The following is a 55,775-nucleotide window of genomic DNA, read 5'->3' as shown; positions in this document are numbered from 1 at the left end:
AGTAAGCGCATCTTTATCGCCGCTAAACAGCGGTAGCGGCGTAATGCCGGAGGGCGGATAGCGCAAAACGATCAGCCCAAAATCCCATGAGGCGGCCGAGGAGGGGACAATCCACCCTTCGCCGTCGGCCTTCAGGCGTCGACCTAACGAGGCATCAACGCGCCCTTCAATACCGTGGATCTCATAGCGCCAGACCCCTTTTTGCGACACAAAGCGCAGCGCTATCGCTTTATCAATTTTGCCGCGCGGCGGCGTCAGCAGACAGTGCCCGGCGGTTAAGGCGAGATGCGGGGAGATAAGCGTGGCGGTGCAGAGATTGCCGCTGGCGGTCTCGAGCTGACCTATCGCATCCCACGGTGCGGTGGTCGGTGACGCGACGCGGACACGATCGTCATGCCCAAAAAAAAGGGTTTTTATATCCCTGGCGCTAACCGCGTCCTCATCGCCATCATCAGCATGTCCAACAGCGGAAAACAAAAGCAGCGGTCCCAGCAACAGCACAACGGTTCTTCGCATAGTACTCTCAGGTGGGGAAATTATGATTATTAAGGTCGAGCCATGAGTAATAAATATAGACGGGACGCATAGAAAGCGGGAGTAAAATCAGCGTGCTACATCAATAAAGATAGAAACGGAGGGCGATAAGCGCGCAGAGAATTAACATCATCAGGATAACTTCAAAACGATAACGTCGCAGCATGCTCAGGCCTCCAGAGAAAAACGGCGCTTCACCCGAAGGGCTCAGCGCCGCGTTTTAGCACGGCGCTCGCGGGGAGCGCCGGTTACAGACACGTGGCTTATGCAGCCGGCTGTGCAGCCGGTTTAGCAGCAGTGTGTTTTACGTGTTTGTGGTGTTTTTTAGCAGCCTGGGCTTTCTGCTCTACAGCCGGTTTAGCAGCGGCTTTTTTGTGGTGCTTTTTAGCAGCCTGGGCTTTCTGCTCAGCAGCCGGTTTAGCGGCGGCTTTCTTGTGCTGTTTTTTAGCAGCCTGAGCTTTCTGCTCAGCGGCTTTTTTGTGTTTCTTGTGGTGAACTTTCTTCGCCGGAGCTGCTTTGGTGTCAGCAGCAGCCGGAGCAGCGGTAGTGGTGGTCGGCGCAGCAGCCGGAGCCTGAGAGGTGGCAGCGGTGTCAGCAGCGAAAGCAGCAGAAGACAGACCCATTGCAGCGGCAACAACCAGAGCTAATACTTTTTTCATTTTGATATCCTCGAATTGGTTTCTTCATTCAACCCCACTGCGGGGCCGTTGAAAGAACTATATCCCTGTTATCGAAGCGTTTCCGTGAGTGATTGGTATCGGCGTGTAACGGAATGTACAGCGGGGGAAAACGCGCCGGAAAGCGGCTCCGGCGCGGGAGGATTAGAGGTAACGGCGGGTAAGGTGCTGGCGGAAATAATCCGCATTCAGCGGCTCGCCGGTGGCGTTGGCAATCAGCTGGGCAGTGCTAAAGCGGCTGCCATGCTGCCAGATGTTCTGGCGCAGCCACTCAAACAGCGCGCTGAAATCACCGGCGGCGATGGCTTCTTCAAGGCCCGGCAGCGCGCGACGCGCGGCGTGGAACAGCTGTGCGGCGTACATTGCGCCCAGCGTGTACGAGGGGAAGTAACCAAAGCCACCGTCGGTCCAGTGGATATCCTGCATACAGCCGTTGCGGTAGTTGCCTTCGGTCGATAGCCCAAGCCAGGAGTGCATCTTCTCATTCCATAGGGCTGGAATATCGTCGACCTCGATCTCACCGTCGATCAACGCCCGCTCGATCTCATAGCGCAGAATAACGTGTGCCGGATAACTCACCTCATCGGCGTCAACGCGAATATAGCCCGGCTTCACGCGCTGGTTCCAGGCGATAAAGTTGTGCTCTTCAAAGGCTGGCTGCATACCGAACCGCTCAATAATCGCGGGCTGCAGGCGACGCAGGAAAGCTTCGCTGCGCCCGAGCTGCATCTCAAAGAAGAGGCTCTGTGATTCATGGATCGCCGTGGAGCGTGCCAGCGCAATCGGCTGACCCGGCCAGCTGCGCGGCAGGTTCTGCTCATAGCGGGCATGACCGGTTTCATGCACCACGCCGAACAGAGCACTCAGCAACTCATTTTCATCGTAACGGGTGGTGATGCGCACATCTTCCGGCACGCCGCCGCAGAAGGGGTGGGCGCTGACATCAAGGCGTCCGCCGTTAAAGTCGAAACCGAGCGTCTTCATCGCCTGCAAACCCAGCTCACGCTGATCGGCAATCGGGAACGGCCCTTGCGGGGCGATAAGCGTCTGCTGCGCCTGTTTCTCTACCGCCTGTTTCAGCAGATCCGGCAGCCAGCTTTTGACCTCGCCAAACAGCTCATCAAGGCGGGCGCTGGTCATATCCGGCTCGAACTTATCCAGCAGGGCATCATAGGGCGAGCAGCCTTTTGCCGCCGCGCGCAGCTTCGCCTCTTCGCGGGTGAGTTTCACCACCTCTTTCAGATTGGCGGAGAAGCCCGCCCAGTCATTGGCCGGGCGCTGGGTACGCCAGGCGTGTTCACATTTACTGCCCGCCAGCGACAGGGCTTCCACTAGCGCTTCCGGCAGCAGAGCTGCTTCATCGTAGTGGCGCTGCATTTCACGCAGGTTAGCCTGTTCAACGTCGTTGAGATCTTCCTGACCGGCGCTGGAGAGCCACTGGCCGACCTGCGGATTGGTTAAAATCTGGTGGCGCAGCACGCTCAGCTCGGCCAGCGCTTCACCGCGCGCGGCGCTGCCGCCCGGCGGCATCATGGCGAACATATCCCAGCCGGCGACAGCGGCAAGATGTGAGAAACGTGACAGGCGAAGGAAGGTACGGGTGAGTTGTTGATAGTTCTGCTTATCCATAATGCCTCTGATTTTTTTGCATTTTATTAACCCGAACGCCCAAAAATAGTAGTTCTGCGGCTAATGTTAAAATCTGTACCATAATAGAGAACTCATTCATTTAACCAATAAACGCATAACACAGCAAAAAACCATGAATCCTTTCATTTGGGTGATCTGCAGTTTAATGGCGCTTGACGCTGTGCGGGAGTTGATGGGCGCAAGCTCTGTCTTCGCGCTTTTCTAGCCCTTTTCCGCACTACATCGCAATAAAAAAGCCCCGCTTGCGCAGGGCCTGCCTTCCTTATACCTACTCGCGCAGAGGTGCGTGCAGCATCTTGCCTGTATAAAAAATAGCCACTACCTTTTAAGAAGGCTTCATTTTACTTCGGGCTATTCATCTATCCATGAAATCACCTGCGTGTTGTAGAGGAGCTGCATATGTACAAAATTCTGCATAAGGCACTCAACACCTTTACCAATCTCTATTCAGAGAGTGAACAGCCTGAAGAGGAAGTGCAGGCGAATAAAGCGGTGAGAAGTGCCAGAGAACTGGTGTATGGCATTTTTACTTTTGAAGATATCACCAAGGAGGGCCGCAGGCTGTCCATCCAGGGGCACGGCGGCATCATAAAAAATAAAGGCTATATAGCCGATGCCAAAGGCAATTTTTATGATGGAAAAGCGCTGAAGCGGTTACTTATCACTTCAGGGGTTGATATCAGACGCTTCAAGAAAGTGCGTCTCATCTGTTGCCGCTCGGCTGATAGTGGCGCACCTTTGGCACAGCAGGTTGCCAATGAGTTCAACCTTCCTACCAAAGGCTACACCGGCTCGGCATGGGGCAATGTCCGAAACTCCATGCTTCGCGCGTGGATTGATGACTACGATCAATTCACTGAAGCACAGGCAAAAAGATTTACCGGTGAAGGCAACTATATGCATAAAGGCGTGAGCTGGCGTGTTGAGGGGGGGAGGAAAAAATTAATCGAGAATATGCCGGTGAAATTTAAACCGCAGATTGCCGATATTATTGAAGATAACCCCGGCGCCATCCTCAATTCCGGTTTAGACGCTCGCTAATAAAAAGCCCCGCTTGCGCAGGGCCTGCCTTCCTTATAAGCGCTAGCGCAGACGCGCGTGCAGCCTTATGCCGACCAGCAGGGCCAGCACCAGCATCGCCGCGATAAACCCGCCGACACCGTTCCAGCCATAGCTGTGCCAGAAGACGCCGCCTAAGGTTCCTGCCACGCTGGAGCCAAGATAGTAGCTGAAGAGATAGAGCGACGAGGCCTGGCCTCTGGCGCGCTTAGCGCGGGGGCCAATCCAGCTGCTGGCAACGGAGTGTGCGGCAAAAAAACCGCTGGTAAAGAGCAGCATGCCGATAAAGATCGCCCACAGCGACGAGAAGAGCGTCAGCAGTAAACCGAGCAGCATGATTGAGGTAAAGGCAATCATCACCGGGCCGCGGCCATATTTGCTGGTCATCGCGCCCGCTTTTGGCGAACTCCAGGTGCCGGTCAGATAGGCCACCGACAGCAGGCCAACCACCGCCTGGCTCAGCATCCATGGGGATTGCATCAGGCGATAGCCAATATAGTTAAACAGCGTGACAAACGACCCCATCAGCAAAAAGCCTTCGAGAAAGAGCAGCGGCAGGCCGCGATCGCGCCAGTGCAGACGGAAGTTAATCAGCAGCGTTTTTGGCCGCAGAGAGGAGGGGCGAAAGTGGCGCGAGGGGGGCAAAATCTTCCAGAACATCAGCGCCGAGGCCAGCGCAAAGCAGCCAATCACCGCCACCGCTACCCGCCAGTTAAAGAAGTCGGTAAAAACACCGCTCAGCAAGCGGCCGCTCATGCCGCCGATGGAATTACCGCTGATATAAAGCCCCATCGAGAAGGCGACAAAACTGGGGTGGATCTCTTCACTCAGGTAGGTCATGCCGACTGCCGCCACGCCGCTTAGGGATAGCCCCACCAGCGCGCGCATCACCAGAATGCCGTGCCAGCTGGTCATCATCGTTGAGAGCAGCGTACAGCACGACGCCAGAAGCAGCGCGGTAACCATCACATTTTTGCGCCCAATCGCATCCGATAACGGCCCGGTAAACAGCAGGCCAATCGCCAGCATGGCGGTAGAAATAGAGAGGGAGATACTGCTGCTGGCGGGCGAAACACCGAACTCATGGGAGAGCACCGGCAAGATGGGCTGAACGCAGTAGAGCAGGGCGAAGGTCGCCAGCCCGGCGGAAAAGAGCGCCAGCGTGACGCGCATAAATTGGGGAGTGCCACGTTTAATAAACTGCCCCGGCAGGGCGGCGGGTTTTTCGTTAACGATGTGTGTCGGTTCGCTATCAACCGTTGTTGTACGACTCACTTGAGATCCTTACCTTTTTGGCCCGTCATTACGGGGACGGGCTTACCACGGCGTAAGGGTATGAAAGTGGCAATATTCTGTCTAATATATTAATTATCTCAAATAAGTCGTTATACATATCAATGAATATCGAACTGCGCCATCTGCGCTACTTTATCGCCGTTGCGGAAGAGCTCCATTTTGGTCATGCCGCCGCACGGCTGAACATCTCGCAGCCGCCCCTGAGCCAGCAAATTCAGATCCTCGAACAGCAGGTCGGCGCGCGGTTGCTGGCCCGCACAAATCGTAGCGTCTCATTGACCCCGGCCGGACGCCAGTTTCTGGCCGACAGCCGGCAGATCTTAAACCAGGTGGATGAAGCCGCCGCCCGTGCGCTGCGTTTGCACCAGGGCGAAACAGGCGAGTTACGCATTGGCTTTACCTCCTCCGCGCCCTTTATTAAAGCGGTCTCAGATACCCTCTCTTCCTTTCGCCAGCGCTACCCGGATGTGCATATCCAGACGCGAGAGATCAACACCCGCGAACAGATAGCTCCACTTAATGAGGGAACGCTGGATCTCGGTTTAATGCGCAACACCCCGTTGCCGGAGACGCTGGCGTGGGAGGTGATCCTGCGCGAGCCGCTGCTGGCGATGGTTCCGCGTAACCACCCACTGGCAACACGCACGGCCGTCTCGCTGCATGAGCTGGCGCAGGAGCCGTTTGTCTTTTTCGATCCCCATGTCGGCACCGGCCTGTATGACGATATCCTCAGCCTGATGCGACGCTACCAGTTGACGCCGCGCATCGCGCAGGAGGTGGGCGAGGCGATGACCATTATTGGCCTGGTGGCCGCAGGGCTTGGCGTGTCGATTTTGCCCGCCTCGTTTCACCGCGTTCAGCTCAGTGAGATGCGCTGGATACCGATTGTTGAAGAGGATGCCGTCTCGGAGATGTGGCTGGTGTGGTCAAAACACCAGGAGCAGGGGGCGGCCGCGGCGCGTTTCAAACAGCAGCTCCTTGACGCGGCAAACGGCTGAATTTCGCCCATAATGGCAGGCAAAATGTGCGTTAAATCACAAGCATGGGTAAATATTTGACGACAGCCGTTAAGTGTTTCACCATAGCCGAATGTTTATTTCGAAGCGCGAAAATAAGGGAGTATGAGGTGGTCGCTGATAGCCAGCCGGGGCATATTGATCAAATAAAGCAGACCAATGCGGGCGCAGTCTATCGCCTCATCGACCAGCTTGGCCCGGTCTCGCGTATCGACCTCTCCCGGTTAGCGCAGCTGGCTCCCGCTAGCATCACCAAAATCGTGCGCGAAATGCTCGAAGCCCACCTGGTGCAGGAGACGGAGATCCAGGAGCCGGGCAGCCGCGGGCGTCCGGCGGTCGGGCTGGTGGTCGAAACCGAAGCATGGCACTACCTCTCATTACGCATCAGCCGCGGCGAAATTTTTCTCTCCCTGCGCGATTTAAGCAGCAAGCTGGTGGTCGAGGATCGTCTCGATCTTCCCTTAACTGCTGCCGAACCCTTGCTCAGCCGCATCATTACCCAAATCGATCAATTTTTTATCCGCCATCAGCACAAGCTTGAGCGGCTGACGGCGATCGCTATCACGCTGCCGGGCATTATTGATACGGAAAATGGCGTTATCCACCGCATGCCTTTCTATGAGGATGTGAAGGAGATGCCGCTCGGCGAAGCGCTGGAGGCCCATACCGGCGTGCCGGTCTATGTGCAGCATGACATCAGTGCCTGGACGATGGCGGAAGCGCTGTTTGGCGCCTCGCGCGGCGCGCGGGATGTGATTCAGGTGGTGATCGATCATAACGTCGGTGCCGGGGTGATCACCGATGGACGCCTGCTCCATGCGGGCAGCAGCAGCCTGGTGGAGATTGGACATACGCAAGTCGATCCCTACGGCAAGCGCTGCTACTGCGGCAACCACGGCTGCCTGGAAACAATTGCCAGCGTCGAGAGCGTGCTGGAGCTGGCGCAGCTGCGCATGAGCCAGTCGATGAGTTCGATGCTGCACCAGCAGCCGCTGACGGTAGAGTGGCTCTGCCAGGCGGCGCAGCAGGGCGATCTGCTGGCAAAAGATATCATCAGCGGCGTCGGGGCGAATGTCGGGCGCATCCTGGCCATCATGGTCAATTTGTTCAATCCGCAAAAAATATTGATTGGCTCGCCGCTAAGCCTGGCGGCAGATGTGCTGTTTCCTACCATCGCCGACTGCATTCGCCAGCAGGCGCTACCCGCGTACAGCCAACATATCTCCGTTGAGAGTACGCAGTTCACTAACCAGGGCACCATGGCGGGCGCCGCGCTGGTAAAAGATGCGATGTATAACGGATCGCTGCTGATTCGTTTGTTACAGGGGTAACATTTTTACCCAGTCGCGATAAAAATTGCGCTATCTCAAATTGAGCCTCCACCACTTCCCGTAGACTTTCTGCTCTGAATTATATTTCCGGTTTATATTTTCGTTGCTTAACGGTGGGGTTACTTATGCTTAAGCGTTTCTTTGTAACGGGTACAGACACTTCTGTCGGGAAGACAGTGGCGTCCCGCGCGCTGCTCCAGGCGCTGGCTGCCAGCGGCAAAACGGTGGCAGGTTATAAGCCTGTTGCAAAAGGAAGTCAGGCAACGCCGGAAGGGCTGCGTAATAAAGACGCGCTGGTGCTGCAAAGTGTCTCCTCCCTCGAACTGCCTTACAGCGCCGTCAACCCGATTGCGCTGAGTGAAGAGGAGAGCAGCGTGGCGCATAGCTGTCCCATCAACTACACCTTGCTGTCGAACGGGCTGGCCGATTTGTGTAAGCAGGTCGATCACGTCGTTGTCGAAGGCACCGGCGGCTGGCGCAGCCTGATGAACGATCTGCGTCCGCTTTCCGAGTGGGTGGTGCAGGAGCAGATGGCGGTGGTGATGGTGGTGGGGATTCAGGAAGGGTGCCTCAACCATGCGTTGCTCACCGCGCAGGCGATCGCCAGCGATGGCCTGCCGCTGATCGGCTGGGTGGCAAACCGCATCAACCCGGGCCTTGCACACTATGCAGAGATCATTAATGTGCTGAGCAAAAAACTGCCCGCGCCGCTGGTGGGCGAGCTGCCTTACCTGCCGCGGCCTGAACAGCGCGATCTCGCCCACTATATCAATCTGCAAATGGCCACCGGCATGCTGGTCGCCGATCGCGTGCTGGCCTGAGCCTATTTTTGAACGTTCGCCGGACAGGGCTAATGGCTGTCCGGCCTGTGCTCATTTCCCCATGAAACTTCTGAAAGCCCTCTTCACGAACTAAGGCCATAGCTACGCTTAACGGAAAATCGTTTCCGGAGATGACGTTTATGTATGCCTATGCAAAAGAGAAAACCAAGCCTCAATATCCTGAACAAACTGCCGCGCTTTCAGAAGAGGAAATCCTCGAACAACTCCGGTTTAATAATTTCCCTAGGGATGATCCCAAAACCATCCTCGATAAAATAAAGCAACTTAATCCCAAATTAAAACAGCCCCACCTGCTGGTCGCAAAATATTACTCAGGTGCCGCTGCAAACAGCAAGGGTAGCGCCAGCGCTACATCATCCAAAAGTGCAGCACCAACAGCGTCTGCGGGACGCAAATTCCACCGCGACATTGTGGATGGCGCGCTCTATTTATACGCCACCAATGACGGTTCTCTGTTTATAAACTCGCTTATCAGAAAGGCAAAAGGGCAGGATATTGACATTCCTGATTCGTCGAAGCTGGCGCGGGTGGCCAAAAAACAGTTTGAAGTCGGCACAAATCCTCCGGCTTTTGCGCCCGGGATAGATATGAAGCTCGTAATCAAAACGTTAAGCCACAAAAGCAACGCCGTGGCCATCATGAACCAGGCCGTAGAGGAGGCGAAGTTTACCGGGATGGATAACTATTACAGAGGGACAAAACACCGACCCGTTCTGAATGCCATCTCACCGGGTATGTTAGTCAGCACCAATTTTCTTATGTCGGTTACCCAGGATAAGAAAATGGCAAAAAGATTTGCCTCGGGTAAATATAACTCACTCGCAGATTTGGATGAGGTAGGTGTGATATACGATATTGTGGGCAATCCAAAGAACTTTAAATATGGTGATTTGGTTGAAAAAGAGAGTCTTTTCCCCGTCGGAACGAAGTTCAAATATATCGGGCATACCGGTACCACCTATCGCTTTGTTGAGCAATCGGCGGCGCAAGTGAAAAATTATAGTGGTGATATTTACAGGTTGTACAGATAACGCTGTTGGCGGTTGATCAGCGGAGCGGTCGGGTAAATCAAAGCGCCGGGAGAGAAACGGATGTATGCCTATGCAAAAGAGAAAGCCGGGCCAGCCGTCCGCTTCGTCTCATGAACAGGATGACAATGTGATGACGCAGCAGGAGCGTATTGCAATACAGGCGCAGCGGGCGATTATTTAAGTAAACGAGCCAGTTTTATTGCTGCCTGGGAAAAAGATCTGGGCAACACAACGCCGGAGTCATTCGATAATTACTACTGGCGGGGCGGAAGAGGCATTTGCCGAAGGCTTCAGCGATTTGTACGGTAAGACGGAATACCGGAAATGGCCGAATATTAAAGCTTATCTTGCGCGCAAAATGAAATCGGTGACCTGAAGGCACTAACCGGGGCTTGTTTGCCTGCGGTTAGCGCCATTTGGCAAATTTCCTTAACTCTCGCTATGGATCGCCAGCGCCCGGCGCGTTTTCCCGGAGCTTAAATACTCGGCGATGTAGTCCTGCGAAATCTCGCCGTTATAGCGACCCTCTTCATCCACGATGGGCATCCAGCTGGTGTTACTCTCATAGAGCCGCGAAAGCACCACGCGCAGGTTATCCTCCGCTTTACCGGTGATGCGGAACGGGTGCAGAAGTGCAGCGCAGTCGCGGGCATCATGCCGTGCTTCGCGGCGTTTAACGAAGCCGAGCGGTTTACCGGCGCCGTCAACCACCGTTACGGCACGCATATCGTTATCATCCATAATGGCGAACGCCTCAGCGGCCGGGGTCGATTCCCGCACGGTGATGGTCGGTTGCTGATCGGTCACATCACCGGCTGATACCAGCAGCAGGCGCTTGAGCGTCCGGTCCTGACCGACAAACGAGCCGACAAACTCGTTCGCCGGTTTTGCCAGCAGCTCATCGGGGCTGGCGCACTGCACAATGCGTCCCTGGCGGAACACCGCAATCCGGTCACCGAGCTTTAACGCTTCGTCGATATCGTGGCTGACCAGCAGCACCGTCTTTTTCAGCGCGCGCTGCATTTCAAGAAACTGGTTCTGGATCACTTCGCGGTTAATCGGGTCGACCGCGCCGAAGGGTTCATCCATCAGCAACACCGGCGGATCGGCCGCCAGCGCGCGGATCACGCCAATACGCTGCTGTTGGCCGCCGGACATTTCGCGCGGATAGCGGTGCAGGAACTTTTTCGCATCGAGCGCCACCATCTCCATCAGCTCTTCCGCGCGGCTTTTACAGCGCGCTTTATCCCAGCCCAGCATGCGCGGTACCACGGTAATGTTCTCTTCGATGGTCATATTGGGAAACAGGCCAATCTGCTGGATCACATAGCCAATATTGCGCCGCAGAGTAACCGTATCCATGCCGCTGGTGTCTTCACCGTTAATCAGGATCTTTCCACTACTTGGCGTAATCAGACGGTTAATCATCTTAAGTGTAGTGGTTTTGCCGCAGCCAGAAGGGCCGAGCAGCACACACATTTCACCTTCCGGCACCATCAGATTGACATTGTCGACGGCATTCACACTCTGGCCGTTCTTCTGCGTAAATTGTTTGGTCAGATTTTCCAGTTTAATCATTATCGAATCCCCTTCGGCGTCAGCACGATTTGTAAGCGGTGCAGTAACCAGTCGAGCACGACTGCCAGTAGACAGATCATCACCGCGCCGGCAATCAGCATGCGAATATCACTCCCGCCAATGCCGTTCAGCAACAGCAGCCCCAGCCCACCCGCGCCAATCACGGCGGCGATGGCCATCACGCCAATATTCATCACCACGGCGGTACGGATCCCGCCGAAAATCACCGGCAGCGCCATCGGGATCTCCACCCAGCGCAAACGCTGCCAGAAGGTCATGCCAATCCCGCGCCCCGCTTCACGCAGCCCAGGCGGCAGGCTGTCGAGGGCGGTATGGGTGTTGCGCACAATCGGCAGCAGCGAGTAGAGAAACACCGCGGTAATTGCCGGCAGGGCGCCAATCCCCTGGCCGACCAGTGAAAAGAGCGGGATCATCAGGCCAAACAGGGCAATTGACGGAATGGTCAGCACCAGCGTCGCCAGGCCAAGCACCGGCGTTGCCAGCCATTTGTGGCGCACAATCAGCACCCCCAGCGGCACGCCAATGAGTATTGCCAGGCCCACGGCCAGCAGCACCAGCCAGAGGTGCTGGAAGGTGAGGGTGGCCAGGTAGCCGGCGTTGTCCATCATGTAGTGAATCGTGTCCATAGGCTCTCCTTACAGCAACCCTTTCTCTCGCAGGAAGTCGCGTGCGACCTGCTGCGGCGTCTGGTGATCGATATCGACTTTCGCGTTGAGGGAGATAATCACCTCGTTGTTCAGCAGCCCGGAGAGCGTATTGAGCGCCTCTTCTAAGCCCGGATTGGCTTCAAGCGTGTCTTTACGCACCACCGGCGTGACCGCATAGCTCGGGAAAAAGCCTTTGTCATCTTCCAGCGTTTTCAGATCGAAGCCCTTCAGGCGGCCATCGGTGGTGTAGACCAGCCCGGCATCGACAAAGCCGTCGCGGATGGCGTTATAGACGAGGCCGGGATCCATCTGGCGGATTTGCGGACGATCCAGCTCCATGCCATAAGCCTCCTGCAACGGCTTCATGCCGTCGCTGCGCCCGGCAAACTCCAGGTCGAGGCCCAGCAGCCAGTTCTTTTTCGGGTTGGTTTTACGGATCTCTTCAATCTTCGCCACCATCTGTGACATGGTGGTGATGTGCTCAGCCTCGGCGCGTTTGCGCTGCATAGCGAAGGCATAAGTGTTGTTCATATTGGCCGGATTGAGCCACACCAGGCCGTGTTTCGCATCGAGGCGTTTAACGGTGTCGTAGGTCTCCTGTGCCGACATGCGTTTGTTGATGTGGTTAAAAATGATCAGCGAGGTGCCGGTATACTCCCAGGTCATATCAACCTGCTTGTTGATCATCGCGTTGCGTGAAATCACCGTTGCGATATTGGTCTGCGGCTGCACCTGAAAGCCTTTTTTCTGCAGATACTGCACGGTAAGGGCCGACAAAATATGCTGCTCGGTAAAGCTTTTGGTCGCCACAACCAGCGGTGCTGCATGGGCGCTGGCAGTGAGCAGCGCGGCTGCTGCCAGCCAGCCCAGCGTATGAAAAAGTCGTTTCATCACACTTCCTCTTATTGTTATCACGCCGTGTGCGGGCTAAGAAGACGGCCCAGCGCCGCCAGCAGGGTATCGAGGATCAGGGCGAACAGCGCCGTGGCGGCTGCGCCTAAAATCAGCGTCGGGAAATCGTTGAGATAGATACCGGGGAAGATCAGTTCGCCATAGCTGCTGGCGCCAATCAGAAACGCCAGCGGCGCGGTACCGACGTTAATTGCCGTCGCAATTCGCACCCCGGAGAGGATCACCGGCAGGGCATTCGGCAACTCCACCTGGCGTAAGCGCTGCCACTTTGTCATGCCAATTCCATTCGCCGCTTCAATTAAAGAGGCGGGCACCGAGCAGAGCCCGGCATAGGTGTTACGCACAATCGGCAGCAGCGAGGCGAGGAACAGGGCGATGATCGCCGGGATATCGCCAATGCCAATCACCACCATCGCCAGGGCCAGCACCGCCAGCGGCGGCAGCGTGTTGCCGACGTTGAAAATCTGCATCACATACTCGGCAACCCCACGAGCGGCGGGGCGGCTAAGGGCGATACCGCTGGGAATACCGACCAGCAGGGCAAAAAACATCGAGCTGAACACCAGAATCAGGTGCTGTTGCCCGAGGTAAATCAAATCCACCTGGCGGGCTTTTATCGTCTCCAGCCCGACTCCCCAGGTAATCAGCGCCAGTATGGCGATAATCCCGGCGATAAAAAGCAGCGCGCGGGTAAGCATGGAAGTCTGCATTGCAGTGTCTCTCCCTGTTTGCATGCGTTATAGCAACGGCAAGTTGCGTGTTGTTATGCCATGTTCGGCAGGGTGCTTTGAGCTATAGCAAGCGTGCGGGGATGCTTCCAGTTCTGAGGCCGCTTTTTAAAACCCAGCGGCAGGCGGCTTTTGCACAGTAAGCCTTACCGTGTACAGGCTGATCGGAAGATTAAAGAATTGTCTTAAAAGCGAAGCGGCAAAAGTGACATTGTCACCAATGTGATTGCCGGGATAAACTATTCCGGCGCGTGAGAGGGCGAAAAATCACCTCAACAGCCGGTTTAACGCGGCGGTGAATAAAAACAGGTTGATGAGAACTCTTAAAAAATAAGCTCTGTTTATGTAGGGCACATATCCTTAAACCAACCCGGTTATCGTCATAAAACCCTGCGAGGAGGCCCCCCATGTATGCTTCAGCGACAAAAAAGCCACTCGGCGCCTGGGCAGGAAAAGGGAGTCAGGAACCCTATGCAGAATCATCGCCGCTTTCATCACTGCATAAAGTTTCAGGTAAACAATCAGCCGCGTCGATCAACGAGAACAAATCACAAAAAATCGCTGAAGTGGTGAATAAAATCACCTCTTCGCACGCCGCACCCGCAAAAAAAACGTCCGCCTATAGCGCATTCACTTCAGATGCCAGAAACAGCTTTGAGTCGCGAGGCCACCATGAAGCAGTGCGGATATTCACCTTGCCGGATAACCGGCTGGGGCGGCAACTACCTGCTTTACCTTCACCAGCCGAGCTGGGTTTAACGGAGAGCGAAATTTCGGCCATCAAAGTCTACACATCAAGTAACTACACCCTGCTTAATAAATATGAAAGAAGCAGGAACATGGAAAACTATGAAGTCGAAAAGCTTGTTAACACACTGATAAAAAATGGTTTTTTAAAATCCGGCTTTGTGGGGAAAGAGTCTCTGGAAAGCGGAGTGAAAAATTTTAACCAGGTGCTGGATAGATCCAGAAAAAAACACCCCTCGAATGAAAGCTTTGGCAATGTGGTGGTGCGCGGTATTGGTTTCGATTATCCCTTTGGCGAAAAAGAGGCGAGGCAATACGCCACTGTCGGGGCTGTCATTGGGCAAAAAAGTTACACCAGCACCAGCGTCAGCACACCCTATTTAAATACCCATCTTCTGATCCTTGAAGCGCCGCCAGAAGCTGAAGGGCACTGGATTGCGCCAACCTCCGTGTTGCCCCAGGAGGATGAAATACTGTTTGCACCCGGCGTGCAAATCAAAATCAAAGATGTGGTTGATGTTAATGAGTTTGGCAGTGCTGATGCGGTGAGCTCCGTTTTCAAGCGGTTTCATATATCGGGCGAAATCAGGCAATCACCTGTGTTTAAGAGCCTCAAGCAACCGCATCACTACATTAAAAAATATATCTATGGTGAACTGCTGCCGCAAAAGTCCACGTGAACTCCAGAAGCGTTTTGTAAAAAAATCCGGCCTGAGCGGCCGGAAAAGGTGTTAACGGAAGAGCGCTTTTTGCGCTACCGGCATCAGCAGGTTCGTTTGCCACTCCGCCAGCGTAAGCTGTGCCAGCCGGGCGAGCGCCTGCCAGAAAGGGTGCTGCGCCTGCTCCTCCAGCACGGTAAGAAAGCGGCCCGACCACGGCAGCAGATGCCACGCCAGAAGCTCATCGCAGGCCTGCGTCTTTCCCTGCTCCGTCAGCCAGGCCGCGAGCAGCAGCAGGGTGCCGATATGATCTTCTGGCTCGTTTTGCTGCGTCGCGAAAGCAATATTGTTGTCGCGCAGCCACTGGCGCAGGGCCAGCGTTGAGTCGCCAAACAGCACGCACTCTTTATCCAGCCATACCGAGCCCCACGGCGGCGCAGGCAGCGCCCACGGGCCGATAAACAGCCGTTGCCAGGCATCAGTTAACGGCTCTTCGCTATCCGCTGAAAATTGTTCAGCCAGCGGGAGCAGCAGGCTTTGCGCCAGCGGCCATGACGCCATCCACGCATTATGCGTAAAGGCGCTGACCAGCGGTGCAGCAGGTTCGCTCTCCGGCGGGTAGTAAAAGAGGGCGCCGAGCACGCGGGCGGTGAAAATAAACGATTCACGGTTTTCAACTGTCATGGTATTTCCCGAAAAAGTGCCGAAGGCCGGATAAGCGTTCACCGCTATCCGGCCCCGCAATCGATCACCCGGCAACGGCGACGCCAACGGTCATATGCAGTCCATAAAAGAGGCCACGGCCAATCAGCTCCCCGGCAACCACCAGCACAAACCCAACCAGCAGGCTACTGACGCGCGGCTGTCTGCGCAGCACCAGCGGGCAGTACCAGCAGCCCAGCCCCAGCGCTAAAAGCAGCAGTCGCAGCGCCTGGAGTAAGCCGTAATCCGGGATCAGCGCTGTAGCCTGCTGCACGGACGAGTGGGTTTCGCCAAGCTGCATGCTCTGCATCATCACCACCGCTGCGCTTGCCAGCAGTGCGATCGCGCTTATCGCCGCAAAACGGGATGCCGGAAAGCGTATGCCGACAAGGCGCAGTAACAGTGCTGCGAGCAGCGGGCCGCCAATCAGCATGGTAAGGAAGAAGCTGGCGGTGGTGTAGCCGTTATGCCAGGTCGGCACGGTCTCAATCTGATAGACCCGCGTCATCGCCCAGACAAACAGCACGCCAGAGACCATACTGATCAGCAGCCAGATACGCCCGAGACCTGAAGGCATTTTGCCCAGCCAGCTCAGCAGCCACCAGATGCCGCCGATGGCAAAAAAGAGCGAGCCGGCGGCAATCTCATTACTCAACGCAGAAGCGCCAATGCGGTTAAGGGAGTTAAAGGCGCGCAGCGGCGAGCCGAGGTGCATCATCGAAGCGACAAAGCCGATGCCCATCAGCAGCCAGAGAAAAAACTGGCTGCGAACGATATGCAACTGACCGCGGCGATCGCCCTCATTGGCCATCCATACCAGGCCGGTGCCAATCACACCGCCCGCCACGCACTGACCGAGCACCGTAAAGAGCACCAGCGGCCATTCATGCCATCCGTTTCCCATTTCATACCTCCTGTGGATTAGCCAGATAGCCGGTTGTATCCCCGGTCGGGCGGCTGTTGGCGTTGGGTTTGATGACAATATTTGGCCGGGTAAAGTGCGCCGCCGGAATAGGTGCGACCGCTGCCAGCGTGCCGTGCTTTTTACGCAACGTCTCAATCGGGCCAAAATCGAGGGCGCGCAGCGGGCAGGACTCGACGCAGACAGGTTTTTTGCCCTCGGCCACACGCTCGTGGCAGCCGTCGCACTTCGTCATATGGCCTTTTGCCGCATTGTATTGCGGCGCGCCGTACGGGCAGGCCATATGGCAGTAGCGGCAGCCGATACAGACCTCTTCGTCGACCACCACAAAGCCATCTTCACGTTTATGCATCGCGCCGCTCGGGCAGACTTTGGTGCAGGCCGGATCCTCACAGTGGTTACAGGAGAGTGAGAGATAGTAGGCAAAGACGTTTTGCTGCCAGACGCCGTTATCCTCCTGCCAGTTGCCGCCCGCGTACTCGTAGACGCGGCGGAAACTGACGTCCGGGGTTAAATCTTTGTAATCTTTACAGGCCAGTTCGCAGGTTTTACAACCGGTGCAGCGGGCGGAATCAATAAAAAATCCATACTGGGTGCTCATCGGCTACTCCTCAAACCTTTTGAATGTCGACCAGATTGGTGTGCTGCGGGTTACCTTTCGCCAGCGGCGAAGGGCGGTGCGTGGTCAGCGTATTGACGCAGCCGCCGTGATCGACGCGATCGCCCGCCATATCCGCCTGGTGCCACGCACCCTGACCCATGGCGCTGACGCCCGGCATAATGCGCGGCGTCACTTTCGCTGCAATCCGCACTTCGCCACGGTCGTTAAACACGCGTACCAGATCGCCGTTCTTAATCCCGCGCCGTTCGGCATCAAGCGGGTTGATCCACACCTCCTGGCGGCAGGCCTCTTTCAGCACATCAATGTTGCCGTAGCTGGAGTGGGTGCGTGCTTTGTAGTGAAAACCGAAAAGTTGCAGCGGAAAGGTGGCACGCGCCGGATCGTCCCAGCCTTCAAAGGTGGAGGCATAGACCGGCAGTGGGCTTATCACCTCATCCTTTTGCAGTTCCCAATGGCTTGCGATCTCCGCCAGCTTGCTGGAGTAGATCTCAATTTTGCCCGACGGCGTTTTCAGCGGGTTGGCCTGCGGATCGTCGCGGAATTTTTTATAGGCCACGAAGTGGCCGTTCGGATCTTTGCGTTTGTAGATACCCATCGCTTTCAACGCCTCGTAGGAGGGCAGCGCGGGATCTTTCTCTACCATTCTGGCGTAGAGGTATTTCAGCCACTCCTCCTGCGTGCGCCCTTCGGTGAAGCGCTGGTGGATATCCGGCCCAAGGCGGCGGGCGATCTCGCTGGTGATCCAGTAAATGCCTTTGCGCTCGAACTTCGGCGCGGTGACTGGTTGCAGGAAGATGAGGTAGCCCATGTTGCCGGCGTAGTCGTTGGGGATAATATCCTCCTGCTCAACGGTCATCAGATCCGGCAGCAGGATATCGGCATACATCGCAGACGAGGTCATAAAGTTCTCAATCACCACGATCGTCTCGCACTTGCTCTCATCCTGCAGCACATCGTGAGTGTGGTTGATGTCGCCGTGCTGGTTGACGAGGGTATTACCGGCATAGTTCCAGATGAACTTGATCGGCACATCGAGCTTCTCTTTGCCGCGCACGCCGTCGCGCGTCGCCGTCATCTCTGGCCCGCGGGAGATGGCGTCGGTCCAGCTAAAGCAGGAGATGGCGGTTTTTACCGGGTTCTCCGGCATCGGCATCCGCTCGATGGTGATGGTATAAGTTGACTCACGCGCGCCGCTGTTGCCGCCGTTAATGCCGACATTGCCGGTGAGGATCGGCAGCATGGCGATCGCACGGGCGGTCAGCTCGCCGTTGGCCTGCCGTTGCGGGCCCCAGCCCTGGCAGATATAGGCCGGTTTGGTGCTGCCAATCTCTCTGGCGAGCTTGATGATTTTGTCTGCCGGAATGCCGGTAATGCGCGACGCCCACTGCGGCGTTTTCGCCACGCCGTCATCACCCTGACCGAGAATATAGGCTTTGTAGTGGCCGTTTGCTGGCGCACCGGCGGGCAGCGTTTTTTCGTCGTAGCCAACGCAGTAGTTATCGAGGAAGGTTTGATCGACCAGGTTTTCGCTGATCAGTACCCAGGCCATACCGGCGACCAGCGCGGCGTCGGTGCCGGGACGGATCGGCACCCACTCATCTTCGCGTCCGGCAGCGGTGTCGGTATAGCGCGGGTCAATCACCACCATTCGCGCATTTGAGCGTTCGCGCGCCTGCTCGAGAAAGTAGGTAATGCCGCCGCCGCTCATGCGGGTCTCCGCTGGGTTGTTGCCGAACATCACCACCAGCTTGCTGTTTTCAATATCGGAGGTGCTGTTCCCTTCGTTGGAGCCGTAGGTGTAGGGCATCGCGCAGGCGATTTGCGCCGTGCTGTAGGTGCCATATTGATTGAGAAAGCCGCCGTACATCGCCATCAGGCGGGCGACGAGCGAGGCGGACGGGGATGAGCGGGTAATGTTGCCGCCGACGATGCCGGAGGAGTAGTTGATATAGACCGCTTCGTTGCCATATTTGTCCACTACCCCTTTCAGGCGGGCGGCGATGGTATCGAGGGCTTCATCCCAACTGATGCGCTGAAATTTGCCTTCGCCGCGTTTGCCGACGCGTTTCATCGGATAGTTGAGGCGATCCGGGTGATTGATACGCCGCCGGATAGAGCGGCCGCGCAGGCAGGCGCGCACCTGATGGTTGCCATACTGATCTTCGCCGGTGTTATCGGTTTCGACCCAGTAGACCTCCTCATCGCGCACATGCAGACGCAGTGCGCAGCGGCTGCCGCAGTTGACCGAGCAGGCTCCCCAGACCACTTTATCCGGCGCGGGTTGCATCGCCTGTTGCACCGCGGCAGCGGCGGAGCGCATACCAAACGGGAGAGAAAAACTGCTTGCTGCCAGCGCTAACGATCCGAGGGCAGTCGACTTTACCAGCGTTCGTCGGCTAATACCCCCGGCATATTCCGTCTTCGACATGACTCACTCCATTATTATTTTTAAATAAAAACTTACCCGCGCAAATTAAAAGCAGGCTAATGATGGAGCTATGGTAATCATTAGGGAGTAGGGGAATGTTATGCACGATCAAATAGAGGGGGATCCCCCTGGAAATCAGGGGGATTAGATTTTACTGATTGCTGTTACTGTTTTCGTTCTGAGATGATGCGCCGCCATTACGGGCGTAGATAATTTTGTAAGTGTCATTGGCACAGTGACCAACCACCTGTCCGCCCGCCTGTTCGGCTTGATCGTTTGGTACCACGGTCAATTCGAACCCGGACTCCGGGACACCATTGTTAATAATTTTTTGCTGGATATCCGTTTTAACGCGTTCGCATGAATCCGGCGCGGCGAAAGCAGGAACAGAACCTACCAGCAGTGCTGCGCACAGCCAACGTGAATAGTGCATGCTTGTCTCCTTATTTATTGTGCGCTTTAAGCTTAGCACTTCTCTTTTCGACAAAAGGTAAATCTCTGAATCATCTTAGCTGTATGTGAAATTCCGCAGATACCCGATAAGGAAGTCGCTAACTCATTACGCTATCGGGTAAATGTTTTGCTAATATAAGCGCCATTCTAAAGAAAACTGTGGTGGAACCTTTGAAAAAACAGTTATTACTTATCTCTCTGGCCCTGGTTTTGGTCGGATGTGATGAGGAAAAAGGCCCGGTGGCATTCACGCCGGAGATGGCAAGTTTTTCGAATGAATTCGATTTTGATCCTCTGCGCGGTGCGGTAAAAAACTTTAGTCAGACCCTGCTTAACGAAAAGGGTGAAGTGACAAAGCGCGTCAGCGGTACGCTGTCGAAAGAGGGCTGTTTCGATACGCTCGAACTTCACGACCTGGAGAACAATAGCGGCGTATCGCTGGTACTGGATGCCAACTACTATATCGAAGCTGAAACGCAGGAGAAGCGTCTGCGGCTGCAGGGGAAATGCCAGCTGGCAGAGTTCCCGTCGGCGGGTGTCACCTGGGATACCGACGATAACGGCTTTGTGGTGCGCGCATCAGGCAAAGATATGGAAGTGAAGTATCGCTATGATGACGAAGGCTACCCACTGGGCAAATCAACCACTTCAAAAGATGTGCATCTCGATGTCGCTTCCACGCCGGCGAAAGATAAGCGCAAGAAGCTCGATTATGCCGCGGTAAGTACGCTCAATGATAAGCCGCTGAGTAAAGTGCAGCAGACCTGCGACTACGACAAACATGATAATCCGCTGAGTTGTAGCCTGGAGATTGTTGATGAGAGCGTAACGCCGCAGGTGACACATAAATACAGCATCAAAAACACCATCGAGTATTATTGATGCTGTCCGCTCACCGCGCTTATTGCGCGGTGGGTTTTAACAGCGTACTGCCGCTGGTTTTATGTTCCTGCAGATAGTGCTGCTGAAAAATACACATGCGGATAGTGTTGCGGTATTCGCCATTAATAAAGAACTCATGAATTAATTCCCCCTCCACCTGAAAACCCAGCTTGCGGTAGATGTGAATCGCTTTCTCATTCTCTTTATCAACGATGAGATAGAGCTTATAGAGGTTTAATACCGTAAAACCATAATCCATCGCCAGCTTAGCGGCTTTTGACGCCAGCCCTTTGCCCTGGAATTCCGGCGAGATAATGATTTGAAACTCCGCGCGGCGGTGCACATGGTTAATTTCAACCAGTTCCACCAGACCGGCATTGGTGCCATTACACTCGACGACGAAACGGCGCTCGCTTTGATCGTGGATGTGCTTATCGTAAAGATCGGAGAGTTCTACAAAAGCTTCATAAGGCTCTTCGAACCAGTAGCGCATTACGCTGGCGTTGTTGTCGAGCTGGTGGACAAAACGAAGGTCTTCGCGCTCAAGCGGGCGAAGCCGGACAGGATAGTCGTCACTCATAAAAATCCTTTCTCTGAGATGAAGGCGGGCGCAGCGCGCCCGACGAGATTACTGAACTTCACGCCCGGTGCGGCGATCCAGGCAGCGCAGGGTATTGGGTTCCCAGTACGCATTCAGGTTGCTGCTTTTCTGGCAGTTGTCGCGCGCATCGAAGGCGACATCATCTTTGTCCCACTCTTTCTCGACGCGTTTATTGACTTTATGGCGCAGGCTGCGGGTATCGTTCCACTGCTCTTTTTCCATCGCGGCGGATTGACGGGACTGCGCATTGTCGCCCGATTCGATCACCAGACGGTTGGTTTCAGCCAGTGCGGAAGTGGTGTACACAATGGCACCCAGCGTCAGCATTGCGGTCAGGCACAGGCGTTTGCTAAGTGTAGAAGTCATGGCAATGGTCCTTAAGTGAGGAAAAACGTCTCTATTCTAAGCGATCTCCGCCTGCCAGCATACCGGGGCGAAACCGACTGTAAGAGCATTATCAGGTAAGATGGTTCAACCTATTTTCAATAAACGACCTGACTATGCTGAAAATTACGCTGCTCTTTTTTGTCACCGCTCTGTGTGAAATTGTAGGCTGTTTCTTGCCCTGGCTGTGGCTAAAACGCGAAGGCTCACCACTGCTGCTGATTCCTGCCGCGATCGTACTGGCGCTTTTTGTCTGGCTGCTGACGCTGCATCCGGTTGCCAGCGGGCGCGTCTATGCCGCTTACGGCGGGGTTTATGTCTGCACCGCGCTTCTCTGGCTGCGGGTTGTCGAAGGGGTAAAGCTAACCGTTTATGACTGGCTGGGCGCAGGGGTTGCGCTGTGCGGCATGTTGATCATCGTCGCAGGATGGTCGCGAAGCTAACAACCACGCGGTGATTTCCCTCCCCGTTGACCTGGCTGGGGAGTGGGGCCTCTTATCTTTCTGCACAACCTCTACTTTCTTCTCATAATGATGAGCAGATCTATGACACATTTGGTTACCATTCTAGTTGGTGTAGTCAGCAAATCCTGTCGCAAATCATAGTCGGGTTTTAACGACGCCTTAATCTAGTGAACCACTGTTTCATTTAATAAGATGAGTCTCACCATGGAAAACAGGCTGTTAACGGCGAAAGCCACTCTACCTCAGTACGATCGCAGCAAGCTGGTTGCGCGCATTGTGCATCTTGGTTTTGGCGCATTCCATCGCGCGCATCAGTCGGTCTACACCGATATCCTCGCCGCAGAGCACGGCAGCGACTGGGGTTACTGCGAAGTTAATCTTATCGGCGGCGAGCAGCAGATTGCCGATCTAAAACAGCAGGATAATCTCTACACCGTGGCGGAGATGTCCGCCGACGCGTGGACCGCGCGCGTGGTTGGCGTGGCGAAACGTGCGCTGCATGCACAGGTCGACGGGCTTGAAACGGTGCTGGATGCCATGTGTGAGCCGCAGGTCGCCATTGTTTCGCTGACCATCACCGAGAAAGGCTACTGCCACTCACCGGCGACCGGGGAGCTAATGCTCGATCACCCGTTGATCGTAGCCGATCTGCAAAACCCACATCAGCCACAATCCGCCGCCGGGGTGATTGTCGAAGCGCTCTCCCGTCGTAAAGCCGCAGGTTTACCGCCGTTCAGCGTAATGTCCTGCGACAACATGCCGGAAAATGGCCACGTTACGCGCAACGTTGTCTGCGCCTATGCCCGCACGGTGGACGCCGCGCTGGCGCGCTGGATTGAAGAGAACGTTACTTTCCCCTCCACGATGGTCGATCGTATTGTTCCGGCCGTTACGGCTGAAACCCTTGAGAAGATCGAACAGCTTACCGGTGTGCGCGATCCGGCGGGCGTCGCCTGTGAACCGTTCCGCCAGTGGGTGATTGAAGATAATTTTGTCGCAGGCCGCCCGGCGTGGGAGAAAGCGGGCGCGGAGCTGGTGAGCGATGTGGTGCCCTTTGAAGAGATGAAGCTGCGCATGCTGAACGGCAGCCACTCCTTCCTCGCCTACCTTGGCTATCTGGCGGGCTATCAGCACATCAATGAGTGCATGGAAGATGAACACTACCGCCGCGCGGCACACGCGCTGATGCTGCGCGAACAGGCGCCGACGCTGAAAGTCCAAGGCGTCGATCTGGCGCACTACGCCGATCTGCTGATCGCGCGTTACAGCAACACCGCGCTGCGTCACCGCACCTGGCAGATCGCCATGGACGGCAGTCAGAAGCTGCCGCAGCGCATGCTCGATTCTGTGCGCTGGCATCTGGCGCAGGGCAGCGATTTCTCACTGCTGGCGTTAGGCGTCGCGGGCTGGATGCGCTATGTGGGTGGCGTTGACGAGCAGGGGCAAGCGATTGAGGTATGCGATCCGCTGCTTGCGGTTATTCAGAAAGCGGTGAGCAGTAGCGCTGAAGGCGAAGCGCGCGTAGAGGCGTTGCTGGGCATTGAGGCGATCTTTGGCCGTGAATTGCCGAAAGCGCGCGCGTTTGTGGCGCAGGTACAGAAGGCGTATCAAATGCTGCTGGCGAAAGGTGCTAAAGCGACCGTTGCACACTTCGCGGCGGGGCTGTAACTAAACAGTGAGTGCCGCTGCGGCGGCACTCATCTTCATCATGTTTTGCCAATCAGTGCAGGCCGAGGCGGATCAGCTCTACCGGCTCGAATTTGCCTTCACACCCTTCCACTTCCACCGTTTTGTTACGGCGCACTTTTTCAGCACTTAAGCCCTCGGCGTGAATAGCGACAATTTTGCCAATGCGGCCAGTGCCATTAATCATTACGCGTGAGCCGGTGGTGATAGGATTACGGTTGCGGTCATAAGTCATCATGATGGTTTCTCCTTGATAATATCCATAAAGCGAACCGGGGCAGAAGATGGCCCCAAAACGGACGCCCTATAAATACGCCACTGAGATGATGAGTTTTTGTTTTTGATCAAGGTCACACTTTTTTCTGGCAAAAAAGGTGACCTGATAAGGGAAAAAAGAGGGGGATTACTCTTCGCTGAACCAGTCGCGATTTTCCTGGCGAATGGTTTTAACCGACTCGCTGATCTCCTGCAGATGCAACGTCATCGCATGCTCAACCGCATCGGCGTCGCGTTTTTCCAGCGCTTCGAAAATGGCCTGGTGCTGGCGCAGCAGCATCTCCGGCGGCGAAACATGATCGAGGCTCATATAGCGCACACGATCGATTGTTGCCTTGATGTTTTCAATCGTATCCCACGCGAGCTGGCAGTCTGCGATCAGCGCCAGCTTGTGGTGAAAATCATCATCCAGTTCAAAGAAATCATTCAGCTGCTTACGCTCAATGGCGATCCGCTGCTGGTGGAGATTCTGCTCAAGCTGATAACAGGCGCTGTCATCTATCATCTGCGCGGCGCGGCGGGCCACGGCGCACTCTATCGCCTGGCGGACAAAACAACCGTTGCGCACCTGTGTGAGGGAGATTTTGTTAACGTAGCTTCCGCGCTGGGGGCGGATCTGAATCAACCCGTTTTCCGCAAGCTTGATAAAGGCTTCACGCACCGGCTGGCGCGAGACGTCAAAACGCACCGACACCTCTTTTTCAGAGAGCGGTGTGCCCGGTGGGATCAGGCAGTGGACAATATCCCGTCGCAGGATGGTATAGATCTGTTGATTAACGGGTTGCGTAGGGTTGAGTTGCGTTTCGGCGGCCATTCGCTCTTACTTTTTAAAGGGTTAACCCGGCTACCATACCATTGTTTCTGCGCACATCCCATACCCGGCCCGCAGGCCGGGCGGGAAGCATCAGCTCTGGCGGTGCACGCTCAGACCGGCGTAGCTCTGGCTGACCGGCATCATCTCAAGTGTGTTGATATTGACATGCTTCGGCAGTGTCGCCACCCACCACACCGCTTCGGTCACATCTTCCGAGCTCAGTGCGGTGGTGTTTTCGTAGGTTTTCGTCGCTTTATCGTCATCGCCTTTAAAGCGCACGTTGGAGAACTCGGTGCCGCCAACCAGACCCGGCTCGATATTGGTGACACGCACCGCGGTACCGCTCAGATCGGTGCGCAGGTTGAGGCTGAACTGGCGCACAAAGGCTTTGCTCGCGCCATACACGTTGCCGCCCGCGTAAGGCCAGCTACCGGCCGTTGATCCAAGGTTGATTATATGACCGCGATTGCGCTCAACCATTCCCGGCAGCACGGCGCGGGTCATATAGACCAGCCCTTTATTGTTGGTGTCGATCATCGTTTCCCAGTCATCAACATTGGCTTTGTGCGCAGGCTCCATGCCCAGCGCCAGCCCGGCGTTATTGACCAGTACGTCAATCTCGCGCCACTGCGCGGGCAGGGCGGCGATAAACTCGTCGATCGCCGCGCGGTTACGCACATCCAGCTGCGCGGTGTAGAGATTTTCGCCCAGCTCCTCTTTCAGCTCCTGCAAACGCTCCTGGCGGCGGCCGGTGGCGATCACGTGGTGACCATTTTGAATAAAACGGCGGGTAATGCTCTCGCCGAACCCTGCGGTTGCCCCGGTAACAAGAATAATCATGTCATTGTTCCTCAACGATTTTTGTGATGACGTCACATAGCATGCACCGCACAGAGGCGGCAATACAAGTTTTGACTGTTAAAGAGTGTGGCAAAAAATGGTGGCTTGCGCAGGGGCGAGAAAGGATTGCGCCGCGCGCGGTGGATGCCTACTCTGATGAGACTTACCGCATTCAGGAGCAAACTATGTCGGTCTCTAATCCCTTTTTTACTGCCAGCCCGCTGCCATATCAGGCGCCACCCTTCGATCTTATTGAGCAGGAGCACTATCGCCCGGCCTTTGATGAAGGGGTGCGGCAAAAACGCGAGCAGATCGCGGCGATCGCGCAAAACAGCGCGCCTGCAGACTTCGACAACACCATCCTGGCGCTGGAGCAGAGTGGTGCTTTGCTCACTTACGTGACCAGCGTCTTTTTTGCCATGACCTCGGCGGATACCAATGATTTCCTCCAGCAACTGGATGAAGCCTTCTCGACGGAGTTAGCGGAACTGGCAAACGACATCTATCTTGATGAACAGCTTTTTGACCGCGTTGAGGCGGTATGGAAAAGCCTTGATACCGCTAACCTCGATGCTGAATCGGCGCGTCTGGTAGAAGTGACCTATCAGCGTTTTGTGCTGGCGGGCGCGATGCTGGATGAGCAGGATAAAGCGACGCTGAAAGCGCTCAATACCGAAGCTGCATCCCTGATAAGCCAGTTTAACCAGCGCCTGCTGGCCGCGGATAAAGCGGGCGGCCTGGTGGTGGATGATGTGCGCCAGCTCGACGGCATGAGTGCTGAAGAGATTGAGCATGCCGCCGAAGCGGCGAGGGCTAAAGGGCTGGAGAACCGCTGGCTGTTAACACTGCTTAACACTACTCAGCAACCGGCGCTGGCCGTACTGCGCGATCGTCAAACACGAGAGAATCTGTTTAAAGCCAGCTGGCTGCGTACCGAGCGCAACGATGCTAACGACACGCGTGCACTGGTGCTGCGCCTGGCCAGCCTGCGTGCCGAGCAGGCACATCTGCTCGGCTTTGATGATTTCGCCAGCTGGAAGATCGCCGATCAGATGGCGGGTACGCCGCAGGCGGCGCTGGAATTTATGCGCAATATCGCACCGGCTGCCCGTGCGCGCGCTGAACGCGAGCTGGCAGATATTCAGCAGGTTATTGATAACCAGCAGGGCGGGTTCACCGCTCAGGCCTGGGACTGGGCCTTCTATGCTGAGCAGGTTCGTATGGCGAAATACGATCTCGACGAGACGCAGATAAAACCCTACTTCGCGTTGAACACGGTATTAACGGAGGGGGTATTCTGGGCGGCAAGCCAGCTGTTCGGCATCCGTTTTCAGGAGCGGTTTGATATCCCCGTCTATCATCCGGACGTGCGTGTATGGGAGATTTTTGACGCCGACGATCGCGGGCTGGCGCTCTTTTATGGCGACTTCTTTGCCCGCGACTCGAAAAGCGGCGGCGCCTGGATGGGTAACTTTATCGAGCAGTCGACGCTTAACGGCACGCAGCCGGTTATCTACAACGTCTGCAACTACCAGAAACCGGCTAACGGCCAGCCTGCGCTGCTCTCCTGGGATGAGGTGATTACGACTTTCCACGAGTTTGGCCATACGCTGCACGGGCTGTTTGCCAGCCAGCGCTATGCCAGCCTCTCCGGCACCAACACGCCGCGCGATTTTGTTGAGTTCCCGTCGCAGATTAACGAGCACTGGGCCAGCCAGCCGGAGGTGTTTGCCCATTACGCCCGCCACTACCAAAGCGGCGAGCCGATGCCGGACGCCCTGCGCGACAAGATGCTGCGCGCCACGCAGTTTAATAAAGGCTATGACATGACCGAACTGCTGAGCGCAGCGTTGCTGGATATGAACTGGCATGGGCTGGCGGCGAATGCGGAAGTCAACGATGTGGCAAGCTTCGAAGCGCAGGCCATTGCCAAAGAGAAGCTCGACCTGGCCGCCGTACCGCCGCGCTATCGCAGCAGCTATTTTTCCCATATCTTCGGCGGCGGTTATGCCGCAGGTTATTACGCCTATTTATGGACGCAAATGCTCGCCGACGATGGCTATCAGTGGTTCGTTGAGCAGGGCGAGTTAAGTCGTGAAAATGGGCAAAAATTTCGTGATGCCATTCTGTCGCGCGGCAACAGCACGGATTTAGCTGAACTCTATCGCCAGTGGCGCGGGCACGATCCGCAGATCGAGCCGATGCTGAAAAACCGTGGATTGAGCGAGTAAATAAAATAAAGCCTGTATAAAATCAGGCTTTCTTAAACGTAAGAGAACTGTTGGTGCGAAAGGATATATTATGGGGTTTTACTCAGATTCAGTTGTTATGAAGGGTTTGGAAGAATTAGATGCATTTTTTTCAGGCAAACTTCCAAATTATGATAAAAACATCATCATTAATGAAGATGACTCTGATGCGCTATTATTCAACAATGCATTAACATCCTCATGGAGAGCGTTTTTTTTCCTTGCAAGAAATGATGTTGAAAAATTAAATGACAATACAAGGTTTAATCAGGAGTATATGTCGGAGCGTATGCGCTTCACAGTGAAAAGTTACAAGGATAATGAAGTTGTTTTCCTTTCAGATTTAATGAGGGTGTTATATGAATTTAGGTTCTGGACCGGAGCTCCGTTGAGTTTTGATTTTTTCTCTCATGGCGTTTTAACCCGAATACATGATAGCTATGGAGTTCAGAATAGCCCTTATGCTCAGTTCGATTGGATCAGAGATACCCTGAGTGCTACCTTGGTACAATGGTTGGTCAATGGGGAGAAATTCACTCAAGCAAAAATATTTCTTATGGAAATTGATGCTCGGAGGGAAAAATTCCTTGACGAGCTGACCAAAACAGGGAACGAGTATCAACAACAGATTGATGGGGCGTTAAGTGCAGCCCAGGAGATGCTTGATAAGCGGTCAAGGGAGCAAAGTAATGTGTTGAGTGATCAACACGCAGCCGCAATTACAGAGCTAACGGATCATTTCTCCAAAATACAAAGTGATATTGAAAACGTTAAAAATGAAGCATCAGTTGGTTTGGAGTATATAAAATCGGCGAAGGACGAAATAAATGCTTTAGAGCAACGAATCGAAAACCTTAAGTCGGAATACAATTTTGTTGGTTTGAGTTCGGGTTTTAATCAAATAAAAGACAAGAAAGAAAAAGAGTTGCATGATGTTGAGATGAACTATAGAAATTTATTTGGTTGCATTTTTATAGCGCCAGTGTTGGCGGTAATCTTACATTTTGTTTATCCTTCTGTTTATCCAAGGGATTATTCTGCAATATTTATTGCGCTGCCTTTTTTTACTATCGAGATGGCCTTAATTTATTTTTTCAGACTTTCTTATTTGGAGGCGAAGTCTATACGAACTCAACTTGTGCAAATAGAGTTGAGATTGAGTCTTTGTGCATTTATTGATGGCTATGTAGAATACAGAAGAAAAAATGAAACTGATGTGAGTAAAGTTCTAGACTGCTTTGATTCTTTGATATTCAGTCCAATTCAAATGAATGAGAACAATATACCCTCCATGTTTGACGGTGTAGAAGCGATAGCCGGATTAGCGGAAAAAGTGATGAAAAAATGATATGCCCATGGCTTAGGTAAGATTGATCTGCTAGTTCCTGGAGCAGGGAGGGTGGATCGTGAAAACGGGCAAAAAATTCAGTGATGCGATTATTTCTCGCGGCAACAACACGGATTTAGCTGAACTCTATCGCCGCCAATGGCGCGGGCACGATCCTCAGATCGAGCCGATGCTGAAAAATCGGGGATTAAGCGAGTAACGTAGTTTAAGTGCAGAAATAGAACCGGGCGCAATGCCCGGTTTTTTGTGTGTTTAACAACGAGCTTAGATCGTGCTCTAAAGATAATCGCGGGGCTGGCTTTAACGCTACTGAGTAGGTAGAACCCAATATTCGTTAATAGAGTTTTCATGTTCACTTATTCGTCAACTCCTTGTCCGCGCATCAATAAAAATTATGAACGCCTTGGAAACAGAGGGGCGGGACTGGCAGCAGCGCCAACCCCCCTGCCAGTAATTAGCGAACTCTTCAGATGAGAAGCCAACGTTGTTTCAAACCGCACGACTTCATAAGTAACATGTCAGGGCTGTTAAATCTTTGTTCCCATAATCCGCGAAACAACGGCTTTTGCCGCATCAAGCTTGGCTTTACCAGCGTCAGAGTGCGTACCGGTTTCGAATGCTTTGAAGTTACCTTCAATCTTCTCAGCGGCTCTTTCAATGAACACGTGCGGCAGCTCAGAGAAGATGGACTGGAAAATGACTTCATAGGCTAAAGCGCGACACTGCAGATCGCTAATCGTTTCTTCGGTTGTCTTCATCATCTCTCCTTAAGAAATGCTGTGATATATCTTACTGTTTAATTTGAAAACTCTTCGGATTACCTGAACGAGCTAAATGCTCACTTCTTGAGGACATCACGGATTTGACCCTGTCAGCGTTCGAGAACGTTTCCTGTTAACCTTTATCGACCAGCTAACCGCTATTCTTTATCAAAAATTTAAATCGCTGCCTTTTACGTGCTACGCGACGATGCATTTCGAGCGAGGCTGTCTATTCCCCTCCGCGTTATCGCCGTTCGATAAACGTTTGCGCTTTAAAAACTTACATAACCCGCATGAGCATTGACCGTTCTCCCTTCGCTTAATAACGTTAAGCGTGGTGATGAATCCCCCTACGCGGAGGGGCTACCAGCCACATCTTTTGGGGTGAAAGCGAGTTGTGCGGGCTGGCGCGCACTCACCGGGAGGCACCCGGCATCACCGAAATATCCTTAGCCAGAGACAGGTTATTTGGCCGGTCTCTGGCTTTTTGCCGCCTTTTTATACCCACACAATTGCGAAAGTGTGGTCCACCTCACGTTTCCCGCCGTAGCGTTATCCCTCTCATTAAGCCAAATTATAGGACCTAATTTTTAGCGCTTAACAATCTATGGCATGGCGCAGGCATGATGAGCATGGCTGTGTTAATGTCGAAGGCAATTTAAGCAACTGAGGTAACCGACATGACCAAAAATGTAGTGGTAATTCGCGCCGGTGGTAAGGTTGAGCAGGTGTCCGTGGAAGATAACGCCAAATCGGTCACCTTTAAAAATGAGCAAAGCGCTTTTCTGGAAATCCCGATCGAGCCGTGGGAGCTCGACGGCGAGACCTACTTCGTCGCCCGTTTCTCCGATCTGGTCACCCAGCAGGAGACGGAGCAAGCTATTCGCCAGTTTCATTAAACCCTAACCGCCTTCGGGCGGTTTTTTTTGCCTGTATGTGGAGGTATCGATGGAAACAGAACGTGAAGTAACAGCCGCTACGCCGACTATCAGCACGCAGGACAGCGCGCTGTCGCATCTGGTCTCCTGCGCAAACCTTGGCGCAAGCATGGTTGTCACGCTGGTGGTTGGCGGACAGGTGGTGGCAGGTGAACTGGTATCAGGTAAAGAGTATGCGCTGTCGACGGCGCAGGCGATTCGTTCTGTTGCCGGCGATGAGGATATTAAAAATCCTATCGCTACTTTTTTCGATCAGCTGGCAGAAGATTACCGCGTCGACGACGAGCATGAGATTCCACTTAATTACCTGCATATTAAAGATCCCTCATGGATGACAGGTAATGGCGGCTGGACGAGTGTGAAGGGCACAATATTACGAGTACATATTGCGAAAGTCAGCGGGTTTTCATTAGGCAAAGCAAAAAACGCGTAAACAAAAAACGGGGCCGGGAAAGAGGCCCCATTTTTATAAAACGTGTTTCGGCCAGCGCCGTCTTCTGAGTGCAGGAATACAGGTTAACGCAGTAAGTCGCGCGCCACACACTGAGCAAATCGCCCCGTGCGAAGGAAGTTTATCAGAACAATAGGTAGTAAAAGTAAACTTGTGGCTACTGCAAACCGGGCACGTAAATTTAAGATTGGGGATAACCCCTCCGGTCTGTGGAATTGAAAACCCAGCCTAACACGCCCATAAGACCAAAAGGGATATATCCTCTTTGTTTTCAAAGTAAAAGGTCAATTTATGTCAGGCAATCGTTTCGATGGTTTCGCCTGATGAAGGGGTAATGGCAGGCGTCGTTTAGGTTCTGTTGAGGTTGTTACTGATAAAGTGACATCAGCCCGTTAACATTGAAAAACGAGTTAGCGTGTAACAATAAGCACAAATCTATCCATGCAAGCATTGACCGCCATAACCGGCGGTTTTTTTTGCGCCAGATAAAGCAAAAACGGCTTCTTACATATAATGTAAGAAGCCGTCGCGGTGGGGGATTATCGTCGTTCATCAATCGTCCCATTTATGGCTAAAATAAGCGGCTAAAAAACCTGAAAACAAAATAATGCCCAGAACCGCCATAAATACATGAATATTTCCCATTTTGTACCTCTCCATTTATTTCACTGATTTGCCTCACTTGAAAATTTTATCGCTGCAATGGAGAGATAATAGCCTGCTAAATATCAACAAACGCTTAATAATGTGAATTAATTCACCGCTTCGGTAAATTTTTTCCGATACGCCGCGGGCGACAGGGCGTGCTGCTGTTGAAAATGGTGGCGCAGCGAGGCGGCGTTAGCGAACCCGCTGTGACGGGCGATAAGCTCTATGCTCATCCGCGTTTGCGTCAGCAGCGACTGCGCGCGCAGCAACCGCTCCTGCAATATCCAGCGTGCGGGCGTGGTGCCGGTTGCTTCCTGAAAACGGCGAAGAAAGGTGCGCTCGCTCATGCCGGTACGCTGCGCCAGCGCGGCGACCGTATGGTTGCCCGCCAGGTGCTGGTGCAGATAATCAAACAGCAGGCCGAGCTGGCGGCTTTCACGTGTTCGCGCCACCGGGCGAGCCAGGTGCTGGGTTTGCGCGCCGTCACGGTGAGGCTGCACCACCAGCCGTCTGGCGACGCTATTCGCTGCCTCAATGCCAAAATCCTCGCGCACCACGTGCAGGCAGAGATCGATCCCCGCCGCGCTGCCCGCCGAGGTCATCACATTTCCCTCGTCATAATAGAGAGCGTCGTCAAGCACGACGATGGCTGGATAGTGCTCACGTAGCCGGTCGGTATAGCGCCAGTGCGTGGTGGCTTTACGCCCGTTGAGTAATCCCGCGGCCGCCAGTACAAACACCCCAGAACAGATCGAGATAATCCGGCAGCCGCGCTGCCAGGCTTCCTGTAACGCACGGCATAAGGCGGGTGGAACCGGGTGATCGGCGCCGCGCCAGCCAGGAATCACCACGGTATTCGCCTCAGCAAGCAGTTCAAGGCCGCCTTCCGCCATAATGCGAATGCCGCCGGTAGCGCGCAGTTCGCCCGCATCAACGGCGGCAACCGCAAAGTCATACCACTTATCGCCCATCTCCGGGCGCGGCAGGCCAAACACTTCCACGGCGACGCCAAATTCAAAGGTACAGAGCCCGTCATAGGCGAGGGCGACCACGCGATGGCGGGCCGCAGGGTGTCGTAAAGTTGTCATTATCCTGGTGTTATCTGGCAGAGAAGGGCGCATTCAGCGCGCGCTGTTTTGGTTAGAGTAGTGTTAACACAACCACGGAGAAAAGACGATGAGCTATGTAACCGATATTCCCGCCGCCTCCCCGGAAGAAGCTGCCAGCCACTTTATGCACCGCCTGAGCGTTGAGACGGACTGCGCGGACGTGCACCACGCCCTGACCCATAACGAGAAAGATTTTGTCTTACTGCACGTAGTCGGCAGCCCGGATGCCTTTGCGCGTCGCCATCTGCCGGGCGCGATCCATCTGCCTCACAACACCATCACGCCGGAGCGGATGGCCGAATGGCCTGCTGATACGCTGTTTGTAGTTTACTGCGCGGGCCCGCACTGCAACGGGGCTGATTTCGCAGCACTGAAGCTGGCGCGCCTCGGGCTGGCTGTAAAGATCATGATCGGCGGTATTACCGGTTGGCAGGATGAGGGTTTTAGCTTCGCCAGCGGGATAGAGCACGCCGCCTGATCGGGGATTAATTTCACCTTACTGCCCTGAACATGAATATTTTTCAAGGGACGTGAAATTTTCTCGTTTGCCGCCGTGCGCCCGGTGTGACATTTTGTTTGGACATTTAGCCGTCCAGAAGTCTAAATATTCAAATAATGAATTATCACGCCGGGCAACCATCTGCCACGGCGCATTAAGGAGAGAGTTATGCAGCGACATCAGGCCCCGTTCCGCGCAGACGTAGTCGGCAGTTTTTTACGTCCCGACGCTATTAAGCAGGCGCGTCAGCAGTTTGCGCAGGGTGAAATCAGCGCCGATCAGCTGCGTCATGTTGAAAACGAAGAGATTCGTCATGTGGTGGAACAGCAGTGTGCCTGCGGTCTGCACGTGGTGACCGATGGCGAGTTTCGCCGCGCCTGGTGGCATTTTGATTTCTTTGCCGGGCTGGAGGGCGTTGAGCTTTTCGAAGCCGAGCAGGGGATCCAGTTCAATGGTGTGCAGACTAAAGCACACGGCGTACGCGTGACGGGCAAAGTGAGCTTTAAAGACCACCCGATGCTGGAAGATTTTCGCTATCTGAAGAGCATCAGCGGCGATGCGCAGCCGAAAATGACCATCCCCAGCCCGAGCGTGCTCCACTTCCGCGGCGGCCGTAAGGTGATCGACGCGACGGTATACCCTGAGCTGGATGCCTATTTTGACGATCTCGCCACCACCTGGCGTGATGCGATCCGCGCGTTTTATGACGCTGGCTGCCGTTATCTGCAGCTGGACGATACCGTCTGGGCCTATCTCTGCTCTGACGATCAGCGCAAACAGATTGTCGCACGCGGTGACGATCCGGAAGAGCTGGCGCGCATTTACGCCCGCGTACTAAACAAGGCGCTGGAGGGGAAACCGGAAGATTTGACCATCGGGTTGCATGTCTGCCGCGGCAACTTCCGCTCGACCTGGATCTCCGAAGGGGGTTACGAGCCGGTAGCAGAGGTGCTGTTCGGCGGCGTGAATGTCGACGCCTTCTTCCTTGAGTATGACAATGACCGCTCCGGTGACTTTGCGCCGCTGCGCTTTGTGCGCCCTGGCAAACAGCAAGTGGTGCTGGGCCTGATCACCACTAAAAACGGTGAGCTTGAGAACCCGGAAGGGGTAAAAGCGCGTGTTGAGGAAGCGGCGAAGTATGTTGATATCAGCCAGATTTGCCTCAGCCCGCAGTGCGGTTTTGCCTCAACCGAAGAGGGCAATTCGCTGACGCCGGAGCAGCAGTGGGAGAAAGTACGCCTGGTGACCCGTATCGCTGAGCAGGTGTGGTAACAGGCGCCAGCCTTGGTTTGCCTCCGCTGCACGATTGCCGGATGGCGGCTACGCCTTATCCGGCCTACGGGAATGGGGCCACTGAAACGGCGTAGGCCGGATAAGCGGTTACGCGCCATCCGGCAATGGGGTTGGCATGTGACTTTGGTGGAATGGTTCCGTTCACCAGCCGTTCGGGAGTTTCATTAATCTCTTATGCGGTGAACGGGACAAGGGGGGACCGCTCCCCCCTTGTCAATCCCCGCGGCCCCGCGAGGAAATCGGTGCTGCGCACTGCGCTCACCTCCCGCGTGCCTGACTGCGGCCGGCTCGACTCGGCTTGCTCGCCCCTACAGGACTCGCTCCATGCCTCGGTTCGCCTCTGTCCGCCATCCATGGCATCCAGACCTTGTCATTCACGCTTCGGTTCGCCGATTTCAGCGGGGACACAACCCCATCGCTGTGAGACCTGAAGTAAAAGCACTTTCGGTGTCGCTGAATGCACGTTTTTGTAGGCCGGATAAGGCGCAGCCGCCATCCGGCAATTGTGCCGCGGTGATAATGCCTGATGGCGCTACGCTTATCAGGCCTAAACCGTTTCAGGGGCTTCGTTACCGTAAGCCGAATAAGGCGCAGTTGCGGTTCGGGATGACGGGCATCCCCTTATTGCGTCTGCAACACGCCCCATGGCCGGACTCGCATCCCTTTGAGCATCATCAGCCAGGCAATGACAATAGTGACCATCAGGATGACAAACAGCGACCAGGGCGGCAGCGTGGTGAGGATCACGCCGGTTAACAATGGGTTCATCGCCGCGCCCAGCCAGCCGAGCGCCTGCGCCGAGAAATAGGTCGCTTTCATGCCCGGCGGCGCAATGTTATCAATCAACAGATACTCGCCCGGCGCATAGATCACCTCGCCGAGGGTAAACACCGCGGCAGAGAGGCCCCACAGCCATAAATTGTCGCCAGAGAGCATAAAGCCCGCGAGACCGATAACAAAACTGAGCGTACCAATCCCCATCAATGGCCGCAGGTTGCCCGGGGTGAGCTTTCGCCCAACGGCATACTGCAAGGTGACGACTATCGCTGCGTTGACCGGCAAAACCACCGCCACCACGCGCTCGGCGAACTCACTGCTCGCCACCACCATCACATACTGCGACAGGCAGGACGCAAAAGAGCCGGCAACGAACGAGGCAAGAAAGTTAGAGAGGGTAAACCAGCCCAGCGCTTTATCCCTCAGCAGCACCGACGGGGACCAGGCCGCAGCAGGATCGTGACCCTCTCCGACAGCGATGCGCTGCACATAGAGCTGAATAAACACCAGCGGAAAGGCAGCGCAGAACACCGCCAGCCAGAAGGGCAGATTGATGCTCTGCATCACCAGCAACGTGCCGAGCGGCGGCCCGACGGTCCAGCCGATGTTGAGGAAGGTGTAGTTGAGCGAGAAAATTTTCGCTTTTGCCGCTGGCAGCAGCGTATCGGCAAAATAGGCTTTCAATACCGTTGAAAAAACCGAATAGGCGCAGTTGATCAGCGCGAAAAAGAGCACCACCAGGCCAGCATGATGGGTCAGCGGAATGGCGGCAAATCCGCCGATAAAGGCGACAATTGCCAGCAACATATAGCGTTTTTTGTCGAACTTATCCGCCAACATGCCGAAGCCAAGGCTGAAGATCACCCCTACGGTCAGGGCGATACTCATCGCATAGCCAACCTGATCGACCGCCATGCCGTACTGGCGATTGAGGTAGATGGTCATAAACGGCAGCGTTGCGCCGCGGCCAATTGTTAACAAGAGTGATGAAATCAGTAATGCGGTTGTGGAGCGCGTTTGTGTCGAGGTCATTTTCTTACCCGGCATGATTATTTTCGTTTTTGTGATACCAACAGCAATAACACGCCGAAACTGAGGCGCACAACCGCCAATTTGTCTGTAGGTGCCAAAAACGACCTACCGAATTTAATGATCTATTACTGGACTATTTTTTCAGTTAACGTAAATTTTTTACAAATTTGTAAATAAAAAGGGGCGTAGATGGCGCGTAAAGATGTGCTGCTGGCAATGCTGGTAGTCGTGGCCTGGGGCCTCAATTTTGTGGTGATCAAAGTGGGTCTGCACGCCATGCCACCGCTGATGCTCGCGGGGCTACGCTTTCTGCTGGTCGCTTTCCCGGCGTTGCTGTTTGTCGCCCGACCCAAAGTGCCGATGCGCCTGCTGCTCGGGTATGGCCTGACCATCAGCTTCGGGCAATTCGCGTTTCTCTTCTGCGCTATCAAGTTCGGTATGCCCGCAGGATTAGCCTCGCTGGTTCTGCAAGCTCAGGCCTTCTTCACCATCATTCTCGGGGCGGGGATCTTTGGCGAACGGTTGCAAGTCAAACAGCTGGTCGGCATTGCGCTGGCGGTCGTGGGCGTGCTGGTGCTGATTCAGGCGAGCTTCACGGGGCAACATATTCCGCTGCTCGGCTTTATGCTCACGCTGGCGGGGGCCTTTAGCTGGGCGTGCGGCAATATCTTTAATAAAAAAATTATGCAGCACAGTTCGCGCCCGGCGGTGATGTCGCTGGTGGTGTGGAGCGCGCTGATCCCGATTGTGCCGTTTATGGTCTGCTCGCTGATTTTCGACGGCCCGGCGCTGATGCTGGAAAGCGTGGTGGCCATCGATACCACGACGCTGCTGTCGCTGGTCTATCTGGCGTTTATCGCCACCATTCTCGGCTACGGAATTTGGGGAACGCTGCTGGGGCGGTATGAAACCTGGCGTGTTGCGCCGTTATCCCTGCTGGTGCCGGTGGTCGGCATGGCAAGTGCTGCACTGCTGCTGGATGAGAAATTATCCGTGATGCAGCTGGCCGGTGCGGTGCTGGTGATGGCCGGGCTCTATATCAATGTGTTTGGTTTTCGTCTGCGCCGGGCGGCACAGGCAAACTGAAGGTAAAAAAAAGCCCCGCACGGTACGGGGCAAAACGGTTAGCTGCGTTGATGGTAATACGCTACGCCTAACTCGTCAGATTTGTCGCTTCCCGCCCCCATATGGTTGAAGTCATACGGCGATGTTTGTTGGGCGGCGGGTATGATCATTGCGTCACGGGAATTTTGCCCGGCGCTGTGATCAAACTGCTCCGCATAACTCTGGCCACTCAGCAGCACCAAAAATGCCGCTGCGGCACAGGTAATACGTTTCATACTTTCCTCGATACGTCTTTAATTACAGGCGATTAGTTAACAAGCGTGATTTAACGGATAGAGATAGCGGGACTCCGCAGGCATATCCGTGACACGGAACTTATGCGGCGGCACGTCAAAATAGTTTTTGAACGTGCGGGTCAGGGTCTGTTGCGATTCAAACCCGTAACGCTCCGCCAGATACAGGATCGGCTCATTACTTCCCTTGAGCTTCTGCGCAATTTCCGTCAGCTTGCGGCTGCGAATGTATTGACCCAGTGAATGACCAGTCTCTTTTTTAAACATCCGTTGCAGGTGCCACTTTGAGTAACCCGAACGCTCTGACACCTTTTCCAGGGAGAGCGGTGACTCCAGGTTATCCTCGATCCAGTCCAAAATGCTATGAATGGTAATAGCGTCAGTGTTGCGTCTGGACATCGTCATACCTCTTTGTTTTTACGGCAAGACTTTCTTAAGCAAATGCTCAAGTGTTGCCACTTCTTCTGCGGTTAAGTTTTTTGTTAATTCCTGATGCAGGTCTTGACCCACTAATTGATGACATTGCTCACAGAGCGTCGCGCCTTCAGGTGTTAATCGCACCAGCACGCCGCGCTTGTCATTAGGATTCGGGCTGCGTTCAATCCACCCTTTGCACACCAGCCTGTCCATCATGCGGGTCAGTGCGCCAAGGTCGACGGAGAGAACTTTTTTCAACTCAACCGGGGTAATACACCCTTCACAGCGGACAGAGCAGAGCACCTTAAACTGGGCTGCGGTGATATCCAGCGGCGAAAGATAGTCGTTGAGTAAACGATCTTTTTTTTGGTTAACCATGTGGATCAAGCGGCCTAAAGGAATGATGTCGTTGAATAGATCATTCGTGCTTTTCACAATGGTTGCCCCGGCAAGTAGTTTAATCACGGCAGATATTATTGCTCAGGCAAATATAAGTCAACCAAATGGGTATCGGATGCCACTAATTGCTAAAACTTTTCATGCTTAAGAATGTTTTTAATTTCATCTGCTTGAATTTACGTAACTTTTACCCATTATCAGCATAAGTGAAGGCGCTTTTGCCGCCGCGTTGCGGCTATACTGGCGGGGTGGTTAACCGGGGAGAGGTGAAACGTACCATGATGGAATTGATCAAAATTATCGGTCTCGGGCTGGTAGTGTTGCTGCCGCTGGCTAATCCGCTGACCACCGTCGCGTTGTTCTTAGGCCTGGCGGGCAACATGAACAGCGTCCAGCGAAACCAGCAGGCGCGCATGGCTTCGCTCTATGTCTTTATCATCATGATGGTCGCCTGGTACGCAGGCCAGTTGGTGATGAACACCTTTGGCATCTCGATTCCAGGCCTGCGCATTGCCGGTGGGCTGATTGTGGCGTTTATCGGCTTTCGTATGCTCTTTCCGCCAGCAAAAAGTCATGAGTCGCCGGAGACAAAAGCCAAGACGGCTGAACTGGCGGATGAGCCGGAGACCAATATTGCCTTTGTACCGCTGGCGATGCCGAGCACTGCCGGGCCTGGCACCATTGCGATGATTATCAGCTCGGCGTCGACCGTTCGCCACGGCGCTGATTTTCCCGCCTGGGTGATCGCCGTTGCGCCGCCGCTTGTTTTTGCCGCCGTGGCGCTGATTTTGTGGGTAAGCCTGCGTAGTTCCGGCGCGATTATGCGGCTGGTGGGCAAGGGCGGCATTGAAGCAATCTCGCGGCTGATGGGCTTCCTGCTGGTCTGCATGGGCGTGCAGTTCATCATTAATGGCGTACTGGAGATTATCTCGACCTATCCGGCAGGCGCCTGATGCGCCAGCTCTCCTGCTTCATTTTGTGCTGTTGTCTGCTGCTCGTCGGCTGCCAGCAGCAAAAGCGCGTCTCCACGCCGCTCGGGCAGAGCAGTTTTGCCGAGTATCAACAGCAGACGCGCGATTATGTTGCCGCCCACCGCGCCTTTCAGACGCTGGATAAACCTGCCGAATTACGGCTCAATACGCCGCAGGAGTGGCGACCGGCGCAGAAAGCGCGCAAGGGGATTTTGCTGATCCACGGTCTCGGCGACGGGCCAGGATCGTTTGTCGATATCGGCCCGCAGCTTGCCCGTGAAGGGTTTCTGGTGCGCACCGTGCTGCTGGACGGGCACGGCACACGTCCCGCCGACCTGATTGGCGTCAGCGTTGACCAGTGGCGGCAGGTGGTGAATGAGCAGGCAGCGATTCTGGCGAAAGAGGTCGATTCACTCTGGCTGGGCGGCTTCTCTACCGGCGGCAACCTGGCGCTGGAATATGCCATGGCCCATGACAACGTGCAGGGGCTTCTGCTCTTTTCGCCGGCCTTCAGGCCGAGTACCCGCTACGCTTTTCTGGCGCCGACGCTGGCGTTGTTTCGCGACTGGCTGCGCCCGCCGGGTGCGCTTTTCCCCCAGCAGATCGCCACCCGCTATCTGCGCGTGCCGACTAACGGTTTTGCCCAGTTCTGGCGAACCAGCGCCAGCGCGCAGAGTTTGCTGGCGCAGAAGTCGTTCAATAAGCCGACACTGGTGGTATTAACGGAGCATGATTCGGTGCTGGATACGCGCTGGATCCTCGATCGGTTCGATCACGCCTTTACCCATCCCGCCAGCCGTGCGATCTGGTACGGCACGCCGCCGCCCGAATCAGTGACAATGTCACGCCTGCGCGTGAAAACCGATGTGCTGCCGCAGGATCGCATCAGCCAGTTTTCCCATATGTCGGTGCTCTTTTCACCGGATAATCCGCTTTATGGTCGCCAGGGCAGTGTAAGGCTTTGCGGTAACGGGCAGTCGGAAGCAGCGGCAGAGCGTTGCCTGAAGGGGGACGAGGTGTGGTATTCCGATTGGGGGTTAGTGACGCCGGGAAAAATTCACGCCCGGTTGACGTGGAACCCGTGGTTTGAATGGCAGAATTCGGTGATGGACGACGTTATCAGCGCAGCGCCCTGATGGTGGAAACCGCGGCGATCCCGTAGGCCGGATAAGCGTATGCGCCATCCGGCATTATCGCCGCGGTACCATTGCCGGATGGCGGCTGCGCCTTATCCGGCCTACAAAATCGAGCCTACAGCGACACCAGTGTGGCTTTGATTTTCGGTCTTGCAGCGATGGGGTTGTGTCCCCGCTGAAATCGGCGAACCGAAGCGGGAATGACAAGGTCTGGACGCCATGGATGGCGGACAGAGGCGAACCGAGACAGGATGTCGAGTCGAGCCGACCGCAGTCAGGCACGCGGGAGGTGAGCGCAGTGCGCAGCACCGATTTCCTCGCGGGGCCGCGGGGATTGACAAGGGGAGCGCGGCCGCTTCCCTTGTCCCGTTCACCGCATAAGAGATGAATGAAACTCCCGAACGTATGGTGAACGGAACCATTCCACCATGGTCACGCCATTGCCGGATGGCGCGTTACACGCTTATCCGGCCTACGCGGTTTCAGAACGATCACACTGGCTCGCTCTGCTCCTCGAGCTGCACCGGCCAGCGGCGGAAAATCACCACCGCCCACACCAGCGCGGCAATCGCCGGGACGGCACCGGCATAACCGATGGTGCTCATCGACCAGTGCAGGCTCACCTGATTGCCCACCAGCGCGCCTGCGCCAATACCGATATTAAAAATCCCGGAAAAAAGCGCCATCGCCACATCGGTGGCATCCGGTGCCAGCGCCAGCACTTTCACCTGCATGCCGAGGCCAATAATCATAATCGCCACGCCCCAAAACAGGCTTAGCACGGCGAGATAGCTTTCGCTTCCGGCGGCGGGAAGCAGCATCACCAGCGAAATCACCAGCAGCCCGATGGCGCTGCACACCAGCCCGGAGGCGTGCCGGTTGCCGAGCTTACCGAACAGCACGCTGCCAATAATCCCCGCACCACCAAGCAACAGCAGCAGGATAGTCGCGAAATTGGCGCTAAACCCCGCTACATTCTGCACAAACGGCTCAATATAGCTGTACGCGGTGTAATGGGCGGTCACCACCACTGCCGTCAGCACATAGATGCTGACCAGCGCCGGGCGACGGAACAGCAGCGGCAGGCTTTTCAGCGAGCCGGAGTGCTCGCTGTTGAGCGTCGGCAGCAGCTTCACCAGGCAAATAAGCGTTACCAGCGCGCCCATGCCAATCACAAAGAAGGTGGTGCGCCAGCCAAAGTACTGCCCGACGATGCGGCCAATCGGCAAGCCGAGCACCATCGCCAGCGCGGTACCGGTGGCGAGCAGGCTTAACGCCTGTGCGCGTTTACCCGCCGGTGCCAGGCGGATCGCCAGTGAGGCGGTAATCGACCACAAGATGGCATGAGCAAACGCAATGCCGATACGGCTAATCACCAGCACCTCAAAATTCCACGCAAGGAAGGAGAGAACATGGCTGGCGATAAACAGCACAAACAGCGCAATCAGCAATTTTCGCCGCTCAATATGGCTGGTTAGCAGCATAAAGGGCAGCGACATCAGCGCCACCACCCACGCGTAGATGGTCAGCATGATCCCGACCTGCGGGGTCTCCATATCGAAGCTCTGGGCGATATCAGAGAGCAACCCCACCGGCACAAATTCGGTGGTGTTGAAAATAAAAGCGGCAACGGCAAGCGTAACCACCCGTAGCCACGCGACTTTACGTGAAACAGTATTCGTCATCATAAGAGTGCTTTGGGTTGGTTGGAGGGAAGAAGAGGCGAAGATCTTAATGCTTTTGCCGGCGGAAAGACAAACTTTTTGTGATGTAGATCTCATTTTTCATTCAGCAAAAAAATAGCGGTTGCGCCGCCGAAGGTTTGCCGTCAGAACAAAAGAAAAGATGAGGAAAAACAATGCACACAATTGACTTCTATCTGGTCGACGCTTTCAGCGACCACACCTTCGGCGGTAACGCCGCCGCGGTCTGTCCACTTACCGAGTGGCTGCCGGACGATCTGCTACTGAAAATGGCGCAGCAGCATAACCAGTCGGAAACCGCTTTTTTTGTGCGCAACGACAGCGGCTTCGAGCTGCGCTGGTTCACGACGCAGGATGAGATCAATCTCTGCGGTCACGCAACGCTCGCCGCCGCTCACGTTATCTTCGAATACCTCGATTATCCAGAGACTGAGATCCGCTTCAGCACCCGTTTTGTCGGTGAGTTAACCGTTGCGCGCAACGGCGACTGGCTCACTCTCAATTTTCCGGCATGGGCAACCCAGGCCGTTGAGAACCCGCCGCCGCTGCTGCTGGAAACGCTGGGCATTGCAAAGGCACAGGCGGTGTATGAAGGACGCGATTACATGGTCGTGCTGGAGAGCCAGGCGCAGGTCGAAGCCTTGCAGCCCGATATCGCCGCCATGAAACCGCTGGGAAAAATGGTCTGCGTTACGGCACCGGGAGAGGAGTATGACTTTGTCAGCCGCTTCTTCTGCCCGGGCGAGTCGGTAGCCGAAGATCCGGTTACCGGTTCGTCGCACAGCATGCTGATCCCCTACTGGGGCGAGAAGCTCGGCAAAACGGTGATGCAGGCGCGCCAAGTCTCCGCGCGCGGCGGCGATCTGCGCTGCGAGTGGCGGGGCGATCGGGTGTTGATTGGCGGCCAGGCGACGCTCTATTTAATCGGCAAAGTCTACCTGCGCTAGCACAATGACCGGGGGCGTTAGCGCCCCCGCAGCGCGCTTATTACGGCAAGCGCGCAATGTTGGCTTTGATCACCTCAACGGAGTGGTTGAACTTCGCCACTTCATCCTCGGTTAAGTGCAGTTCGATAATCTGCTCCACGCCGCTGTGGGTCAGCACCGCAGGCACGCCAATCGCCACATCGTGCGCGCCATACTCCCCGTCAAGAATGCAGGAGATCGCCAGCGCGCGGTGGCTGCCGGTAAAGATATTGCGGCAGATCTCGGCGATCGTGCCGGCAATGCCATATTCGGTGCAGCCTTTACGAGCAAAGATCTCGAAGCCATGGCGGCGCACGCGATCCGCCAGCGCATCCGCATCCAGCGGCTGGCCGGTCTTTTGCTGATAGACGTCGGCGATGGGCGAACCATAAATCGATGAGTGCGACCACACCGGAAACTGCGTATCGCCATGTTCGCCCATAATAAACGCATCAATGCTCTGCGCGCCGATATCCAGCGCCTGCGCCAGCAGGCGGCGAAGACGGGTGGTGTCAAGCCAGACGCCGGTGCCGATCACCTGGTTGCGCGGCAGGCCGGAGAGGGACCACACCTGCCAGGTAATGATGTCGCAAGGATTGGTCGCCACCAGAAAAATGCCGTTAAAGCCGTTTGCCATCATGGTGGGCACAATGTTTTTAACGATGCGCGCGGTGTTGGCAAGCTCATCCAGCCGCGTCTGGCCGGGTTTTAGCGCGCCGCCGGAGACGGTGATCACCGCGATATCGACATCCGCGCACGCCTCGATGGAACGGGTGGAGATGGTCATCATCCCCGGCATAAACGCGGCGGCATCCGCCAGATCCTGCGCGTGTCCCTCTACGCGCTGGGCATTCACATCCACCAGGATCAACTCTTCACAAATGTTCTGGTTTAAAAGAGCGTAAGCGGCAGACGCACCGACATTACCGGTGCCGATAATCATCACTTTGCGGGCTTTTGTATTCATGGCGATTCCCTTGTCAGAATATTCTTGTGCGTAAAGTACAGCCTGTTATTGCTGGCGTGCAATATTGTCGCGGATCTATAGGTTATTCATATGAGTTAAGCGGCACTATTTTCGCTAATTTAACAACGTGATAACTATAAGGAGCCGCTATGTACCGTATTGTTGATGCCACCGCCACGCAGCCGGAGGTGATTGCCCTCATCGCCGCCCTCGACCGCTACCAGACCGCGCTTTACCCGGCAGAGAGCAACCATCTGGTTGATCTGGCTTCCTTTCCCGAAGAGACGCTGATCCTGCGTAAAATCGTGCATCAGCAGGATGCCGTTGGCTGCGGCGCGGTGTTGCTTAATGAGGATGGCAGCGCGGAGATGAAGCGGGTGTTTATCGATCCGACGCACCGCGGGCAGAAACTGGGCGAGCAGTTGATTGCCGCGCTGGAGCAGGCGGCGAGCGAGAAGGGGTGCCACACGCTGCGGCTGGAGACGGGCATTGAGCAGCACGCGGCGGTGAAGCTTTATCAGCGCTGCGGATACCAGATTTGCGAGGCGTTTGCGCCCTATGAGCCCGACCCGTTAAGTGTGTTTATGGAGAGGGCGTTGCGCGAAGCAGTTGCGTGATGGCGCTACAAGCGTAGGCCGGATAAGCGTGTAACGCGCCATCCGGCAATCGGCGCGGCACGTTAACTCGGTGGGGTTCTGTAGGCCGGATAAGGCATAGCCGCCATCCGGCAACAGGAGTTGCATGTTGCACTGGTGGAATGGTTCCGTTCACCATACGTTCGGGAGTTTCATTAATCTCTTATGCGGTGAACGGGATAAGGGAAGCGGCCGCGCTCCCCTTATCAATCCCCGCGGCCCCGCGAGGAAATCGGTGCTGCGCACTGCGCTCACCTCCCGCGTGCCTGACTGCGGCCGGCTCGACTCGGCTTGCTCGCCCCTACGGACTCGCTCCATGCCTCGATTCGCCTCTGTCCGCCATCCATGGCGTCCAGACCTTGTCATTCACGCTTCGGTTCGCCGATTTCAGCGGGGGTCAACAAAGCCGCTGTGATACCGCAGGTAAAGGCAATATCGGTGTGGCTGTAGGCTCGTTTTGGTAGGCCGGATAAGGCGCAGCCGCCATCCGGCAATGGGTGCCGGGGAGACAATGCCTGATGGCGCTGCGCTTATCAGGCCTACGCGGTTTCAGCCGCACCTTTCCTGTAGGCCGGATAAGGCGTAGCCGCCATCCGGCAATCAGCCGTGGTTTCAGGGGCTTCGTTACTGTAGGCCGGATAAGCGTGTAACGCGCCATCCGGCATAACAAACCGCACGCCGCTAAAACGCTACGGCAACAGCGCAATAAATGCTTCAAGATGTCGGCTTTTCGCGCCGCGTCGCCACACCAGCCAGGTGGTGAGCCAGCGCCACTCCTCTGCCAACGGCCAGGCATTGACCTGCTGATGGGCGGGCATGCTCTCCAGCATACTGCGTGGGATCAGTGCCAGCCCGGCACCGGCAATCACGCAGGCCAGCATGCCGTGGTAGGACTCCAGCTCGTGAATTTTCCCCGGCGTGGCGCGGTCGGCCTGAAACCAGCTCTCAAAATGGCGGCGATAAGAGCAGTTAGCGCGAAAGGCATAAATACTGGCACCGTTTACCTGCGAAGCGCGGGTAATCGGCTCATGGCCCGCCGGGGCGACAATCATCATCTCTTCACGATAGACCGGAATGCCCTCCAGCCCCGGGTGCATAATCGGCCCGTCAACAAACGCCGCGCTCAGCGTCCCCTCAAGCACGCCATCAATCATCGTGCCGGAAGGGCCGGTTGAAAGATCGAACTGAATGCGCGGGTAGCGCTGGTTATAGGCGGCGAGCGTCGCCGGAATGCGCACCGCGGCGGTGCTCTCCAGCGCGCCCAGGGAGAACAACCCCTGTGGCTCATCGCCCGCCACCACCATGCGGGCCTCATCAACCAGCGCGAGGATCTGCTGGCTGTAGCGTAAAAAGCTGTGTCCAGCAGGCGACAGGCGCAGGCGCTGATTTTCGCGGATAAAGAGATCGACGCCGAGATCCGCTTCCAACTGGCGAATGCGCGTCGTCAGGTTTGACGGCACCCGATGCACCTTCTGCGCGGCCTGGGTAATGCTGCCGGTCTGCGCCACGGCGTTAAACATCTCAAGCTGGGTTAAATCCATGCTGTTCTCGTAACGTGAATGGTGAAGTTAATATTATTCAGTTTTCAGAAATAGCAAACTGCGTCACCCTAATGCAAGTTCTGAAATCATTGAGGGAAAAAATAATGTCTCCGACCGCAACCACCCATGCACTCTCCATCAACCCGGCGACGGGTGAAACCCTGCGCGCCACACCGTGGGCCAGCCGCGAAGAGGTTGATCGCGCGCTGGCGCTGGCCGATAGCGGCTACCGCCAGTGGCGCAACGTCAGCGTCAATGAGCGCGCGCAGAAGCTGCGCGATCTGGCCGCCGTGCTGCGTCACCGCGCAGAAGAGATGGCGCAGATGATGAGTGAAGAGATGGGCAAACCGATCCTGCAGGCGCGGGCAGAAGTGGCGAAATCCGCCGCGCTGTGCGACTGGTACGCCGAACACGGCCCGCTGATGCTCGGCAGCGAAGCCACCCAGGTTGAAGCGCAGCGTGCGCGCATCGAATATCGCCCGCTGGGGCCGATTCTGGCGGTGATGCCGTGGAACTTCCCGCTCTGGCAGGTGCTGCGCGGCGCGGTGCCGATCTTGCTGGCAGGCAACAGCTATCTGTTAAAACATGCGCCGAATGTGCTCGGATCCGCGGCGCTGATCGGTGAGTTCTTCAGCGAAGCCGGGTTTGCGCCGGGCGTCTTTGGCTGGGTCAACGCCACAAATGAGGGCGTCAGCCAGGCGATTAACGATGCACGCATTGCCGCCGTGACCGTCACCGGCAGCGTGCGTGCCGGGGCGGCAATCGGTGCTCAGGCCGGTGCGGCGCTGAAAAAGTGCGTGCTCGAACTGGGCGGTTCCGATCCCTTTATCGTGCTCAACGATGCCGATCTCGATCTGGCGGTGAAAGCCGCCGTTGCCGGGCGTTATCAGAACACCGGGCAGGTGTGCGCCGCGGCGAAACGCTTCATTGTTGAAGAGGGGATTGCCGACGCGTTCACCGAGAAATTTGTCGCTGCGGCGGCGGCATTACAGCAGGGCGCGCCGGAAAAAGAGGAGAACTACCTCGGGCCGATGGCGCGCTTCGATCTGCGCGACGAGCTGCACGCTCAGGTTGAGGCGAGCATCAAAGAGGGCGCCACCGTGCGGCTCGGCGGCGAGAAGACGCCGGGCAACGGCAACTACTACCCGGCGACGGTGCTGACCAACGTTACGCCGCAGATGACAGCATTCCGCCAGGAGCTGTTTGGCCCGGTTGCGGCGATCACCATCGCCCGTGATGCAGAGCATGCGCTGGCGCTGGCCAACGACAGCGACTTTGGCCTCTCGGCCACGGTATTCACTGCCGACAGCGCGCAGGCCGAATGGTTTGCCGATAATCTCGAGTGCGGCGGCGTGTTTATCAACGGCTTTAGCGCCAGCGATCCGCGCGTGGCTTTCGGCGGCGTGAAGAAGAGCGGCTTTGGGCGCGAACTCTCCCACTTTGGTTTGCACGAGTTCTGCAACGTTCAGACCGTGTGGAAAGATCGTCTGTAAGCGCAACGCGCCCCTGTGGGGCGCGTCATCACTGGCTGTCATGGATGTGTCATGATCCTTTTGTAGACTCACCGCAACTTAGTGGTTACAGATGAATATCATGAACTTAACACAAATTTTTCGCCGAATTTTTCGGCGTATCGCACCGCAGCAGTTTGGTTTGTTGGCCGGAATTTTTTGCATCATCGCACTCTTTTCCGCCCTGCAAATCGCCTCCTCCTTTTTCCTTACCGCCTCGCTTCGCAGCGCGCAGCACGATGAGAGCCTGAACCAACAGGCGCATCTGCAACAGGTGCGGGCCGATGAGGCGCGCATTGCGCTTCTCAGCGCAAGCGATCTGCTCAACCGCGCCGGCGTCTACTTTATGCAGGATAAAGCGACCGGTTCAGACGGCAGCTGGCACAGCCTGATGGACGAAACCCAGCAGGCGCTGGCCGCGTCGAATAAAGCCTGGCTTGCCTTTCAGGCGCTCAATCCGCCAAAAGATGACGGGCTGGTCAACAGCTACCAGCTCTTTTATGGCGCGCTGAAAGAGCAGGCTGATGGGCTGGTGAAAACCCAGTCGATCGACGCCTTTTTTGCCGTTCCGGCGCAGGCATTCCAGGCCGATTTCAACGATAACTACGCCCGTTTCCAGCAGGCGGGCGCGCAGCACGCCGAACAGGGAAGGCAGTCGCTGCTTGCCAGCCTCAGCCGTTTGCAGCAGGTCTTTATGCTGATCCCGGCGCTGCTGGTCGCCATTGCGCTTGTGGTGTGGTTCGGCATGTCGCGCTGGGTCATCACGCCGCTGCGCACACTGATTGCCCATATCAATATTCTTGCCGCCGGCGATCTCGGCACGCCGTTGCCACCGGTGCAGCGTTTCAACCGCGAAATCACTCAGCTTAGCGACAGCGTCGGTACCATGCAGCGGGGGCTGCAACAGCTAGTGATGCAGGTGAGCGACGCCACCGCGTCAATGATTGGCACCATCGGCAGCCTGGCGGAAGGCAACCAGTCGCTTAATCAGCAGTCGGCGAAGCAGGCGCAGGAGCTGAACGATGTTACCGAGCATATCGCTACGCTGGAGTCCCATGTCGAAGGGAATACCGGTTTTGCTGAAGAGGCGCGCCAACAGGCGGATGAAGCACGTAAAGTGGCGGCGGGCGGCGACAGGATGATGGAGACGGTCACGCAGTCAATGCGTGAGATTGTTGACCGCTCTGCCGAGATGCGCAATATCGTGGCGCTGATCGACGGCGTGGCGTTTCAGACCAATATTCTGGCGCTGAATGCCGCCATTGAGGCGGCGCATGCGGGCAACCACGGGCGCGGCTTTGCGGTGGTAGCTAAAGAGGTGGGTCTGCTGGCGCGTAAGAGCAGCCACTCGACGCAAACCATTCAGCAGCTGATTAACCACTCATTGCAGGGGATCAATGATGGCACCCAGGCGGTGAGCCGTCTCGAAGATAACCTGCAACAGGTGACCGGGCTGGTCGGGCATCTGAGCGGGGTGTTGAGTGAAATCTCTGCCGCCACGCTGAGCCAGGGCGAGAGCATCCATAAGATGACCCGACGCCTTCACTCCCTTAACAGCGTGGCGCGGCGCACCGGTGAGCTGGTGACCACGGCAGCAGCGGCCTCCGAGCAGCTTTATCACGATTCGCAAGTATTAATGCAAGCGGTTGCGCGTTTTCGTCTCAGCGCCTGACGCGGCAAAACAGCTCTGGTATACTCGCAGCCCGATTTGGCCTGTGGGCGAGGAGTGAAAGTGGCATCGGTGATGGATAATGGCGTGCTGGGGGCGATAGTCGACCAGGTACACCCGCTGCTGGGACGCGGAAAGGTCGCGGATTATATCCCGGCGCTGGCGGCAGTCAGCGGCAATAAACTGGGTATCGCGATCAGCACCGTCAATGGGGAGCACTATCAGGCGGGTGATGCCGATGAGCGCTTCTCCATTCAGTCGATCTCAAAAGTGCTTAGCCTGGTGGTGGCAATGAACCACTACGGCGAGGAGGAGATCTGGCAGCGCGTCGGTAAAGATCCTTCCGGCCAGCCTTTTAACTCGTTGCTGCAGCTGGAGATTGAGCAGGGCAAACCGCGCAATCCTTTCATTAACGCCGGGGCGCTGGTGGTGTGCGATATGCTGCAAAGCCGCCTCAGCGCGCCGCGCCAGCGCATGCTGGAGATTGTACGCAAGCTCGCAGGCGTCGAGGATATCGTTTACGACACGGCGGTGGCGCGATCGGAGTTCGACAATGCCGCGCGCAACACCGCCATCGCCTGGCTGATGAAGTCTTTCGGCAACTTCCACAATGATGTCACCACCGTTCTGCAAAATTACTTCCACTACTGCGCACTGAAGATGAGCTGCGCTGAGCTGGCGCGCACCTTTCTCTTTTTAGCGCAGAGCGGGCAGGCGGAGCACCTCGGCCAGCCGGTAGTATCGCCAAGGCAGGCGCGGCAGATTAACGCCCTGATGGCGACCAGCGGTATGTACCAGAACGCCGGGGAGTTTGCCTTCCGCGTCGGCCTGCCGGCGAAGTCGGGCGTTGGCGGCGGGATTGTGGCGATAGTGCCTCATGAGATGGCGATTGCGGTGTGGAGCCCGGAGCTGGATGACGCGGGCAACTCGCTGGCGGGCGTCGCGCTGCTGGAAGCGCTCAGCCAGCGTCTTGGCAGATCGGTCTACTGATGGCGGATTTCGACGCGCTGTTTGCCCGCCTTGGGCGCTCAACCTTTCGCTCCCGTTTCCGCTTAGGTGCAAAGGAGCGGCACTACTGCGAAGAGAAGGGGGCAGAGGTGATTGCTGCCCACGCCGCCGATTTCGTCGCCCGACGCCTTGCGCCTGCGCTGCCTGACAATGACGGTAAACAGACGCCGATGCGCGGCCACCCGGTATTTATCGCCCAGCATGCTACCGCCACCTGTTGCCGCGGCTGTCTGGCGAAGTGGCACGCCATTGCGGCGGGCCAGCCGCTGTCGCCGGCGCAGCAGCAGTATGTTGTTGATGTGATTTATCACTGGCTGGTGATACAGATGAATTCGCCGCGCTGATGGCGTTTGCGCAACACCCTATAGCGGAAAACAAGCATGCTAAGCTTTAGGCTATTTCCGACGCTACTTCGGGCAGCTCCTGCCGCCCGCGACAGGAATTGAGATTTGATGCGAGCTTTGTTGTCATCCTGGCGTCCGTTCAGGGAAGAGACCCCGCTGATCAATGCGGGGATGATTTTTGCGCTGACCACGCTGTTCTATTTTATCGGCGCGATGATGCGCCTGGTCGAAGAGCTGTCGCTCTTCTGGCCACTGAACGCGGTAATGGCCGGTGTTTTTGCCCGCTACGCGTTTTTGCACCGCTGGCACTACTACTTAATCAGCTACGTCGCGATGCTGGCTTACGATGCCGTCACCACCAGTTGGGGCACGGCGTCGCTGATCATCAACTTCTCTAATATGGTGTTTATCATCACTATGGCGCAGCTTATTGGTCGTGAGCGCCGCCAGATGGTGAAGACGCCACAGCCGATCAATGCTCTGAAACTCTTTAGCTACTGTCTGGTGGCGGCGCTGCTCTGCGCCTTCTTTGGCGCGCTGGGCTCGGTCGGGATCGACGATCAGGGTTTCTGGCCGCTGCTGGCGGACTGGTTTGGCGAGCAGTTCTCAACGGGCGTGCTGATTTTGCCGTGCCTGCTGACCATGACGCGCCCGCGCGCGCTTAAGGTTTTTTCACTGCCGCAGGTGATGCCGATCCTTGCGCTGGCAGTGTCGGTCGCCGCCTCAGTGGTGATTGGCGGTGCCGGAAGCCTGGCGTTTCCGCTCCCGGCGCTGATCTGGTGCGCGGTGCGCTATTCACTGCCGTTAACCTGCCTGGTGACGCTTATCACCGGCGGGCTGGAGATTATGCTGGTCTCCAGCGGGCAGATCGATATTCACGTCCACTCGCCGTTTGATATTCCGCAGATGCTCTCGGCGCGCCTTGGCGTGGCAACGATGGCCATCTGCCCGGTGATCGTCTCGGTCAGCGTTGAAGCTATCAACCGCCTGATGCGCCAGGTGTCGCTGCGCGCCGATTTTGATTTCCTCACCCGCGTTTACTCCCGCTCCGGCCTGTATGAAGCCCTGCGCAAAGAGGAGAAGCGCTTTGTCGGCAAACATCTTTCGGTGATGCTGATGGATATCGACTATTTCAAAAGCGTCAATGACAGTTATGGTCACGAGTGCGGCGACAAAGTGCTGACTTCGTTCGCGCAAAAAGTGCAGCAAGAGCTTGGCACTCGCGGGCTGGTGGCGCGCATGGGCGGCGAGGAGTTTGTGGTGGTCGCCGTAACGAAAGATGCGACGGCAGGAAAAGCGCTGGCGGAGACGCTGCGCCGTGCTGTGGAAAACCATCACTTTAAATGGCGTCAGCAGACGTTGCATCTGACGATGAGCGTCGGCATCGGGCACGGCACGCCCGACCCACGCCAGTTAACAGAGGGGTTCAATGATCTGCTGGCCGAGGCCGATGAGCATCTCTACCGCTCGAAGAAACATGGCAGAAACTGTACTAGCGATAACCAAAGCGATGCGCAGGAAGTGGCTGTTTCGCCCGCCACGTGAAATAAGCAACACAATAAATATTAATAACTTATAAATATCTTGCGGCTGATTTTTGAGACCCATATGATTAACGTCGCGCGGTCGCAAGCAGCGGATTCGCACACCCTGACAAACGTGCCGAATAGGCTACGCTTAATGCTGTAAACCGTTGTCTACTCGCCCGTTTGCACGAGCGCGGCGGTCCAGACTGAGAATGATGAGATCGGCACTCTATGAAAACACCTGCGATTCCCGCAAATGAGGCACAGCGCCTGGCGTCATTGCATGACTCCGGCCTGCTGGAGGGTGGTGTCAACGCCCGTTTAGACCGCTTAACGCGCCTGGCGCAACGGATGTTCAATGTCCCGGCAGCGCTTATCACGCTGGTTGATGAAGAGACATTGCACTTCAAATCCACCGGCGGTTATCCGGCAGACAATCCCACTCTGCCGCGCAACATCTCCTTTTGCGGTCACGTCATTTTGTCTGAAACGGCGATGATCATTGAAGACACCCATCTTGATGAGCGATTTACCGATAATCCGCTGGTGACCGGCGAACCGCATATTCGTTTCTATGCCGGTTACCCGCTGCGCCTGCCGGACGGTGCGCTGGTGGGATCGCTGTGCGTGATTGATAAAGCAGCGCGCGGCTTTTCCGGTGCGGAAGTCGATACCCTGAAAGATTTCGCCATGATTGTCGAAGATGAGTTCGCGGTGATGAGCGCGGCGACGACCGATGAGTTAACCGGCCTCTTTAACCGCCGTGGCTTCGATAACCTGGCGAAGTTCGCGATTGTTGGCGCACGCCGCCGCGCGCAGCCATTGACGCTCGCGTGGATCGACCTTGATAACTTCAAAGAGATTAATGACACCTACGGCCACGGCGAAGGGGATGAAGCCCTAAAGGCGATGGCGGAGGTGATGACCGCCAGCCTGCGCGAAGCGGATCTGCGAGTTCGCTACGGCGGCGACGAGTTCGCGATTGTCTTCTCTGACACTAATGAAGAGGGCGCATGGATTGCGATGCAGCATCTGGTCGAACAGGTTGAGGCTTGGAACCAGCAGTCGGGCAAACCCTGGAAGCTCGGTTTCTCCTGGGGCATCAGCGAATTTAATCACGATGGAAATGACGATCTCCGCAGCTGGATGAAAGAGGCGGATGAGAAGATGTATGCCATGAAATCCCGCAACAATCGCGGGCGCTGATCCATAACAAAATCGTATGGGCGCGGCGCTTGAGTTAGCCCGTTCCGCGTTGAATAGTGGTCATTTTACAAGGAAGACAAATGACCGCTTATCATATCAATAGCCTCTCTGGTGAGGCGATCCTCTGCCATATCGACAGCCTGTGCGGCGTGCTGGAAAACTGCGTCGCCGGCGGTGCCTCCGTCAGCTTTATGCATCCGCTTTCGCGGGAAAAATCACATCAGTTTTGGTCCGGCGTTGCCGCAAGCGTAACGCGCGGTGAGCGCATTGTGCTGGCCGCGCAGGATGAGGCGGGCGAGATTGTAGGCGCCGTTCAGGTGGTGCTCGATCAGCCGGAAAACCAGCCGCACCGCGCCGATGTCTCGAAATTACTGGTGCATGATAACGCGCGGCGTCAGGGGCTGGCGCGTCGCCTGATGACAACCCTTGAGCGTGAGGCGCAGGCGCACGGGAAAAGCGTGCTGGTGCTGGATACAGCGACCGGAAGCGGGGCGGAGAACTTCTACATCGCCTGCGGCTGGCAGCGGGTGGGTGAGATCCCGCGTTACGCGCTGATGCCGAATGGAAATGTGACGGCGACGACACTTTTTTACAAGTTCATATAACTGGCGCCAATAAGCCGCGCCAGTTTGATCAAAACAGGGTTTCATGGTCGTAAAGTCTGATAAGTTATTACACCAATCTTCCAAGGTTGTATGACTAATCTAAAAAGGAACCCACTGTGAACACATTAAACCGTCGCAATTTTCCCGGGGCTGACTATCCAGAACGTATTATTCAGTTTGGCGAAGGGAATTTTTTGCGCGCTTTTATCGACTGGCAAATCGATCTGTTGAATGAGCACACCGACCTTAACGCCGGTGTGGTGGTGGTTCGCCCAATCGAGAGTGATTTCCCGCCTTCTCTGAGCACGCAGGATGGTCTCTACACCACCATTATTCGCGGCCTCAACGAGCAGGGCGAAGCGGTGAGCGACGCGCGTCTTATCCGCTCCGTTAACCGCGAAATCAGTGTTTACACGCAGTATGACGAGTTTCTTAAGCTGGCCCACAATGCGGATATCCGCTTCGTTTTCTCCAATACCACTGAAGCGGGTATCAGCTACCACGCCGGGGATAAATTCGATGATGCCCCGGCGGTAAGCTACCCGGCAAAACTGACCCGCCTGCTGTTTGAACGCTTCCGCCATTTTGCCGGTGCGCAAGATAAAGGCTGGATAATTATCCCTTGTGAATTAATCGATTATAACGGCGACGCGCTGCGTGAACTGGTGCTGCGTTATGCCAACGAGTGGGCGCTGGGCGCGGAATTTATCCAGTGGCTTGAGACGGCGAACAGCTTCTGCTCAACGCTGGTTGACCGCATTGTTACCGGTTATCCGCGTGATGAAGTGGCGAAACTGGAAGCGGAGCTGGGTTATCAGGATGCCTTCCTCGATACTGCCGAGCACTTCTATCTGTTTGTTATTCAGGGGCCTAAATCGCTGGCCGCTGAGCTGCGTCTGGATAAATA

The 55,775-nt window shown here is 55.8% G+C and carries 58 protein-coding genes and 1 pseudogene (2 of these 59 running past the window's edge); 30 read left to right on the top strand and 29 right to left on the bottom strand.

What is annotated here, in order from left to right; genetic code table 11:
- The 4 genes from SOM48_RS13850 to SOM48_RS13840 form a co-directional block, all read right to left on the bottom strand.
- A protein-coding gene (locus tag SOM48_RS13850) for a trypsin-like serine peptidase (protein WP_076769790.1) crosses the window boundary here: on the bottom strand, positions 1–516 show its 5' portion. It extends 315 nt beyond the left edge of the window; 516 of the gene's 831 nt are visible here — the first part of the coding sequence; the start codon lies at positions 514–516; the stop codon falls past the left edge of the window.
- Between the two features lie 100 nt (positions 517–616).
- Positions 617–700: a small membrane protein YdgU gene (gene ydgU, locus SOM48_RS22790; protein WP_094193176.1), complete on the bottom strand. Its 84-nt coding sequence runs from the start codon at positions 698–700 to the stop codon at positions 617–619.
- A 97-nt stretch (positions 701–797) separates the two neighbouring features.
- Entirely contained in the window at positions 798–1,193 is a 396-nt protein-coding gene (gene asr, locus SOM48_RS13845) for an acid resistance repetitive basic protein Asr (RefSeq protein ID WP_034814024.1), read from the bottom strand.
- 162 nt (positions 1,194–1,355) lie between these two features.
- Positions 1,356–2,840: a carboxypeptidase M32 gene (locus SOM48_RS13840; protein WP_076769791.1), complete on the bottom strand. Its 1,485-nt coding sequence runs from the start codon at positions 2,838–2,840 to the stop codon at positions 1,356–1,358.
- A 133-nt stretch (positions 2,841–2,973) separates the two neighbouring features.
- On the opposite strand from SOM48_RS13840, the gene SOM48_RS22690 reads away from it, so the two are divergent.
- Together SOM48_RS22690 and SOM48_RS13835 are read left to right on the top strand one after the other, a co-directional pair.
- Positions 2,974–3,066 carry a KPN_01571 family protein gene (locus SOM48_RS22690; RefSeq protein ID WP_208864599.1) on the top strand — a complete coding sequence of 31 codons (93 nt, stop codon included), beginning with the start codon at positions 2,974–2,976 and terminating at the stop codon, positions 3,064–3,066.
- Positions 3,067–3,260: 194 nt separating this feature from the next.
- Positions 3,261–3,902 carry a hypothetical protein gene (locus SOM48_RS13835; RefSeq protein WP_263752326.1) on the top strand — a complete coding sequence of 214 codons (642 nt, stop codon included), beginning with the start codon at positions 3,261–3,263 and terminating at the stop codon, positions 3,900–3,902.
- Positions 3,903–3,944: 42 nt separating this feature from the next.
- Here SOM48_RS13835 and SOM48_RS13830 read toward each other — a convergent pair whose 3' ends face one another.
- Positions 3,945–5,195, bottom strand: coding sequence for an MFS transporter (locus SOM48_RS13830; protein ID WP_242389800.1), 1,251 nt, complete (start codon positions 5,193–5,195; stop codon positions 3,945–3,947).
- A 122-nt stretch (positions 5,196–5,317) separates the two neighbouring features.
- Here SOM48_RS13830 and SOM48_RS13825 point away from each other — a divergent pair, with 122 nt between their 5' ends.
- The 4 genes from SOM48_RS13825 (at position 5,318) to SOM48_RS13810 (ending at position 9,436) form a co-directional block, all read left to right on the top strand.
- A complete protein-coding gene (locus SOM48_RS13825) occupies positions 5,318–6,214 on the top strand; it encodes a LysR family transcriptional regulator (protein WP_128483032.1) in 897 nt (298 codons plus the stop codon).
- 128 nt (positions 6,215–6,342) lie between these two features.
- Entirely contained in the window at positions 6,343–7,563 is a 1,221-nt protein-coding gene (mlc, locus tag SOM48_RS13820) for a sugar metabolism global transcriptional regulator Mlc (RefSeq protein ID WP_054803880.1), read from the top strand.
- Between the two features lie 125 nt (positions 7,564–7,688).
- The gene (gene bioD / locus SOM48_RS13815; protein WP_139567860.1) at positions 7,689–8,384 is read left to right on the top strand and encodes a dethiobiotin synthase; all 696 of its coding nucleotides are present in this window, start codon (positions 7,689–7,691) and stop codon (positions 8,382–8,384) included.
- A 140-nt stretch (positions 8,385–8,524) separates the two neighbouring features.
- Complete coding sequence (locus SOM48_RS13810) at positions 8,525–9,436, top strand: hypothetical protein (protein WP_289742530.1); 912 nt, start codon at positions 8,525–8,527, stop codon at positions 9,434–9,436.
- 429 nt (positions 9,437–9,865) lie between these two features.
- Here SOM48_RS13810 and osmV read toward each other — a convergent pair whose 3' ends face one another.
- From osmV to osmY, 4 genes are read right to left on the bottom strand one after another with little or no spacing between them, the layout of a single operon-like run.
- Complete coding sequence (gene osmV, locus SOM48_RS13805) at positions 9,866–11,014, bottom strand: osmoprotectant ABC transporter ATP-binding protein OsmV (RefSeq protein WP_023481673.1); 1,149 nt, start codon at positions 11,012–11,014, stop codon at positions 9,866–9,868.
- Positions 11,014–11,661, bottom strand: coding sequence for an osmoprotectant ABC transporter permease OsmW (gene osmW / locus SOM48_RS13800; RefSeq protein WP_054803883.1), 648 nt, complete (start codon positions 11,659–11,661; stop codon positions 11,014–11,016). The genes osmV and osmW overlap by 1 nt, the downstream gene beginning before the upstream one ends.
- A gap of 9 nt (positions 11,662–11,670) precedes the next feature.
- A complete protein-coding gene (osmX, locus tag SOM48_RS13795) occupies positions 11,671–12,573 on the bottom strand; it encodes an osmoprotectant ABC transporter substrate-binding protein OsmX (RefSeq protein ID WP_128483030.1) in 903 nt (300 codons plus the stop codon).
- A gap of 20 nt (positions 12,574–12,593) precedes the next feature.
- Entirely contained in the window at positions 12,594–13,304 is a 711-nt protein-coding gene (osmY, locus tag SOM48_RS13790) for an osmoprotectant ABC transporter permease OsmY (RefSeq protein WP_139567864.1), read from the bottom strand.
- A 425-nt stretch (positions 13,305–13,729) separates the two neighbouring features.
- On the opposite strand from osmY, the gene SOM48_RS13785 reads away from it, so the two are divergent.
- Entirely contained in the window at positions 13,730–14,749 is a 1,020-nt protein-coding gene (locus SOM48_RS13785) for an ADP-ribosyltransferase (protein ID WP_320512171.1), read from the top strand.
- Positions 14,750–14,800: 51 nt separating this feature from the next.
- On the opposite strand, the gene dmsD is transcribed toward SOM48_RS13785, so the two are convergent.
- The 5 genes from dmsD to SOM48_RS13760 all read right to left on the bottom strand — a co-directional run bounded on the left by dmsD (position 14,801) and on the right by SOM48_RS13760 (position 19,835).
- Positions 14,801–15,412: a Tat proofreading chaperone DmsD gene (gene dmsD / locus SOM48_RS13780; protein WP_320512170.1), complete on the bottom strand. Its 612-nt coding sequence runs from the start codon at positions 15,410–15,412 to the stop codon at positions 14,801–14,803.
- 64 nt (positions 15,413–15,476) lie between these two features.
- Positions 15,477–16,334 carry a DmsC/YnfH family molybdoenzyme membrane anchor subunit gene (locus SOM48_RS13775; protein WP_320512169.1) on the bottom strand — a complete coding sequence of 286 codons (858 nt, stop codon included), beginning with the start codon at positions 16,332–16,334 and terminating at the stop codon, positions 15,477–15,479.
- Position 16,335: 1 nt separating this feature from the next.
- Positions 16,336–16,953, bottom strand: a complete 618-nt coding sequence (locus SOM48_RS13770) for a DMSO/selenate family reductase complex B subunit (RefSeq protein ID WP_128483026.1) — start codon at positions 16,951–16,953, stop codon at positions 16,336–16,338.
- Between the two features lie 10 nt (positions 16,954–16,963).
- Positions 16,964–19,402 carry a selenate/tellurate reductase subunit YnfE gene (ynfE, locus tag SOM48_RS13765; RefSeq protein ID WP_320512168.1) on the bottom strand — a complete coding sequence of 813 codons (2,439 nt, stop codon included), beginning with the start codon at positions 19,400–19,402 and terminating at the stop codon, positions 16,964–16,966.
- A 151-nt stretch (positions 19,403–19,553) separates the two neighbouring features.
- Positions 19,554–19,835, bottom strand: a complete 282-nt coding sequence (locus SOM48_RS13760) for a DUF1161 domain-containing protein (RefSeq protein WP_023481755.1) — start codon at positions 19,833–19,835, stop codon at positions 19,554–19,556.
- A gap of 191 nt (positions 19,836–20,026) precedes the next feature.
- On the opposite strand from SOM48_RS13760, the gene SOM48_RS13755 reads away from it, so the two are divergent.
- Positions 20,027–20,737 carry a YnfC family lipoprotein gene (locus SOM48_RS13755; RefSeq protein ID WP_180344368.1) on the top strand — a complete coding sequence of 237 codons (711 nt, stop codon included), beginning with the start codon at positions 20,027–20,029 and terminating at the stop codon, positions 20,735–20,737.
- Between the two features lie 19 nt (positions 20,738–20,756).
- Here the strand turns inward: SOM48_RS13755 and speG are convergent, their stop codons facing one another.
- Positions 20,757–21,317 (bottom strand): spermidine N1-acetyltransferase, encoded by a 561-nt coding sequence (gene speG / locus SOM48_RS13750; protein ID WP_023481559.1) that lies wholly within the window; start codon positions 21,315–21,317, stop codon positions 20,757–20,759.
- A 48-nt stretch (positions 21,318–21,365) separates the two neighbouring features.
- Positions 21,366–21,704 carry a DUF1283 family protein gene (locus SOM48_RS13745; RefSeq protein WP_054803885.1) on the bottom strand — a complete coding sequence of 113 codons (339 nt, stop codon included), beginning with the start codon at positions 21,702–21,704 and terminating at the stop codon, positions 21,366–21,368.
- 134 nt (positions 21,705–21,838) lie between these two features.
- On the opposite strand from SOM48_RS13745, the gene SOM48_RS13740 reads away from it, so the two are divergent.
- Both SOM48_RS13740 and SOM48_RS13735 read left to right on the top strand, forming a co-directional pair.
- On the top strand, positions 21,839–22,165 hold the full coding sequence (locus SOM48_RS13740) for a YnfA family protein (RefSeq protein WP_320512167.1): 327 nt from the start codon (positions 21,839–21,841) through the stop codon (positions 22,163–22,165).
- Between the two features lie 225 nt (positions 22,166–22,390).
- The gene (locus SOM48_RS13735) at positions 22,391–23,854 is read left to right on the top strand and encodes a mannitol dehydrogenase family protein (RefSeq protein ID WP_320512166.1); all 1,464 of its coding nucleotides are present in this window, start codon (positions 22,391–22,393) and stop codon (positions 23,852–23,854) included.
- A gap of 52 nt (positions 23,855–23,906) precedes the next feature.
- Here the strand turns inward: SOM48_RS13735 and ydfZ are convergent, their stop codons facing one another.
- The 3 genes from ydfZ to ydfG all read right to left on the bottom strand — a co-directional run bounded on the left by ydfZ (position 23,907) and on the right by ydfG (position 25,802).
- Positions 23,907–24,110 (bottom strand): putative selenium delivery protein YdfZ, encoded by a 204-nt coding sequence (gene ydfZ / locus SOM48_RS13730; RefSeq protein WP_042715647.1) that lies wholly within the window; start codon positions 24,108–24,110, stop codon positions 23,907–23,909.
- A gap of 165 nt (positions 24,111–24,275) precedes the next feature.
- Complete coding sequence (locus tag SOM48_RS13725; protein WP_128483021.1) at positions 24,276–24,962, bottom strand: GntR family transcriptional regulator; 687 nt, start codon at positions 24,960–24,962, stop codon at positions 24,276–24,278.
- A 90-nt stretch (positions 24,963–25,052) separates the two neighbouring features.
- Entirely contained in the window at positions 25,053–25,802 is a 750-nt protein-coding gene (ydfG, locus tag SOM48_RS13720) for a bifunctional NADP-dependent 3-hydroxy acid dehydrogenase/3-hydroxypropionate dehydrogenase YdfG (protein ID WP_320512165.1), read from the bottom strand.
- Positions 25,803–25,987: 185 nt separating this feature from the next.
- Here ydfG and dcp point away from each other — a divergent pair, with 185 nt between their 5' ends.
- The 3 genes and pseudogenes from dcp to SOM48_RS13705 form a co-directional block, all read left to right on the top strand.
- Complete coding sequence (dcp, locus tag SOM48_RS13715) at positions 25,988–28,033, top strand: peptidyl-dipeptidase Dcp (RefSeq protein WP_320512164.1); 2,046 nt, start codon at positions 25,988–25,990, stop codon at positions 28,031–28,033.
- A gap of 70 nt (positions 28,034–28,103) precedes the next feature.
- On the top strand, positions 28,104–29,399 hold the full coding sequence (locus tag SOM48_RS13710) for a hypothetical protein (protein WP_313353501.1): 1,296 nt from the start codon (positions 28,104–28,106) through the stop codon (positions 29,397–29,399).
- Positions 29,400–29,433: 34 nt separating this feature from the next.
- Positions 29,434–29,598, top strand: a pseudogene (locus SOM48_RS13705) (hypothetical protein); the annotation flags it as partial.
- Positions 29,599–29,926: 328 nt separating this feature from the next.
- Here SOM48_RS13705 and SOM48_RS13700 read toward each other — a convergent pair.
- The gene (locus tag SOM48_RS13700) at positions 29,927–30,160 is read right to left on the bottom strand and encodes a hypothetical protein (protein ID WP_232374373.1); all 234 of its coding nucleotides are present in this window, start codon (positions 30,158–30,160) and stop codon (positions 29,927–29,929) included.
- 680 nt (positions 30,161–30,840) lie between these two features.
- Between SOM48_RS13700 and SOM48_RS13695 the strand changes: the two genes are divergently transcribed.
- Both SOM48_RS13695 and SOM48_RS13690 read left to right on the top strand, forming a co-directional pair.
- On the top strand, positions 30,841–31,059 hold the full coding sequence (locus SOM48_RS13695) for a hypothetical protein (RefSeq protein WP_042715639.1): 219 nt from the start codon (positions 30,841–30,843) through the stop codon (positions 31,057–31,059).
- 49 nt (positions 31,060–31,108) lie between these two features.
- Positions 31,109–31,531, top strand: a complete 423-nt coding sequence (locus SOM48_RS13690; RefSeq protein ID WP_076769802.1) for a hypothetical protein — start codon at positions 31,109–31,111, stop codon at positions 31,529–31,531.
- 570 nt (positions 31,532–32,101) lie between these two features.
- Here the strand turns inward: SOM48_RS13690 and mgtS are convergent.
- Complete coding sequence (gene mgtS, locus SOM48_RS13685; RefSeq protein WP_094419811.1) at positions 32,102–32,194, bottom strand: protein MgtS; 93 nt, start codon at positions 32,192–32,194, stop codon at positions 32,102–32,104.
- A 107-nt stretch (positions 32,195–32,301) separates the two neighbouring features.
- A complete protein-coding gene (ftrA, locus tag SOM48_RS13680) occupies positions 32,302–33,306 on the bottom strand; it encodes a transcriptional regulator FtrA (RefSeq protein WP_369811755.1) in 1,005 nt (334 codons plus the stop codon).
- 67 nt (positions 33,307–33,373) lie between these two features.
- Here ftrA and SOM48_RS13675 point away from each other — a divergent pair, with 67 nt between their 5' ends.
- Positions 33,374–33,784: a rhodanese-like domain-containing protein gene (locus SOM48_RS13675; protein WP_023481406.1), complete on the top strand. Its 411-nt coding sequence runs from the start codon at positions 33,374–33,376 to the stop codon at positions 33,782–33,784.
- A 189-nt stretch (positions 33,785–33,973) separates the two neighbouring features.
- Positions 33,974–35,077, top strand: a complete 1,104-nt coding sequence (locus tag SOM48_RS13670; RefSeq protein ID WP_076769803.1) for a cobalamin-independent methionine synthase II family protein — start codon at positions 33,974–33,976, stop codon at positions 35,075–35,077.
- Positions 35,078–35,719: 642 nt separating this feature from the next.
- On the opposite strand, the gene ydeE is transcribed toward SOM48_RS13670, so the two are convergent.
- The gene (ydeE, locus tag SOM48_RS13665; RefSeq protein ID WP_288882287.1) at positions 35,720–36,907 is read right to left on the bottom strand and encodes an efflux MFS transporter YdeE; all 1,188 of its coding nucleotides are present in this window, start codon (positions 36,905–36,907) and stop codon (positions 35,720–35,722) included.
- A gap of 189 nt (positions 36,908–37,096) precedes the next feature.
- Between ydeE and eamA the strand changes: the two genes are divergently transcribed.
- Positions 37,097–37,993 carry an O-acetylserine/cysteine exporter gene (eamA, locus tag SOM48_RS13660; RefSeq protein ID WP_076769804.1) on the top strand — a complete coding sequence of 299 codons (897 nt, stop codon included), beginning with the start codon at positions 37,097–37,099 and terminating at the stop codon, positions 37,991–37,993.
- Positions 37,994–38,031: 38 nt separating this feature from the next.
- On the opposite strand, the gene marB is transcribed toward eamA, so the two are convergent.
- Genes marB through marR form a run of 3 tightly spaced genes read right to left on the bottom strand, consistent with a single transcriptional unit; the run spans position 38,032 to position 39,117 of the window.
- A complete protein-coding gene (marB, locus tag SOM48_RS13655; protein ID WP_139964813.1) occupies positions 38,032–38,247 on the bottom strand; it encodes a multiple antibiotic resistance protein MarB in 216 nt (71 codons plus the stop codon).
- 36 nt (positions 38,248–38,283) lie between these two features.
- Positions 38,284–38,664: an MDR efflux pump AcrAB transcriptional activator MarA gene (gene marA / locus SOM48_RS13650; protein ID WP_023478575.1), complete on the bottom strand. Its 381-nt coding sequence runs from the start codon at positions 38,662–38,664 to the stop codon at positions 38,284–38,286.
- Between the two features lie 18 nt (positions 38,665–38,682).
- Positions 38,683–39,117, bottom strand: a complete 435-nt coding sequence (gene marR / locus SOM48_RS13645; protein ID WP_023478578.1) for a multiple antibiotic resistance transcriptional regulator MarR — start codon at positions 39,115–39,117, stop codon at positions 38,683–38,685.
- A gap of 242 nt (positions 39,118–39,359) precedes the next feature.
- On the opposite strand from marR, the gene SOM48_RS13640 reads away from it, so the two are divergent.
- Positions 39,360–40,034 carry a MarC family NAAT transporter gene (locus SOM48_RS13640; RefSeq protein WP_320512163.1) on the top strand — a complete coding sequence of 225 codons (675 nt, stop codon included), beginning with the start codon at positions 39,360–39,362 and terminating at the stop codon, positions 40,032–40,034.
- Complete coding sequence (locus tag SOM48_RS13635) at positions 40,034–41,188, top strand: alpha/beta hydrolase (protein WP_320512162.1); 1,155 nt, start codon at positions 40,034–40,036, stop codon at positions 41,186–41,188. Before SOM48_RS13640 ends, SOM48_RS13635 begins: the two co-directional genes overlap by 1 nt.
- A 491-nt stretch (positions 41,189–41,679) precedes the next feature.
- Here the strand turns inward: SOM48_RS13635 and SOM48_RS13630 are convergent, their stop codons facing one another.
- Positions 41,680–42,876 carry a sugar transporter gene (locus SOM48_RS13630; RefSeq protein WP_320512161.1) on the bottom strand — a complete coding sequence of 399 codons (1,197 nt, stop codon included), beginning with the start codon at positions 42,874–42,876 and terminating at the stop codon, positions 41,680–41,682.
- Between the two features lie 170 nt (positions 42,877–43,046).
- Between SOM48_RS13630 and SOM48_RS13625 the strand changes: the two genes are divergently transcribed.
- The gene (locus SOM48_RS13625) at positions 43,047–43,838 is read left to right on the top strand and encodes a PhzF family phenazine biosynthesis protein (RefSeq protein WP_289747384.1); all 792 of its coding nucleotides are present in this window, start codon (positions 43,047–43,049) and stop codon (positions 43,836–43,838) included.
- A 40-nt stretch (positions 43,839–43,878) separates the two neighbouring features.
- Here the strand turns inward: SOM48_RS13625 and SOM48_RS13620 are convergent, their stop codons facing one another.
- Positions 43,879–44,823 carry an L-lactate dehydrogenase gene (locus tag SOM48_RS13620; protein ID WP_054804678.1) on the bottom strand — a complete coding sequence of 315 codons (945 nt, stop codon included), beginning with the start codon at positions 44,821–44,823 and terminating at the stop codon, positions 43,879–43,881.
- Positions 44,824–44,972: 149 nt separating this feature from the next.
- Here SOM48_RS13620 and SOM48_RS13615 point away from each other — a divergent pair, with 149 nt between their 5' ends.
- Positions 44,973–45,440: a GNAT family N-acetyltransferase gene (locus tag SOM48_RS13615; RefSeq protein ID WP_054804679.1), complete on the top strand. Its 468-nt coding sequence runs from the start codon at positions 44,973–44,975 to the stop codon at positions 45,438–45,440.
- A gap of 707 nt (positions 45,441–46,147) precedes the next feature.
- Here the strand turns inward: SOM48_RS13615 and ptrR are convergent.
- Complete coding sequence (gene ptrR, locus SOM48_RS13610; protein WP_139964810.1) at positions 46,148–46,999, bottom strand: putrescine utilization regulator PtrR; 852 nt, start codon at positions 46,997–46,999, stop codon at positions 46,148–46,150.
- A 104-nt stretch (positions 47,000–47,103) separates the two neighbouring features.
- Here ptrR and sad point away from each other — a divergent pair, with 104 nt between their 5' ends.
- The 8 genes from sad to SOM48_RS13570 all read left to right on the top strand — a co-directional run.
- A complete protein-coding gene (sad, locus tag SOM48_RS13605; RefSeq protein ID WP_320512160.1) occupies positions 47,104–48,492 on the top strand; it encodes a succinate-semialdehyde dehydrogenase in 1,389 nt (462 codons plus the stop codon).
- Between the two features lie 100 nt (positions 48,493–48,592).
- The gene (locus tag SOM48_RS13600; RefSeq protein WP_139964808.1) at positions 48,593–50,182 is read left to right on the top strand and encodes a methyl-accepting chemotaxis protein; all 1,590 of its coding nucleotides are present in this window, start codon (positions 48,593–48,595) and stop codon (positions 50,180–50,182) included.
- Positions 50,183–50,242: 60 nt separating this feature from the next.
- On the top strand, positions 50,243–51,169 hold the full coding sequence (glsB, locus tag SOM48_RS13595) for a glutaminase B (protein ID WP_320512159.1): 927 nt from the start codon (positions 50,243–50,245) through the stop codon (positions 51,167–51,169).
- Positions 51,169–51,531: a DUF4186 domain-containing protein gene (locus tag SOM48_RS13590; RefSeq protein ID WP_320512158.1), complete on the top strand. Its 363-nt coding sequence runs from the start codon at positions 51,169–51,171 to the stop codon at positions 51,529–51,531. Before glsB ends, SOM48_RS13590 begins: the two co-directional genes overlap by 1 nt.
- A gap of 108 nt (positions 51,532–51,639) precedes the next feature.
- Positions 51,640–53,076: a GGDEF domain-containing protein gene (locus SOM48_RS13585; protein WP_320512157.1), complete on the top strand. Its 1,437-nt coding sequence runs from the start codon at positions 51,640–51,642 to the stop codon at positions 53,074–53,076.
- Between the two features lie 212 nt (positions 53,077–53,288).
- The gene (locus SOM48_RS13580) at positions 53,289–54,263 is read left to right on the top strand and encodes a GGDEF domain-containing protein (RefSeq protein WP_054803987.1); all 975 of its coding nucleotides are present in this window, start codon (positions 53,289–53,291) and stop codon (positions 54,261–54,263) included.
- A gap of 80 nt (positions 54,264–54,343) precedes the next feature.
- On the top strand, positions 54,344–54,868 hold the full coding sequence (locus SOM48_RS13575) for a GNAT family N-acetyltransferase (RefSeq protein WP_288882475.1): 525 nt from the start codon (positions 54,344–54,346) through the stop codon (positions 54,866–54,868).
- A gap of 116 nt (positions 54,869–54,984) precedes the next feature.
- Positions 54,985–55,775 carry the 5' portion of a tagaturonate reductase gene (locus tag SOM48_RS13570; RefSeq protein ID WP_320512156.1) on the top strand. Its footprint extends 661 nt past the window's final position, so the window shows 791 of its 1,452 coding nt (coding positions 1–791); its start codon is at positions 54,985–54,987; its stop codon lies off the right edge, out of view.

Source organism: Kosakonia sp. CFBP8986, assembly GCF_034044935.1.
In the GTDB taxonomy this organism is placed as follows: Bacteria; Pseudomonadota; Gammaproteobacteria; order Enterobacterales; family Enterobacteriaceae; genus Kosakonia; species Kosakonia cowanii.
The sequence above is the reverse complement of the archived record's forward strand: the minus strand, read 5'-3'. Positions and strand labels throughout refer to the sequence as shown.

Coding starts and splice junctions, on each gene's coding strand:
- ydgU (WP_094193176.1), bottom strand. CDS start 700: ATGCTGCGACGTTATCGTTTTGAAGTTATCCTGATGATGTTAATTCTC.
- asr (WP_034814024.1), bottom strand. CDS start 1,193: ATGAAAAAAGTATTAGCTCTGGTTGTTGCCGCTGCAATGGGTCTGTCT.
- SOM48_RS13840 (WP_076769791.1), bottom strand. CDS start 2,840: ATGGATAAGCAGAACTATCAACAACTCACCCGTACCTTCCTTCGCCTG.
- SOM48_RS22690 (WP_208864599.1), top strand. CDS start 2,974: ATGAATCCTTTCATTTGGGTGATCTGCAGTTTAATGGCGCTTGACGCT.
- SOM48_RS13835 (WP_263752326.1), top strand. CDS start 3,261: ATGTACAAAATTCTGCATAAGGCACTCAACACCTTTACCAATCTCTAT.
- SOM48_RS13825 (WP_128483032.1), top strand. CDS start 5,318: ATGAATATCGAACTGCGCCATCTGCGCTACTTTATCGCCGTTGCGGAA.
- bioD (WP_139567860.1), top strand. CDS start 7,689: ATGCTTAAGCGTTTCTTTGTAACGGGTACAGACACTTCTGTCGGGAAG.
- SOM48_RS13810 (WP_289742530.1), top strand. CDS start 8,525: ATGTATGCCTATGCAAAAGAGAAAACCAAGCCTCAATATCCTGAACAA.
- osmV (WP_023481673.1), bottom strand. CDS start 11,014: ATGATTAAACTGGAAAATCTGACCAAACAATTTACGCAGAAGAACGGC.
- osmW (WP_054803883.1), bottom strand. CDS start 11,661: ATGGACACGATTCACTACATGATGGACAACGCCGGCTACCTGGCCACC.
- osmX (WP_128483030.1), bottom strand. CDS start 12,573: ATGAAACGACTTTTTCATACGCTGGGCTGGCTGGCAGCAGCCGCGCTG.
- osmY (WP_139567864.1), bottom strand. CDS start 13,304: ATGCAGACTTCCATGCTTACCCGCGCGCTGCTTTTTATCGCCGGGATT.
- SOM48_RS13785 (WP_320512171.1), top strand. CDS start 13,730: ATGTATGCTTCAGCGACAAAAAAGCCACTCGGCGCCTGGGCAGGAAAA.
- dmsD (WP_320512170.1), bottom strand. CDS start 15,412: ATGACAGTTGAAAACCGTGAATCGTTTATTTTCACCGCCCGCGTGCTC.
- SOM48_RS13775 (WP_320512169.1), bottom strand. CDS start 16,334: ATGGGAAACGGATGGCATGAATGGCCGCTGGTGCTCTTTACGGTGCTC.
- SOM48_RS13770 (WP_128483026.1), bottom strand. CDS start 16,953: ATGAGCACCCAGTATGGATTTTTTATTGATTCCGCCCGCTGCACCGGT.
- ynfE (WP_320512168.1), bottom strand. CDS start 19,402: ATGTCGAAGACGGAATATGCCGGGGGTATTAGCCGACGAACGCTGGTA.
- SOM48_RS13760 (WP_023481755.1), bottom strand. CDS start 19,835: ATGCACTATTCACGTTGGCTGTGCGCAGCACTGCTGGTAGGTTCTGTT.
- speG (WP_023481559.1), bottom strand. CDS start 21,317: ATGAGTGACGACTATCCTGTCCGGCTTCGCCCGCTTGAGCGCGAAGAC.
- SOM48_RS13745 (WP_054803885.1), bottom strand. CDS start 21,704: ATGACTTCTACACTTAGCAAACGCCTGTGCCTGACCGCAATGCTGACG.
- SOM48_RS13740 (WP_320512167.1), top strand. CDS start 21,839: ATGCTGAAAATTACGCTGCTCTTTTTTGTCACCGCTCTGTGTGAAATT.
- SOM48_RS13735 (WP_320512166.1), top strand. CDS start 22,391: ATGGAAAACAGGCTGTTAACGGCGAAAGCCACTCTACCTCAGTACGAT.
- ydfZ (WP_042715647.1), bottom strand. CDS start 24,110: ATGATGACTTATGACCGCAACCGTAATCCTATCACCACCGGCTCACGC.
- SOM48_RS13725 (WP_128483021.1), bottom strand. CDS start 24,962: ATGGCCGCCGAAACGCAACTCAACCCTACGCAACCCGTTAATCAACAG.
- ydfG (WP_320512165.1), bottom strand. CDS start 25,802: ATGATTATTCTTGTTACCGGGGCAACCGCAGGGTTCGGCGAGAGCATT.
- dcp (WP_320512164.1), top strand. CDS start 25,988: ATGTCGGTCTCTAATCCCTTTTTTACTGCCAGCCCGCTGCCATATCAG.
- SOM48_RS13710 (WP_313353501.1), top strand. CDS start 28,104: ATGGGGTTTTACTCAGATTCAGTTGTTATGAAGGGTTTGGAAGAATTA.
- SOM48_RS13700 (WP_232374373.1), bottom strand. CDS start 30,160: ATGATGAAGACAACCGAAGAAACGATTAGCGATCTGCAGTGTCGCGCT.
- SOM48_RS13695 (WP_042715639.1), top strand. CDS start 30,841: ATGACCAAAAATGTAGTGGTAATTCGCGCCGGTGGTAAGGTTGAGCAG.
- SOM48_RS13690 (WP_076769802.1), top strand. CDS start 31,109: ATGGAAACAGAACGTGAAGTAACAGCCGCTACGCCGACTATCAGCACG.
- mgtS (WP_094419811.1), bottom strand. CDS start 32,194: ATGGGAAATATTCATGTATTTATGGCGGTTCTGGGCATTATTTTGTTT.
- SOM48_RS13675 (WP_023481406.1), top strand. CDS start 33,374: ATGAGCTATGTAACCGATATTCCCGCCGCCTCCCCGGAAGAAGCTGCC.
- SOM48_RS13670 (WP_076769803.1), top strand. CDS start 33,974: ATGCAGCGACATCAGGCCCCGTTCCGCGCAGACGTAGTCGGCAGTTTT.
- ydeE (WP_288882287.1), bottom strand. CDS start 36,907: ATGACCTCGACACAAACGCGCTCCACAACCGCATTACTGATTTCATCA.
- eamA (WP_076769804.1), top strand. CDS start 37,097: ATGGCGCGTAAAGATGTGCTGCTGGCAATGCTGGTAGTCGTGGCCTGG.
- marB (WP_139964813.1), bottom strand. CDS start 38,247: ATGAAACGTATTACCTGTGCCGCAGCGGCATTTTTGGTGCTGCTGAGT.
- marA (WP_023478575.1), bottom strand. CDS start 38,664: ATGTCCAGACGCAACACTGACGCTATTACCATTCATAGCATTTTGGAC.
- SOM48_RS13640 (WP_320512163.1), top strand. CDS start 39,360: ATGATGGAATTGATCAAAATTATCGGTCTCGGGCTGGTAGTGTTGCTG.
- SOM48_RS13635 (WP_320512162.1), top strand. CDS start 40,034: ATGCGCCAGCTCTCCTGCTTCATTTTGTGCTGTTGTCTGCTGCTCGTC.
- SOM48_RS13630 (WP_320512161.1), bottom strand. CDS start 42,876: ATGATGACGAATACTGTTTCACGTAAAGTCGCGTGGCTACGGGTGGTT.
- SOM48_RS13625 (WP_289747384.1), top strand. CDS start 43,047: ATGCACACAATTGACTTCTATCTGGTCGACGCTTTCAGCGACCACACC.
- SOM48_RS13620 (WP_054804678.1), bottom strand. CDS start 44,823: ATGAATACAAAAGCCCGCAAAGTGATGATTATCGGCACCGGTAATGTC.
- SOM48_RS13615 (WP_054804679.1), top strand. CDS start 44,973: ATGTACCGTATTGTTGATGCCACCGCCACGCAGCCGGAGGTGATTGCC.
- ptrR (WP_139964810.1), bottom strand. CDS start 46,999: ATGGATTTAACCCAGCTTGAGATGTTTAACGCCGTGGCGCAGACCGGC.
- sad (WP_320512160.1), top strand. CDS start 47,104: ATGTCTCCGACCGCAACCACCCATGCACTCTCCATCAACCCGGCGACG.
- SOM48_RS13600 (WP_139964808.1), top strand. CDS start 48,593: ATGAACTTAACACAAATTTTTCGCCGAATTTTTCGGCGTATCGCACCG.
- SOM48_RS13590 (WP_320512158.1), top strand. CDS start 51,169: ATGGCGGATTTCGACGCGCTGTTTGCCCGCCTTGGGCGCTCAACCTTT.
- SOM48_RS13585 (WP_320512157.1), top strand. CDS start 51,640: ATGCGAGCTTTGTTGTCATCCTGGCGTCCGTTCAGGGAAGAGACCCCG.
- SOM48_RS13580 (WP_054803987.1), top strand. CDS start 53,289: ATGAAAACACCTGCGATTCCCGCAAATGAGGCACAGCGCCTGGCGTCA.
- SOM48_RS13575 (WP_288882475.1), top strand. CDS start 54,344: ATGACCGCTTATCATATCAATAGCCTCTCTGGTGAGGCGATCCTCTGC.